This is a genomic window from Corynebacterium sp. p3-SID1761, assembly GCF_055862885.1.
The window spans coordinates 230,687-288,357 of sequence record NZ_JBSQBJ010000001.1 but is presented as its reverse complement, the minus strand read 5'-3'; the positions used below and the strand labels follow the sequence as shown (position 1 = coordinate 288,357).

Annotated in this window: 49 protein-coding genes (2 of these 49 running past the window's edge); 13 read left to right on the top strand and 36 right to left on the bottom strand. The window is 59.8% G+C overall.

Annotated elements, in window-relative coordinates:
• On the bottom strand, window positions 1–260 hold the 5' portion of the coding sequence (locus ACWXWJ_RS01285) for an Lrp/AsnC family transcriptional regulator (RefSeq protein WP_473963298.1). 232 nt of this gene lie to the left of the window's left edge; the window shows 260 of its 492 coding nt (coding positions 1–260); it begins with the start codon at window positions 258–260; the stop codon falls past the left edge of the window.
• A 238-nt stretch (window positions 261–498) separates the two neighbouring features.
• Between ACWXWJ_RS01285 and ACWXWJ_RS01280 the strand changes: the two genes are divergently transcribed.
• Window positions 499–3,882: a DUF6537 domain-containing protein gene (locus ACWXWJ_RS01280; RefSeq protein WP_473963297.1), complete on the top strand. Its 3,384-nt coding sequence runs from the start codon at window positions 499–501 to the stop codon at window positions 3,880–3,882.
• Between the two features lie 37 nt (window positions 3,883–3,919).
• Entirely contained in the window at window positions 3,920–4,663 is a 744-nt protein-coding gene (locus ACWXWJ_RS01275; RefSeq protein ID WP_473963296.1) for a glutamine amidotransferase, read from the top strand.
• Here the strand turns inward: ACWXWJ_RS01275 and ACWXWJ_RS01270 are convergent.
• Window positions 4,660–6,291 (bottom strand): ABC-F family ATP-binding cassette domain-containing protein, encoded by a 1,632-nt coding sequence (locus tag ACWXWJ_RS01270; RefSeq protein ID WP_448307670.1) that lies wholly within the window; start codon window positions 6,289–6,291, stop codon window positions 4,660–4,662. The two genes, ACWXWJ_RS01275 and ACWXWJ_RS01270, sit on opposite strands and share 4 nt — an antisense overlap.
• Before the next feature lie 694 nt (window positions 6,292–6,985).
• On the opposite strand from ACWXWJ_RS01270, the gene ACWXWJ_RS01265 reads away from it, so the two are divergent.
• Window positions 6,986–7,822, top strand: coding sequence for a lycopene cyclase family protein (locus ACWXWJ_RS01265; protein ID WP_473963295.1), 837 nt, complete (start codon window positions 6,986–6,988; stop codon window positions 7,820–7,822).
• On the opposite strand, the gene ACWXWJ_RS01260 is transcribed toward ACWXWJ_RS01265, so the two are convergent.
• The 7 genes from ACWXWJ_RS01260 to ACWXWJ_RS01230 all read right to left on the bottom strand — a co-directional run bounded on the left by ACWXWJ_RS01260 (window position 7,812) and on the right by ACWXWJ_RS01230 (window position 14,218).
• Window positions 7,812–8,228, bottom strand: a complete 417-nt coding sequence (locus tag ACWXWJ_RS01260) for a metal-sulfur cluster assembly factor (RefSeq protein ID WP_448307668.1) — start codon at window positions 8,226–8,228, stop codon at window positions 7,812–7,814. The two genes, ACWXWJ_RS01265 and ACWXWJ_RS01260, sit on opposite strands and share 11 nt — an antisense overlap.
• A 10-nt stretch (window positions 8,229–8,238) precedes the next feature.
• Window positions 8,239–8,703, bottom strand: coding sequence for a Fe-S cluster assembly sulfur transfer protein SufU (sufU, locus tag ACWXWJ_RS01255; RefSeq protein WP_448307667.1), 465 nt, complete (start codon window positions 8,701–8,703; stop codon window positions 8,239–8,241).
• A 16-nt stretch (window positions 8,704–8,719) separates the two neighbouring features.
• Window positions 8,720–9,973: a cysteine desulfurase gene (locus tag ACWXWJ_RS01250; RefSeq protein WP_473963294.1), complete on the bottom strand. Its 1,254-nt coding sequence runs from the start codon at window positions 9,971–9,973 to the stop codon at window positions 8,720–8,722.
• 92 nt (window positions 9,974–10,065) lie between these two features.
• On the bottom strand, window positions 10,066–10,821 hold the full coding sequence (gene sufC / locus ACWXWJ_RS01245) for a Fe-S cluster assembly ATPase SufC (protein WP_448307665.1): 756 nt from the start codon (window positions 10,819–10,821) through the stop codon (window positions 10,066–10,068).
• A 50-nt stretch (window positions 10,822–10,871) separates the two neighbouring features.
• Entirely contained in the window at window positions 10,872–12,083 is a 1,212-nt protein-coding gene (sufD, locus tag ACWXWJ_RS01240; protein WP_448307664.1) for a Fe-S cluster assembly protein SufD, read from the bottom strand.
• Between the two features lie 5 nt (window positions 12,084–12,088).
• Window positions 12,089–13,531, bottom strand: a complete 1,443-nt coding sequence (sufB, locus tag ACWXWJ_RS01235; RefSeq protein WP_293791258.1) for a Fe-S cluster assembly protein SufB — start codon at window positions 13,529–13,531, stop codon at window positions 12,089–12,091.
• A 3-nt stretch (window positions 13,532–13,534) separates the two neighbouring features.
• Window positions 13,535–14,218 carry a helix-turn-helix transcriptional regulator gene (locus ACWXWJ_RS01230; protein ID WP_473963293.1) on the bottom strand — a complete coding sequence of 228 codons (684 nt, stop codon included), beginning with the start codon at window positions 14,216–14,218 and terminating at the stop codon, window positions 13,535–13,537.
• Window positions 14,219–14,474: 256 nt separating this feature from the next.
• Here ACWXWJ_RS01230 and mptB point away from each other — a divergent pair, with 256 nt between their 5' ends.
• From mptB to ACWXWJ_RS01205, 5 genes are all read left to right on the top strand, one after another.
• A complete protein-coding gene (mptB, locus tag ACWXWJ_RS01225) occupies window positions 14,475–16,268 on the top strand; it encodes a polyprenol phosphomannose-dependent alpha 1,6 mannosyltransferase MptB (protein ID WP_448307662.1) in 1,794 nt (597 codons plus the stop codon).
• Window positions 16,252–17,232 carry an ABC transporter ATP-binding protein gene (locus ACWXWJ_RS01220; protein WP_448307661.1) on the top strand — a complete coding sequence of 327 codons (981 nt, stop codon included), beginning with the start codon at window positions 16,252–16,254 and terminating at the stop codon, window positions 17,230–17,232. Before mptB ends, ACWXWJ_RS01220 begins: the two co-directional genes overlap by 17 nt.
• On the top strand, window positions 17,229–18,020 hold the full coding sequence (locus ACWXWJ_RS01215; protein ID WP_473963292.1) for an ABC transporter permease: 792 nt from the start codon (window positions 17,229–17,231) through the stop codon (window positions 18,018–18,020). The genes ACWXWJ_RS01220 and ACWXWJ_RS01215 overlap by 4 nt, the downstream gene beginning before the upstream one ends.
• A gap of 69 nt (window positions 18,021–18,089) precedes the next feature.
• Entirely contained in the window at window positions 18,090–19,160 is a 1,071-nt protein-coding gene (locus tag ACWXWJ_RS01210) for a COX15/CtaA family protein (protein WP_473963291.1), read from the top strand.
• Window positions 19,161–19,211: 51 nt separating this feature from the next.
• Window positions 19,212–20,006: a hypothetical protein gene (locus tag ACWXWJ_RS01205; RefSeq protein ID WP_473963290.1), complete on the top strand. Its 795-nt coding sequence runs from the start codon at window positions 19,212–19,214 to the stop codon at window positions 20,004–20,006.
• 27 nt (window positions 20,007–20,033) lie between these two features.
• Here the strand turns inward: ACWXWJ_RS01205 and ACWXWJ_RS01200 are convergent, their stop codons facing one another.
• Window positions 20,034–21,026 (bottom strand): heme o synthase, encoded by a 993-nt coding sequence (locus ACWXWJ_RS01200; RefSeq protein ID WP_473963289.1) that lies wholly within the window; start codon window positions 21,024–21,026, stop codon window positions 20,034–20,036.
• Between the two features lie 277 nt (window positions 21,027–21,303).
• Between ACWXWJ_RS01200 and tkt the strand changes: the two genes are divergently transcribed.
• The 5 genes from tkt to pgl all read left to right on the top strand — a co-directional run bounded on the left by tkt (window position 21,304) and on the right by pgl (window position 28,126).
• Window positions 21,304–23,394 carry a transketolase gene (gene tkt / locus ACWXWJ_RS01195; protein WP_473963288.1) on the top strand — a complete coding sequence of 697 codons (2,091 nt, stop codon included), beginning with the start codon at window positions 21,304–21,306 and terminating at the stop codon, window positions 23,392–23,394.
• Between the two features lie 36 nt (window positions 23,395–23,430).
• On the top strand, window positions 23,431–24,543 hold the full coding sequence (gene tal / locus ACWXWJ_RS01190; protein ID WP_473963287.1) for a transaldolase: 1,113 nt from the start codon (window positions 23,431–23,433) through the stop codon (window positions 24,541–24,543).
• 40 nt (window positions 24,544–24,583) lie between these two features.
• Window positions 24,584–26,146 (top strand): glucose-6-phosphate dehydrogenase, encoded by a 1,563-nt coding sequence (gene zwf, locus ACWXWJ_RS01185; protein ID WP_473963286.1) that lies wholly within the window; start codon window positions 24,584–24,586, stop codon window positions 26,144–26,146.
• A gap of 73 nt (window positions 26,147–26,219) precedes the next feature.
• Complete coding sequence (locus ACWXWJ_RS01180; protein WP_473963285.1) at window positions 26,220–27,296, top strand: glucose-6-phosphate dehydrogenase assembly protein OpcA; 1,077 nt, start codon at window positions 26,220–26,222, stop codon at window positions 27,294–27,296.
• A complete protein-coding gene (pgl, locus tag ACWXWJ_RS01175) occupies window positions 27,293–28,126 on the top strand; it encodes a 6-phosphogluconolactonase (protein ID WP_473963284.1) in 834 nt (277 codons plus the stop codon). Before ACWXWJ_RS01180 ends, pgl begins: the two co-directional genes overlap by 4 nt.
• Window positions 28,127–28,160: 34 nt before the next feature.
• Here the strand turns inward: pgl and secG are convergent, their stop codons facing one another.
• The 26 genes from secG to carB form a co-directional block, all read right to left on the bottom strand.
• The gene (gene secG / locus ACWXWJ_RS01170) at window positions 28,161–28,400 is read right to left on the bottom strand and encodes a preprotein translocase subunit SecG (protein ID WP_293791480.1); all 240 of its coding nucleotides are present in this window, start codon (window positions 28,398–28,400) and stop codon (window positions 28,161–28,163) included.
• Between the two features lie 108 nt (window positions 28,401–28,508).
• Window positions 28,509–31,289 carry a phosphoenolpyruvate carboxylase gene (gene ppc, locus ACWXWJ_RS01165; protein WP_473963369.1) on the bottom strand — a complete coding sequence of 927 codons (2,781 nt, stop codon included), beginning with the start codon at window positions 31,287–31,289 and terminating at the stop codon, window positions 28,509–28,511.
• A gap of 70 nt (window positions 31,290–31,359) precedes the next feature.
• Entirely contained in the window at window positions 31,360–32,145 is a 786-nt protein-coding gene (tpiA, locus tag ACWXWJ_RS01160) for a triose-phosphate isomerase (RefSeq protein WP_293791481.1), read from the bottom strand.
• A gap of 60 nt (window positions 32,146–32,205) precedes the next feature.
• Window positions 32,206–33,417, bottom strand: a complete 1,212-nt coding sequence (locus tag ACWXWJ_RS01155) for a phosphoglycerate kinase (protein ID WP_473963283.1) — start codon at window positions 33,415–33,417, stop codon at window positions 32,206–32,208.
• Between the two features lie 155 nt (window positions 33,418–33,572).
• A complete protein-coding gene (gap, locus tag ACWXWJ_RS01150; protein ID WP_293791483.1) occupies window positions 33,573–34,580 on the bottom strand; it encodes a type I glyceraldehyde-3-phosphate dehydrogenase in 1,008 nt (335 codons plus the stop codon).
• A 186-nt stretch (window positions 34,581–34,766) separates the two neighbouring features.
• Complete coding sequence (gene whiA / locus ACWXWJ_RS01145; protein WP_293791484.1) at window positions 34,767–35,753, bottom strand: DNA-binding protein WhiA; 987 nt, start codon at window positions 35,751–35,753, stop codon at window positions 34,767–34,769.
• 55 nt (window positions 35,754–35,808) lie between these two features.
• Complete coding sequence (locus ACWXWJ_RS01140; RefSeq protein ID WP_293791485.1) at window positions 35,809–36,819, bottom strand: gluconeogenesis factor YvcK family protein; 1,011 nt, start codon at window positions 36,817–36,819, stop codon at window positions 35,809–35,811.
• A gap of 14 nt (window positions 36,820–36,833) precedes the next feature.
• Window positions 36,834–37,709: an RNase adapter RapZ gene (gene rapZ, locus ACWXWJ_RS01135; RefSeq protein ID WP_473963282.1), complete on the bottom strand. Its 876-nt coding sequence runs from the start codon at window positions 37,707–37,709 to the stop codon at window positions 36,834–36,836.
• 11 nt (window positions 37,710–37,720) lie between these two features.
• Window positions 37,721–39,772: an excinuclease ABC subunit UvrC gene (gene uvrC / locus ACWXWJ_RS01130; protein WP_473963281.1), complete on the bottom strand. Its 2,052-nt coding sequence runs from the start codon at window positions 39,770–39,772 to the stop codon at window positions 37,721–37,723.
• 2 nt (window positions 39,773–39,774) lie between these two features.
• Entirely contained in the window at window positions 39,775–40,230 is a 456-nt protein-coding gene (locus ACWXWJ_RS01125) for a PH domain-containing protein (protein WP_293791488.1), read from the bottom strand.
• A gap of 65 nt (window positions 40,231–40,295) precedes the next feature.
• A complete protein-coding gene (gene ribH / locus ACWXWJ_RS01120) occupies window positions 40,296–40,778 on the bottom strand; it encodes a 6,7-dimethyl-8-ribityllumazine synthase (RefSeq protein WP_293791489.1) in 483 nt (160 codons plus the stop codon).
• 37 nt (window positions 40,779–40,815) lie between these two features.
• Entirely contained in the window at window positions 40,816–42,060 is a 1,245-nt protein-coding gene (locus ACWXWJ_RS01115; protein ID WP_473963280.1) for a bifunctional 3,4-dihydroxy-2-butanone-4-phosphate synthase/GTP cyclohydrolase II, read from the bottom strand.
• A gap of 19 nt (window positions 42,061–42,079) precedes the next feature.
• Complete coding sequence (locus ACWXWJ_RS01110; protein ID WP_473963279.1) at window positions 42,080–42,736, bottom strand: riboflavin synthase; 657 nt, start codon at window positions 42,734–42,736, stop codon at window positions 42,080–42,082.
• A gap of 66 nt (window positions 42,737–42,802) precedes the next feature.
• Window positions 42,803–43,867, bottom strand: coding sequence for a bifunctional diaminohydroxyphosphoribosylaminopyrimidine deaminase/5-amino-6-(5-phosphoribosylamino)uracil reductase RibD (gene ribD, locus ACWXWJ_RS01105; protein ID WP_473963278.1), 1,065 nt, complete (start codon window positions 43,865–43,867; stop codon window positions 42,803–42,805).
• Between the two features lie 4 nt (window positions 43,868–43,871).
• Window positions 43,872–44,549, bottom strand: a complete 678-nt coding sequence (rpe, locus tag ACWXWJ_RS01100; RefSeq protein WP_448307645.1) for a ribulose-phosphate 3-epimerase — start codon at window positions 44,547–44,549, stop codon at window positions 43,872–43,874.
• A gap of 16 nt (window positions 44,550–44,565) precedes the next feature.
• Window positions 44,566–46,080, bottom strand: a complete 1,515-nt coding sequence (locus ACWXWJ_RS01095) for an RsmB/NOP family class I SAM-dependent RNA methyltransferase (RefSeq protein ID WP_473963277.1) — start codon at window positions 46,078–46,080, stop codon at window positions 44,566–44,568.
• 7 nt (window positions 46,081–46,087) lie between these two features.
• Window positions 46,088–47,092, bottom strand: coding sequence for a methionyl-tRNA formyltransferase (gene fmt / locus ACWXWJ_RS01090; RefSeq protein ID WP_448307643.1), 1,005 nt, complete (start codon window positions 47,090–47,092; stop codon window positions 46,088–46,090).
• Window positions 47,089–47,595, bottom strand: a complete 507-nt coding sequence (def, locus tag ACWXWJ_RS01085) for a peptide deformylase (protein WP_293791500.1) — start codon at window positions 47,593–47,595, stop codon at window positions 47,089–47,091. Before def ends, fmt begins: the two co-directional genes overlap by 4 nt.
• 11 nt (window positions 47,596–47,606) lie before the next feature.
• A complete protein-coding gene (locus ACWXWJ_RS01080; protein WP_473963276.1) occupies window positions 47,607–49,670 on the bottom strand; it encodes a primosomal protein N' in 2,064 nt (687 codons plus the stop codon).
• A 25-nt stretch (window positions 49,671–49,695) separates the two neighbouring features.
• A complete protein-coding gene (metK, locus tag ACWXWJ_RS01075; protein ID WP_473963275.1) occupies window positions 49,696–50,922 on the bottom strand; it encodes a methionine adenosyltransferase in 1,227 nt (408 codons plus the stop codon).
• A gap of 83 nt (window positions 50,923–51,005) precedes the next feature.
• Window positions 51,006–52,274 (bottom strand): bifunctional phosphopantothenoylcysteine decarboxylase/phosphopantothenate--cysteine ligase CoaBC, encoded by a 1,269-nt coding sequence (coaBC, locus tag ACWXWJ_RS01070; RefSeq protein ID WP_473963274.1) that lies wholly within the window; start codon window positions 52,272–52,274, stop codon window positions 51,006–51,008.
• A 20-nt stretch (window positions 52,275–52,294) separates the two neighbouring features.
• Entirely contained in the window at window positions 52,295–52,576 is a 282-nt protein-coding gene (gene rpoZ, locus ACWXWJ_RS01065; protein ID WP_034988049.1) for a DNA-directed RNA polymerase subunit omega, read from the bottom strand.
• Window positions 52,577–52,663: 87 nt separating this feature from the next.
• On the bottom strand, window positions 52,664–53,230 hold the full coding sequence (gene gmk / locus ACWXWJ_RS01060; RefSeq protein WP_293791507.1) for a guanylate kinase: 567 nt from the start codon (window positions 53,228–53,230) through the stop codon (window positions 52,664–52,666).
• A 2-nt stretch (window positions 53,231–53,232) separates the two neighbouring features.
• The gene (gene mihF / locus ACWXWJ_RS01055) at window positions 53,233–53,553 is read right to left on the bottom strand and encodes an integration host factor, actinobacterial type (RefSeq protein WP_005294871.1); all 321 of its coding nucleotides are present in this window, start codon (window positions 53,551–53,553) and stop codon (window positions 53,233–53,235) included.
• Window positions 53,554–53,847: 294 nt separating this feature from the next.
• Window positions 53,848–54,672, bottom strand: coding sequence for an orotidine-5'-phosphate decarboxylase (gene pyrF, locus ACWXWJ_RS01050; protein WP_473963368.1), 825 nt, complete (start codon window positions 54,670–54,672; stop codon window positions 53,848–53,850).
• 20 nt (window positions 54,673–54,692) lie between these two features.
• Window positions 54,693–57,671, bottom strand: partial view of a carbamoyl-phosphate synthase large subunit gene (gene carB, locus ACWXWJ_RS01045; RefSeq protein WP_473963273.1) — the 3' portion only. It continues 387 nt past the right edge of the window; only the last 2,979 of its 3,366 coding nucleotides appear in the window; the start codon falls outside the window, past its right edge; its stop codon occupies window positions 54,693–54,695.

Below are 57,671 nucleotides of genomic sequence, written 5' to 3'. Positions count from 1 at the left end.
GCAAACTCGGCCGTGACGCGGTCGAGGGTGCGCTGGTCCAACGTGACATGGACAAAGGCACCTAAAGGAAAACCCAAGGCTCCGGGGTGGAAGTGTGGCGCAAAGCTACTGATCACTCCCCTGTCCATCAACTTTTCCATGCGGCTACTGACGGTCGCACGCGCGACGCCGAGCACACGCGCATACTCTCGCACCCCAGCTTTTGGGCGTTCGCTCAGCAGTACACAGAGTTTGATGTCTGTTTCGTCAAGGTCTCGCATTAGCGCTCTCGTTCCTTGTGACGCCCATTAAGGCCTGTTGTTAAAAAGTATCTACTTTTGTCAGCAAATATGGTTTATGTTGAATGAGATTCTAGGCCATTGGCCTAGTTCTCAAGGCGGGTTAGCTAAAAATATTTGCTAAGTGAAATATCTTGGCGGGGGTACTTAAGTTTGGTCCGCTCATCAACCTAGTGTGATTCGAAACACATTTTCCGCACACATGAAAGGGTGAACAGCGATGACCTCGACCTTCATCCCCACGACTCAGCAACTCCCCGACTACACCCAGTCGCGATACCGCGAGAAAACGGGAAATATCCATCTGACCGGTATCCAGGCTTTGGTACGGACAGTGCTGGATCGTGCAGAGTCAGACCGCGATATGGGGTTAAAGACTTCCAGCTTCATTTCCGGCTACGAGGGATCCCCGCTGGGTGGATACGATCTAGAGCTGGGGCGCCGCGGCTCGTTGCTCAAGGATTTTGACGTGCAGCACTTCCCCGCCGTCAATGAAGAGCTGGGCGTCACCGCCGTCGCGGGATCGCAGATGACTGCACGGGCAACCGTAAAGCCTGGGGTCGATGGCGTGGTCGGTTATTGGTACGGAAAGGCGCCGGGACTCGATCGCGCTGCTGATGCCCTTCGACATGCAAACATGACCGGTACCAGCGGAACGGGTGGAGCGGTGGCCTTCGTAGGCGACGACCCGACCGCGAAGTCCTCCACCATCCCCTCGGCTTCCGGGCGTATCTTGGCCGATCTGGGCATGCCCACGTTGGTTCCCGTCGATGCGGGCGACATTCTGCGCCTTGGTGCGCACGCCGCGTGGATGTCTCGCTATAGCGGACTGTGGACGGCGTTGCGGATTACTACACCCGTTGCGGATGGATCAGCCAGTGTGGATCTGGAGGCAATCAAGGAGGCCACGTCTCCCCGTGGGGTAGAACGCGGCGGCGAACATGAGCCGGAGGCCCGCCTACTCGGCAAGCGGCTCTTGGCCTTGGAAGACACCCGCGTAGGTGAACGTCTGCAGCGCGCATTGGACTATGCGCGCGAGCATCGCCTAAACCGCTGGTGGAATGCCAACGACGGCGACCGGGTCGGCGTGATCTGCGCCGGAAACACGTCGCTTGAGGTTGCGGAAGTTGTGGATGAGGCGCAGGTTCGCGTACTACAGCTGGCCATGACTTTTCCATTGGATCCGCAGGAGCTAGAACGATTCTGTGACGGACTGGATAAGCTGATTGTCGCAGAGGAACTGGGCACTCACCTGCTGGAATCCGTGCGCGCCTGCCTCTACGATCTGCCGGTGCGCCCCCGGATCGAGCATGTGCAAGACCCGCTCAAGCAACTCCCCCGCGTGCTGCGCGCTGACGGTATCGAGGTAGCCGGGCCGACGACGGGGCCAACTCGGATCTCCCTGCCATTGGCCGTACCCAATCGCGTACCGCACTTCTGCTCCGGATGTCCGCACAATCTGTCCACCCGCGCGGACGAGGACACACTGGTGGGGGCTGGAATTGGCTGCCACGCAATGGTGATGCTGATGGACGACAAGCGCGTGGGCAATGTCATGGGCACGGCTCAGATGGGTGGCGAGGGTGCACACTGGATCGGTATGCACAGCTTCGTCACAGAAGAGCACTTTGTGCAAAACATGGGCGACGGAACCTTCCTGCACTCTGGATCACTGGCGCTGCGGGCGCTAGTGGCGTCAAAGGTGAACGTAACCCTTAAGCTGCTGCACAACGGCACCGTGGCAATGACTGGTGGCCAGGATCCTGTGGGGCAGCCGAGCCTGGCTGGGCTGGTGGATATGGTGCGTGCCGAGAATCCAGGCAGAATTATTGTGACCAGTGACGATGTGCAACGCACCCGGAAGATACTGCGCGGTTCCGGGGTACAGGTTCGCCCACGCGAGGAACTGACATCGGTGCAAAAGGAACTCGCGGCGCAAAAGGGTGTATCGGTGCTGATCCACGATCAGGAATGTGCCGCGGAAAAGCGCCGTGCCCGCAATCGCAATAAGCGCAGCCGACCAACTGAGAAGATTGTGATCAATGAACGCATCTGCGAGGGCTGTGGTGACTGTGGAGAGAAGTCCGGCTGCCTTTCCCTCCAGCCTGTGGACACACAGTTTGGCCGCAAGACCCGCGTTGACCAGACAAGCTGCAACGTCGACCGCTCGTGCCTGACCGGCGATTGCCCAGCATTTACCACTGTTGTGTCGGAAGAACGGCCCCGGGAAGTGCCACGTGTTGACGCCACCGATCTCGAACCGGCCCCGGCCTGTGACCTCAATGCGAAGCATCCGTGGAATGTACGCATCTCGGGTGTCGGTGGCACAGGAGTTATGACGGCATCTGCGGTGATCGCCACTGCGGCTCACCTCGATGGCCTCGCAGTACGTGGTACGGACATGACCGGACTGGCACAAAAGGGCGGGTCGGTAGTCTCCGATTTGCGTATCTCTAGGACCATCGGCCAGCACACCGGAACGGTGCCGCGCGGTAGTGCAGATCTGTTGATCGCCCTCGATGGAGTGACAGGTGCGGAGGATCCGAGCACCTCGGTGCTCAATGCGGCGCGGACAATCGCGGTGCTTTCGGATTCGACGACTCCGACTGGTCAGATGTGCACGGACGTCACCGCTTCTCGTCCCAACGGGGTGCAGATTGCGGGTGCGTTGGGTCACGCGGCAAGGCGGGCGATTATCACCGACGCAATCCGTGTTTCTACGAAGCTTTTCGGTGAGTCCACATTCCAAATCATGCTGCTAGTCGGTGCCGCAGTGCAGGCGGGTGCTCTGCCGGTGACGCCGGAGTCGATAGAGCAAGCACTGCGAATCAATGGCAAGAAAGCGGAGATGAATATCCAGGCGTTTCGCCGGGGCCGCCAGCTGGTGAGCCGTCCCGAAGCGCTGATCGAGCTGTTGAGCAAAGAACCAGACTACGCCCAGCACATGGAGGTTACTCCCCTGGCGCGTACTCGCGCGAAGATGGAGCGCCTACTGGAGGCCAGCTTGGTGGAACAAGTCGGCGTATACGTCGACGAAATGGGTCGCTGGGGTACGCCGGAGGACGCCGAAAGCTACCTGGCTGACGTACGTGCCGTGTATGCCCATGAGAGACGGGTGAATCCAGATGGCCCGGCCGAGCTCACCCGTAACTTCGCCGCGGGGCTGCATAAGCTCTCGGCTTATAAGGATGAGTACGAGGTCGCTCGTCTTGCACTGGATCCCGGCTTCGCCGCTGCACAGGGAGATGCGGAGGTCACTGTCCAATTCCAGCCGCCACTGCTGCGGGCACTGGGGTTGAATCGGAAGATTGGACTAGGTCCACGCATGCGTCCGGTTCTACGGGCCCTAGCTAAGGCCAAGCGTTTCCGTGGTACTCGCCTGGATATCTTCGGCTATGCGGAGGTGCGCAAGCTCGAACGCGAGCTGGTGCAGGTATACCGCGATGAAATCCTGCGACGTGCACGTGAACTGCAGGCTGCAGAGCAGGTAGCGCCACTGGCTGAACTGGCAGCAGCGGCCGATGGAGTCCGGGGATTCGAGCAGAAGAAGATCGACAGTGCCAACGAGTTGCTGGATAAGTTGGCACGAAATAGCGTCAAATAATAGTAAATAGACTAAGCGGTCTGTTATAGTCGCGTTTGTGACTTTTGTACTGCTTTGCCCCCGCAGCGGCGCCGAGGTGCTCGCGGCGGAATACGCCGACTTCCTGAGCTACAGTGGCCTCACCCCAGCTGAGCTGGAACAGAGGCCGCTGGACAATCCCGGAGCCGACCTGGGCAGCTTCGACGGCGTGGAGGGAGTATTCATCGGCGGCTCGCCGTTTACGATCACCCGCCCAGTCGACGTGGAATGGCAGGAGGCCATTTCCCAGAAGCTCGTCGACTTCATCAACATCGAGTCGGAACGGCAGCGCTTCGGAATCTTCTCCACGTGCTACGGCACCTCGATGTTGGCGCATTATCTCGATGGCGAAGTCAATAGTGTCTACTCCGAATCGGCCGGCACTAGCGAGGTTTCACTTACCGACGCCGGACGCATCGACCCGATCACTGGTGGCCTCCCCCAGCGTTTCACCGCGCTGACGGGGCACAAAGATTCCGTGGCCGAGGTGCCAAGTGAAGCTACTTTGCTAGCCACCGGCGAGACCTGCCCCGTGCAGATCTATCGCTATCGTGACAACGTGTGGACTAGCCAATTCCACCCCGAAATGGATGCTGCGGGCATCACACGTCGCCTGAGTTTTTATGAGGACGAGGGCTACTGCGACCCAGCCGAGATCGCAGAGACCTACGCCCACTTTGAAGGGCAGGACACAGCCGCGGCGAACTCGCTACTGCGGCGCTTTGTGGAGTATTCCCGCAGCTCACTGGGTATGGTGGGTTAAGCCAGTTCGACGATCTCCATGTAATCATCGTTCCATAGATCTTCCACACCATCTGGCAAAACGATGACTCGCTCCGGCTCCAGAGCCTTTACCGCGCCTGGGTCATGTGTCACCAGCACGACAGCGCCGGTGTAGGTGCGCAACGCATCGAGAACCTGCTCACGGGACTGCGGATCCAAGTTATTCGTCGGCTCGTCCAGCAGCAGCACATTGGCTCGAGAGCTCACGAGGGTGGCCAGTGCTAGGCGCGTCTTTTCGCCACCTGACAGAGTGCCAGCAGGCTGATCAAGCTGTTCGCCAGAGAACATAAAGGCGCCCAGCAGGCCGCGAAGATCTTGCTCGCCGGCATCGGGACAGGCTTCGATGGCATTGGCCCACACTGACTTATCCGGATCGATCGTGTCGTGTTCCTGGGCAAAGTAGCCGACCTTTAGGCCATGACCGGAGACAATGCCACCCTCGCCGTCGGTGCGTTCGACCCCGGCCAGAAGCTTGAGCAGTGTGGTCTTACCGGCGCCATTGAAGCCCAGCACGACCACGCGCGAGCCCTTGTCAATTGCCAAATCCACTCCGGCAAAGACCTCCAGCGAGCCATACATCTTGGTCAGCCCCTTGGCGAACATGGGGGTTTTGCCACAGGGGGCCGGCTCCGGGAAGCTGATATTGGCTACGCGGTCCTCCACGCGCACCTCATCGAGGCTGCCCAGCATTTTCTCCGCGCGGGCGGCCATCTGCTTGGCAGCCTTCGCCTTGGTAGCCTTTGCGCCAAGCTTGTCGGCCTGCTGCTTCAGTGCGCTGGCCTTCTTCTCGGCATTGACCTTCTCGCGGCGGCGACGCGCCTCATCGGTGGCGCGGGCATCTTTGTACTTCGACCAGCCCATGTTGTACACATCGGCTTCACCCCGTACCGCGTCAAGGAACCAGATCTTGTTGCAAACATCCTCCAACAGTTCCACATCGTGGCTGATCATGATCAGACCACCTTCGTGTTTGGAAAGGAAGCTGCGCAGCCAGGTAATGGAATCGGCATCCAGGTGGTTAGTCGGCTCGTCAAGCAGCAATGTTGTCTGAGAGCGTCCGGATCCGGCGGTGGCTGCAAAGAGGATCTGTGCGAGCTCCACGCGGCGGCGCTGGCCGCCCGAAAGGGTCTTGAGCTGCTGGTCAAGAATGCGACTTGGCAGGCCAAGAGAGTCGCAAATCTGTGCGGCCTCGCTGTCGGCCTCATAGCCACCGAGGGAGTGATATTTCTCCTCCAAACGGCTGTACTTTAGAATCGCCGCATCCCGCTGACTAGCCGATTCGCTCGTCTCCATGATCTCCTGCTGACGCTCCATGGATTGGCGAATACGGTCGAGGCCGCGGGCGGAAAGCACGCGATCGCGCGCGGTCTGCTCAATATCTCCCTCTTTTGAATCCTGTGGAAGATAGCCCATCTCGCCGCTGCGAGTGACAGAGCCGCCGTAGGGTTCGCCTTCGCCAGCTAGGATGCGCATCGTAGTAGTCTTGCCCGCGCCGTTGCGTCCGACCAGGCCGATGCGGTCGCCAGGCTGTACGCGTAGGTGCTGCCCGGGGGCATTCAGCAGAGTTCGGGCCCCCACCCGAACCTCGAGGTCATTAGTAACAATCACAAGGAAGAAGCCTATCAGTCATCCCCGCCGACGACCCTCCCCACCCCATTAACACTGGCGCTGCGTTACTCGGGATCCCCACAGCCCCCGAGTCGCTGGCCTGTCTGTCGTCGACGGGGCCTGTATTTCATTCCCCCATTCTTCATTGCCCCACTTTAACGGTATGTTCGTACCGAGTAGGACAATGTTTATGTTAGAAACTGTGTTCAGGTTGCGCAGGCTAAGCGTTACATATCCTGCGGTACCTGTCCCCCAAACACTCAACCTAAACCTGAACTACGGCCACTTTAGTTTCTATTAGGTAGTTCTTATAGTTGTAGCTCTCTCGATAACCTAGCGGTGTGTCTTAGAACAATATAAGTAAACCACGGTGATGTAAGTTCGGGGGTAAACCCAGTAATCTCCGCCACATTTCCACTTCCAGAAAGGAGTTTCTGTGGGTCGGCAGCTAGTGCTTAAAGGGTTCGGCCCCGCTGCGGCTTTGCTTGCTATACGAGCAGTTCAACGTGGGTTCTCAGTTGTTGCATACGATCCCTCTTTTACAGTGGGCAGCCCTACCCCATTTCCGGGTACCTACGGAGTGTTCACCCCACAAATCCCTTCTTGGGCAGACCCCCTATTTGGCCCGCCGTCGCCATTAGGAATCGCTGCGGGATCGCCGCCGAGACAACGTGTGCTTGGCTTCACAAACCGCATGCTCGATCAAGAAGCTGTCGTCGAGGCGCTAGACAGGTATGGTGTGCAGATCATTCCAGAGGCACTCCCCGACGGCATGTCAGCCATTGATTGCACCGGTGCTCCGCGCACAGACGCTGCTCTGTGGCAGCTTGCGGTGGGGTGGTTTTTCCCCTTCGATAACTTTGACTTCGCTCCCACACACCCGAAAGCAAACGGAGTTCTCATGGATTGGGGCGTTCCCGATCTGAAAGATCCCTCAGCCCCGCCCAGCTTCTTCTATGCCCAACGCACAAGCGAGGGCTGGCTGTTTGAGGAAACGATCCTGGCGACGCACTGTAATGCAGATCCGGCCAGCCAGCAGGAATTATTCACGCTTCTGAGGGAACGGCTGGCTCAGCGGTGCTCATGGAAACGCCTCACCGAGGAACAGGTGATACGCGAAGAACAGGTGTCGATTCCAATGGGGACGCGGCGGCGTCACAAAGGAAAGAAATTCGGTGCCGCTGCAGGGTTCATTAACCCGGCAACGGGCTATTCGCTAGGCCATGCGTTAGAGGCAGTAGATGAATTCCTGGACGATCGACCGCTCGGCGGTTGGGCCGCCTACACATTGCGACAAATCGGTGGGGAGCTGATTGCGCGAGCTGATGGGGAAACCTTGAAGGACTTCTTCGGGCACTTCTTTGCTCTCGATACACGTCAGCAACTGGCGTACCTCACCGGACGGGATGGCCTAGCGGTGGCACGCACAATGTGGGCGCTGCGGAAGGGAGCGGGGCTGCGGCACAAATTCCTGCGACCGCTGTTTTGCCAACCGTGGTCGGTGGCACAAGCGGTGTGGGCTAGACGGTGAAACCGAGGAAGCGCAGCTGTTCGCGACCCTCCTCGTTAATCATGTGCGGGCCCCAAGCCGGGCTCCATACCCAATTGATCTGCAGGTCGGTGACCTCTTCGACGTTGCTCAGTACAGCATCGCGTGCCTGATCTTCCAGCACATCCTGCAGCGGGCAGGCCGGGGAGGTCAAGGTCATGTTCATAACAGCCTTCTTGTCCTCGATCCAGAGGTCGTAGACCAACCCCAGGTCAATAACGTTGATACCCAGCTCGGGATCGATAACGTCCAGCAGATGCTCTTCCACCTTCCCAGCAATGGCCATGTCTTCCGGGCTGCGCTCGGAGGGACCCTGCGGAGCCTTGTCCAACGGCGAGGGATCCATCTCCGGTGCGGTGGGCTCTGCAGCGTTTGCATTGTCAGTCATGGTAGGTTCCTTACTCTGCGTCGTGGGTTTCGGGGGCTACGCCGGCCTCAGTAGCGGCGGCCTCAAAGGCTTTCCAGCCGAGAAGAGCGCACTTCACTCGTGCCGGGTATTTTGATACGCCCGCGAAGGCGACACCGTCGCCGATGATGTCATCGTCGCCTTCGATCTTGCCGCGAGAAGTCACCATGCGCTCAAACTCGGCGAGCTTGGCGAAGGCCTCTTCGACCGGGCGGCCAACCAATTCCTCCGCCATAACGGACGTGGATGCCTGGCTGATGGAACAACCCACCGCATCATAGGAGATATCCTCCACGGTCTGGTTGTCCTCACTAAGGTGCAGGCGCAGCGTCAACTCATCACCACACGACGTGTTGACATGGTGCACCTCAGATTCGAAAGGTTCGCGCAGGCCAGCGTGCTGCGGGTGCTTGTAGTGGTCCAGGATCACTTCCTGGTACATCTGTTCTAGTTTCATGTGACCGTGGATCCCCTTATGCGGTTCCGAAAAATTCCTGTGCCTTTGCGATGGCCGCAACTAGCGCGTCGACCTCCGAGAGGTCATTGTAAATGTAGAAGCTAGCGCGGGCAGTTGCCTGTACTCCCATGCACGTGTGCACCGGCCATGCGCAGTGGTGACCTACGCGAATACATACGCCTTGGTCATCGACAACCTGGCCTAGGTCGTGCGGGTGAATGCCCTCGACGACAAAGCTCAGCGCACTACCACGATTCTGAGTGTCAGTGGGGCCGATAATGCGGAGGCCATCGATGGTCTGCAGCTGCTTGAGCGCGTAGGCGGTGATCTCAGCTTCGTGCTCTGCAACCTTTTCCATGCCAAGTTCATTGAGGTAGGCCACCGCTGCACCGAGTCCGACGACCTGTGAGGTCATTTGCGTTCCAGCCTCGAAACGCTGTGGAGCTTCGGTGAACGTGGTGCCTTCCATCGTCACTTTCTCCACCATCGAACCGCCGGTCAAGAAAGGCGGTAGCTGATCCATGTGCTGAGACTTGCCGTAGAGCACGCCGACGCCATTAGGTCCCAGCATCTTGTGGCCTGAGAATGCAGCGAAATCTACATCTAGCTCATGGAAATCCACGGGCATGTGCGGCACGGACTGGCATGCGTCCAATACAAAGATGGCATCCACAGCGCGGGCGCGTCGCACGGCCTCGGCCACGTCCAAAACAGCACCTGTGACATTGGACTGGTGCGTTAGCGCCACGACCTTGGTGCGTTCGCTGAGTTGAAGGCTATCGAGGTCAATTCGACCGTCTGAGGTGGCCGAGTACCACTTCAACGTAGCCCCGGTACGCTGGGCGAGTTCCTGCCACGGCACCAGGTTGGCATGGTGCTCCAGCTCAGAGACGACGATCTCATCGCCAGCGCTGACCTGCAGCTCTCCCGACCTTGGGTCGCCCAACATATACGCGACCTCATTCAATGCCTCTGTAGCATTCTTGGTAAACGCGATCTCGCGATCCTCTGCTCCAACAAAGGCCGCTATAGCCTCTCGCGCGGACTCGTATGCCTCCGTGGCCTCCTCCGCGATTTCGTAGGCACCACGGTGCACAGGGGCGTTGTGGGTGGTCAGGAATTCCCGTTCCGCATCGAGCACCTGCACAGGTCGCTGCGCGGTGGCGCCGGAATCCAGATAGACCAACTTCTTGCCATCGCGCACAGTGCGCGACAGGATCGGGAAGTCGCTGCGGATCTTCGCGGTGTCCAGGGAACCGTTTGAACTCACAAGTTCACACTTTCTGCCAGGTCAAGCTTGGCCGAGCAAGGTTGTAGGGAAAGAAAAGGCGGGCGTGGCGAGGAGCGCGGAGGTGGAAGTCGTTATACGAACTTCTCGTAGCCCTCGGACTCCAGCTGCTGAGCCAGCTCCGGGCCACCGCTTTCCACGATGCGGCCCTTGGCAAACACGTGGACATACTCGGGCTTTACGTAGTTAAGGATGCGCTGGTAGTGGGTGATCATCAGCACGCCACCGTTCTCGCGCTCCTTGTAGCGGTTAATACCCTCGGAGACGACGCGCAGGGCGTCGACATCCAGGCCGGAGTCGGTCTCATCCAAGATGGCGAACTTCGGCTTCAGCAGACCCAGCTGGAGGATTTCGTGACGCTTCTTCTCACCACCGGAGAAGCCCTCGTTCACGGAACGCTCAGAGAACGAAGGATCGATGGACAGCTCCTCCATTGCTGCGCGGGCTTCCTTCACCCACTCGCGGATCTTCGGAGCCTCACCGCGGACGGCTGTGGCGGAGGAACGTAGGAAGTTCGCCATGGATACGCCCGGTACCTCGGTCGGGTACTGCATCGCCAGGAACAGGCCAGCACGAGCGCGCTCGTCAACCTCCATGTCCAGCAGGTTCTCGCCATCGAGCAGCACCTCACCCTCGGTGATCTCGTAACGCGGGTGGCCGGCAATGGCATAGGACAAGGTGGACTTGCCGGAACCGTTCGGGCCCATGATGGCGTGGGTTTCACCGGAGTTGATGGTCAGGTTGACGCCGTGCAGGATCGGCTTCGGATCCTCGTTCTCGTCGGCCGGGACAACCTGCGCGTGCAGGTTCTTAATTTCCAAAGTGCTCATGGTGTGTAAAAGCTTTCTATGGGTTTTGGGAAGTAACTTCTTCGGTGGGGTTAAAGAACGGTGTGCTGGAGCTCTGCCTCGACCTTGTCCTCGAGCAGCTCCCGGATCTGTTCCTCCGGGATGCGCTTGATGACGTCGGTGAAGAAACCACGGACAATCAGCATTTTGGCGCTGGCCGGGTCAATACCGCGGGACTGTAGGTAGAACATGTGCTCGTCGTCGAAGCGACCCACCGTAGCAGCGTGGCCGGCGCCAACGATTTCACCCGTCTGGATCTCCAGGTTTGGCACTGCGTCGGCGCGGGCGCCGGAGGTCAGCAGCAGGTTGTTGTTCTTTTCGTAGGTGTCGGTACCGGTTGCATCCGGGCGGATCAATACGTCGCCGATCCATGCCGTGCGAGCCTCGCGGGCGTCCTTGCCCTTTTCCGGTTCGCCCTGCAAAGCACCCTTGTACAACACATTGGAGCGGCAGTTGCGGATAGAGTGATCCACCAACAGACGCTGCTCGAAATACTGGTTGGCATCGGCGAAGTACAGTCCCAGCAGTTCTGCGTCACCGCCGGTGTCCGTGTAACGCACGTGTGGAACAGAACGCACTACGTGACCACCGAAGGCTGCGTAGTAGTGGCGCACAACCGCATCGCGACCGACCTGAATATGGGAGTTCGACAGGTGTACAGCGTCGTCGTTCCAATCCTCAAAGACCACGGTGGTCAACTTCGCACCATCGCCAACAACAAACTCCACGTTGTCGGAGTGAGCACCGGAACCCTCATAACGGACGAACACCACTGCCTCGGCGTGCGACTCAAGCTCGACGACGAGGGTGCCGTAGGAGACCTCGTCCTCGCCGGGACCGTCGATGGTGACGGTTACCGGAGACTGCAATGCAGCATCCTTGGTAATGCGCAGGTAGTCGGCCTCCTGGGTGTTTTCCCAAGCCTGTGCCGCTGCACGATCCACGGGTGCGCCCGCGCGACCGAGACGCTCATCGCCTTGCTGGAGCTGTTCGATAGCCACGCTGGGGGCGTCGTTATCAGCCACATCGACCGCGACAGCGGCGCGCTTGCCAGCCTTAGCCTTCCCATCGTGTAGGCCGCGCAGTTCACGCAGCGGGGTGAAGCGCCAGTCCTCGTCCTTACCGTGCGGAACGGCGAAGTCCGCAGCCGAGAAAGAGGTGAAACGGTCGCCTTTGGTCTGGTGGCTCGTACCAGCCTTGACGGGCGTGATTGTCGCTTCGGTTTCGTTTAGTGGGGTGGTCATTTGGTTTAACCCACCGATCCTTCCATCTGCAGTTCGATAAGACGGTTGAGCTCCAGGGCATACTCCATGGGCAGCTCCTTGGCAATGGGCTCGACGAAGCCACGGACAATCATCGCCATAGCCTCCTCTTCCTCGATGCCGCGGGACATCAGGTAGAACAGCTGATCCTCGGAGACCTGGGAGACCGTGGCTTCGTGGCCGAGCGTGACATGGTCGTTGCGAATGTCGTTGTACGGATATGTATCCGAACGCGAAATGGAATCGACCAGCAACGCATCACACTCAACGTTCGACGCCGAGTGGTGGGCATCCTTGTTCACCTGCACCAGACCGCGGTAAGCGGCGCGGCCGCCAGCGCGGGCGACGGACTTCGACACGATGTTCGAGCTCGTGTGCGGAGCCATGTGCACCATCTTTGCACCCGTGTCCTGGAACTGTCCCTCGCCAGCGAAGGCCACGGAAAGAACCTCGCCCTTTGCATGCGGGCCGGTCATCCAAACCGCTGGGTACTTCATTGTGACCTTGGAGCCGATGTTGCCGTCGACCCACTCCATGGTGCCGCCCTCTTCGCACTTCGTGCGCTTAGTGACGAGATTGTAGACGTTGTTAGACCAGTTCTGGATCGTGGTGTAGCGGCAGCGGCCACCTTTCTTCACAATGATCTCCACGACGGCAGAGTGCAGCGAGTCGGTCTTGTAAATCGGAGCGGTACAACCCTCGACGTAGTGGACATAAGCGTCCTCGTCGACGATGATCAGGGTGCGCTCGAACTGGCCCATGTTCTCGGTGTTAATACGGAAATAAGCCTGCAGCGGAATATCTACGTGTACGCCCTTCGGCACGTAGATAAAGGAACCACCGGACCACACTGCGGTGTTCAAAGCGGAGAATTTGTTGTCGCCGGCGGGGATGACGCTGCCGAAGTATTCCTCAAACAATTCCGGGTAGTCCCGCAGACCGGTATCCGTGTCAACGAAGATCACACCCTGGCTCTCGAGATCCTCGCGAATCTGGTGGTAAACAACCTCCGATTCGTACTGCGCGGCCACGCCAGCCACGAGACGCTGCTTCTCAGCCTCCGGGATGCCCAGCTTGTCGTAGGTGTTCTTAATGTCCTCCGGCAGGTCATCCCAGGTCTGAGCTTGCTTCTCGGTGGAGCGAACAAAGTACTTAATGTTGTCGAAGTCGATATCGCTAAGATCCGCACCCCACGTCGGCAGCGGCTTCTTGTCGAAGATCTCCAGAGCCTTCAGGCGACGCTTCAGCATCCACTCCGGCTCATTCTTCTTTGCGGAAATATCGCGGACGACATCCTCATTAAGACCACGGCGGGCAGAGGCGCCGGCAGCATCGGAATCGTGCCAGCCATAGCCATACGCGCCGATGGAATCAATGATCTCTTCGTCTGTCTGGGGTTTGGTTTCAGGTGTTTGTGCAGCTTGAGTCATGGTTTAACTTTCCTTCTTGGGGGAAGGGGCAATGGTTCTAAGCGGAATATGAGTGGTGCAGACACCGTTTCCGTCGGCAATTGTTGCCAACGGTTGAGTGTGCTGACCTAGAAGCTCTGCGACCACTCGGTGCTCCGCCGCGCATAGTTCTGGGAACTCGTGAGCGACATCTTGGATCGGGCAGTGGTGACGGCAAATCTGGACGCCACCGCCTGCACTATCGACAGTGGCTGCATAGCCTCTCGCGGTGAGCACATCGGCAATGGCCCTAGCCCTTGCAGCCACATCTGCGTCAGCGTCCGGCACGTCCTTCAGTAGGTCATGCACACGCTGGGCGGCGAAATCCTCTACCGCCTCTTCCCCACCCGCAGAGCGGAGGGCACGCAGTGCCAGCAAGGCAAGAGTGTCGTAATCATGTCCAAACTCCGCCCGGCCTTCGTCGGTAAGCCGGAAAAGCTTGGCAGGCCGTCCACGTTGCCCGGAGCGAGGCGCTTCGACGACCTCGGCGAGGCCGTCTGACACGATGTTGTCTAAGTGACGCCTAACGCCGGCGGCGCTTAAGCCAAACGCCTCGCTAATGTCCGATGCGCTCACCGGACCGTGACGCAGCACGTGCAACAAAATGCGGTGCCGCGTGTCACGCTCTGTGGTTGGCTGCGATGAGCGTTCCTCAGATGTCCGTGCCACGCTATACCTCCTTCTGTCGCGAATAGTGTGCGTCGGTGCGATTAGTCTGTGCGATCAGTCAGTGCGACTAAACGACTAAAAATGTGCCTACATGATTAGACAACAAAAGTGTGTCGTAAATATTCCGTCTTGTCTACTAAGGTAACCCTGCCTTAGTTGCCACACATCGCTGTGACGTAGCTCAATTAGCTCTGTGGTGCTGGTCACGGCCATGGCTAAGGAGAATTTCCAACGACCTTCGGTAGAATTCCCACCTATGACTACCCCCACTTCGGACGCACCGGACACCCTGGCTAACTCCAGCGGTACCCGCTTCTTGCGACCGTGGCGGAGGTTCAGGGAACAATTGCCTCAACTTGGCCTCGCGGGATCACGCTCGGCTCAGCTGCACTCTGAATCCGAGGGCGACAACGCTCCGGAAAGCTCTGTACAGCTCCAACCACTCAACCGTGCCCTGTCCATGAGGCTTTACGTCGCCGTCTTCTTGGGCGCCCTGGGCACGATGCTGATCACCGTCGGAGGGCTTGGCGCCGGCGCGTTTCCCGTGGTTCACAATCCCTATTGGGATTTCCCAGGTGTGAACACTTTGGCGAGAATGCTGCACTCCACCACCGTCATGGTTTTCGTAGGCATCGGGTTCCTGGTCTACGGCTGGCTCTTACTGCTGCGTTTCGCTGTCTCCACCCCCGGTAGGCCGAACCACCCGATTCCCGTCCGCACGTATTGGCGCACGTTCTTCGTGTGGGTCACCCCGTTGATGTTTACCCCGCCACTGTTTACTCAGGACATCTACTCCTACCTCGCACAAGGAGCCATCGCCGCCAAAGGCTGGGATCCTTACGGCGGAGGCCCGGTTGACTTGCTGGGAATTGACGATCCCCTGGCTCGCTCCGTGCCTTTGATGTGGGCACACTCCCCTGCGCCCTATGGGCCGGTCGCCCTGGGCTATGGAGAAGTGATCTCCATGCTCACAGGTAACTCGATCATTCTCGGCATCGTACTGCACCGCCTCGTGGCCATCTTGGGTCTTGCTCTGAGTGGTTGGGCACTCGTGCGTTTGGCGCGCCGCTGTGGCGTGTCCAGTGGTGCGGCGCTGTGGCTGGGCGTACTTAACCCACTGGCGATCCTCCACCTTATTGGCGGCATCCATAACGAGGCCGCGTTGATCGGCCTGCTCCTCGCTGGCATGGAATTGGTCTTGCGCGGGGTGGACAAGGAAGATCGCCCCCTTACTAGTCGTTGGATCCTCATCATCGGCGGATTCGTACTAATCACAATGGCTGGCATGGTGAAGGTCACCGCGCTGATCGGTTTGGGATTTGCCGGTGCAGCGCTGGCGCGTTGGTTTGGCGGTCGCCTTGTCGATCTGTGCACCGCCGCCGCGGTTGCTGTGGCGGTCTCCGCGACGGCCGCAGTGGTGATGTCTCTGCTCACTGGTGTGGGCTTTGGCTGGATCACCTCCCAAGGCGGAGCTGCAGAGATCATCTCCTGGATGTCCATCACCACCTCCCTCGGCCTAGCCTCAGGTGCGCTGGGCGGAGTCCTGGGACTCGGAGATCACATTGACTCCTCCCTAGTTGTCTTCCGTACTTTGGGATTGCTAGTGGGCGGCTTTTGGGTGGTGCGTATGCTCTGGGCCTCATTCCGCGGGCGTATTCACCCCGTGGGCGGTTTGGGAGTGGCCACCCTCATCTTGGTGCTCTTCTTCCCCGTCGTACACCCCTGGTACCTCCTATGGGCGATTCTCCCGCTTGCGGCCTGGGCAAATCGCCGGGCGTTCCACCTCACCGCCATTATCTACTCAGTGGTCTTTAGCTTCTTTATCCTGCCCCGGGGTTTATCGCTTCCGACCTCAACCGTCATTTACATCTACCTGATGAGCCTGGTGTTCTTCTTGGTAGTGGTGTCAATTATGAAGTGGCTGGCAGGTGGAAACGCAGACCTGGCGGAAGCCATGTCGATTCGCGACGGCACTTCTGACGAACAGTGGCGACGCTACGTAATACACCGCCAGCGGACTAGACTCTCTCTACATGACAACAGGACCTGATTCACAGGCACCCGGTAGCGAGCCCATACTGCAACTCCGCGATGTCGTCAAAACTTTTGGCGATCGCCACGCGGTCAACGGCCTCAGCTTCAATCTCGCTGCCGGCCAGGTGCTCGCACTACTCGGCCCCAACGGCGCCGGCAAGACCACGACCGTCGAGATGTGCGAGGGTTTTATTCAACCCACTGAAGGAAGTATTCGAGTCTTCGGTCTGGATCCGGCGCTTCACTCGGACGAGGTTCGCAGCCGCATCGGCGTGATGCTGCAAGGTGGCGGCGCTTATCCCGGTATCCGCGTGGGAGAGATGCTGCGTTTGGTGGCGTCATATTCAAAGAATCCCTTGGATCCGGAATGGTTGCTCCAGACCGTCGGCCTGAAGGGCCACGAGAAGACACCCTATAGGCGCCTTTCGGGTGGCCAACAACAACGACTCAGTCTCGCCTGTGCGCTGGTCGGTCGTCCGGAGCTGGTGTTCCTCGACGAACCCACGGCGGGGCTCGATGCACAGTCCCGACTGGCGGTGTGGGATCTCGTAGCTTCCCTGAAGCGTGACGGTGTAGCTGTCATCTTGACCACGCACCTGATGGATGAAGCCGAAGCACTGGCCGACCAGGTGGTCATTATCGACTCCGGACGGGTAGTTGCAGCAGGCACACCGGAGGAAATGACTTCACACAACGACCCGAATTCTACGGCTGCGTGGCTTTCCGTTCAGGTTGATTCCGACGCCCCACTCCCCGACGTCACCGCGGCCATTGCCAAGCACACACAAGCACAGTTGACAGTGGACGAAATCCGGCCCCGACATTTCAAGCTAGAGGCCCCGGAGTTTTCTCCGCAGACGATTGCCGACGTTGCCGCAGCATTCGCTGAGCTGGGAGTGATGATTAGCCAGCTGGTAGTTAACCGACAGTCGCTGGAGGACGTGTTCCTCTCTATCACCGGAAAGGACATTCGCTCATGAAAAGCACCAGCCGCTTCGAACCCGGTTTCTTCGCTCCGGCGCCGCAACAGGCCAAATCCTTTGACATTGTAAAGGCACAGGCCAAGATCGAATCCTTGCTATTCTTGCGCCACGGCGAGCAGCAACTGCTCTCTATGGTCATTCCGTTGGGACTGCTTATTGGTTTGACGCTGGTTCCCGGCGATGATGCATCCCACGCTGTGACCCGTATCTTCCCCATGGCGCTGGCGATTGCCCTCATGGGCGCCGGTTTCACCGGACAGGCCATCGCCGTAGCCTTCGACCGCCGCTATGGTGCCCTGAAGCGCATCGGCGCTGCAGGTGTGCCGACGTGGGCGCTGATCGCCGGGAAGGTAGTGGCCGTATGCATTGTGGTACTGCTGCAGGTTCTGGTTCTGTCTATCGCAGCTTTTGCCTTGGGCTGGCGCCCGGACATCGTTGGATTTCCAGCGGCGTTGCTGACCGCGGTGGTGGGCGTGGCAGCCTTCACAAGCCTGGGGCTGCTTCTTGGCGGCACTCTCAGCTCTGAACTGGTGCTGGCGCTGGGCAATACGATTTGGTTCGTATTATTGGGCGCAGCGGTGTACGCCACCATGACGACACCCGCCGGCGAGAGCGTCAACGGATTCCTTATGGCCGTCCCCTCGGTAGCTTTGATGGAGGGTTTTCACACGGCAGTCGAAAACGGGGGCTGCAACCTTGTTGCGCTGGCGAGCCTGCTGGCATGGGCGGTTGTAGGCACCGGCCTTGCTCTAAATTTCTTCCGCTTCACCATGGAAAGCGACTAGCACATTTCGGGTTTAGGCAATTAGCCCCGCGACATGGGGTTACGTTAGTCTTAAGGCGTGCTAGAGACTATGAAACGACGCGCCACGGAGGAGAGTAATCCCTTCGTCAAGGCGCTGCTGAAGCTGTACGCATTCGTTTATGCAGCAGACCGCAAATTCGGTTTCCCCCGCCCCGTCACCGCGCCGACTATCCGCCGTCAGCGCCTATTTGCCATCATCCTGCTGGCTTGCCAGACGGGAATCACTTTCACTGGATCACTGGTGCGCGTGACAGGTTCCGGCCTGGGATGTGACACCTGGCCTCAGTGCCACCCAGGATCGCTGCTTCCCGTGCCGGGTTCGGCTCCGTGGATTCACCAACTGATTGAGTTCGGCAACCGAACGCTGACGTTCGTCCTGATCATCGCCTGCCTCATATGCTTCATTGCGGTAGTGCGAGCCGCGCGCCGCTCCTCAATCCTCCACCTGGCTTTCGTCCAGGGAATCGGCATTATCGCCCAGGCAGTAATTGGTGGAATCACCGTCCACATGGATCTCATGTGGTGGATGGTTGCGCTGCACTTCCTGCCTAGCATGCTGCTGGTATTCCTGGCCGCCAAACTAGTTGTGCGAATCGGCGAACCCGATGACGGCGAAATGCAGCCGCAGATGCCCCGACCGTTGCGCATCCTCACTGATGGCTCTGCGATTAGCTTGGCAGTGGTGCTTATGACCGGCACTTTGGTTACCAGCGCGGGTCCCCATGCTGGCGATGAGGCTATTCTGCCGGAGCACCGACTGCAGGTGCCTCTGATCGACATGGCACACATCCACGCTGGCTTTATGTACCTATACTTAGGACTTACGATCGGCCTGTTGGCGGGCGTCTTTGCTCTGAATCTTGAGCGCCGCATCAAGACTGCTTCCTACTGGGTTATTGCCGCGATTATCGTGCAGGCTGCCATTGGCATCATGCAGTACTGGTTGGGTGTGCCCCGCTGGTCCGTTCCGTTGCACGTCATCGGCTCCGGCCTCTCTACCGCCGCCACCGGATTCCTGTGGGCACTGAAGTCCCGCTACAGCGGTGGCAACGCCAGCCACACGGGCACCACCACCGGGGATAGTCAGCGCCACGAGGCTGTCAACGCCAAAGACGGCTAATATACAGAGTCCAGGGTTATTGTCTAGCTGACAGCGACGAGGGGTCGAACCATGACTCAGCCGACGCGCATGCCGCGCACCACACTGAAGTTCAACTCGGGGGTCGATACTCCACTGGTGCCTGAACGGGGCGAACGCTACTACTCCACCCCCAACCCGATGCGGGATAACAGTGGGGCCTTTGAAGCAATAAAGGCAACGGGGCCGCAGCCTTACGCTCGGGACCTGCCAGGTCGCATGATTATCTTCCTGGTCGTTGGGCTCTTCGGTGCCGTCTTCGCTGCCATTGGTCTCATGCTGATTCTCAGCAAACTTCGCCGAGGGGTTGCAACGGCCGACGGTCTCCGTCTCACGGATACGGTCTTTTTCATCGTTGGAATAATCTTCGTCGTTGTCGCGGTCTACTCGATCTCCAGCGCCCTAGCACGACGCAGACGAATCGTCACCGCCTGGAAGAATGGCTGGATCGACTACTACCCAGCGCTGGTCGGGCAGGTCTATCATTGCCGCACCGAAAGGCGAGAAAGCGAATCTTCAGGCTCAACGTTCTATTACTACTATCGGGCGCCTCTCCACGTGCTTTACCCTGATGGCTCGTTCCGGCAGATGCACTCCTTTGAGTTTGAGATGAAGCGCAAGCCCGACTGGTATCGCACCCGTTTTAATATGGCCTCATCGGCGGAAACCGCTGTCGTGGATGGTTTGAACAATAACGGCTGGGCGATCGTCGGTATCAGTCGTCGACCCGGGCAAACCCACGCGGAGCTCGATTCCGGGCTCACGAAGAAACAGTGCGAAGCCGTATTCAACCTCGCCGAACGCGATTGGCTCAGAACGGCTTGGTGATCTTAGCCGTGATCCTAGGTCGTGATGCTAACCGAGCACAGCCTCGGCGAGAGTCTGCCAGCCCAGCACGGCATCAACAGACAGAGCCACGAACAGTAGCGACAGGTAGTTGTTCGACAGGAAGAACAGCTGCATCGGCTTGACCGGGGTGCCGTTTTTCACGCCACTGTGCAGCAGATGCGCCTTGATAATGAACCAGGCGCCGGACAGCACGGCCGCTGCCAGGTAGATCCAGCTAGCGGCGGGAACCAGTAGCAGCGAAGTGACCACGGTCGCCCACGTGTAGGCAAGAATCTGGCGCGTAACCTCCAGCGGAGGTTTAACGACAGGCATCATGGGCACGCCCGCGGCTTCATAGTCCTCGCGGTAACGCATGCCAAGAGCCCAGGTATGCGGTGGCGTCCAAAAGAAAATAACCATAAACAAAATGAGCGCCTGGGCCCATGACAACCAGCCTGCGTGGAACGCCCCGCCGTTGTTATCGGTGATTACGGCCCAGCCAACTACGACGGGCATACAGCCGGCCGCGCCACCCCAGATGACGTTTTGCCAGGTACGGCGCTTCAACCACTTGGTGTAGACATAGACGTAAAACCAGTTCGTCAGCACGATGAACCCGGCGGCCAGCCACGAATGGCAGAGGAAGCCGAGCCACAGCACCGAGATAATGAGCAACACCCAGGCGAAGATGCGCGCTTCGCTGACGGAAACGGTCTGACGAGCCGTCGGACGGCGCCGGGTGCGACGCATCAGCTGATCTATGTCGTGATCGACGACGTTATTGAAGGTGTTAGCAGCCCCGGCTCCCATCCAGCCGCCGATAAGGGTCAGCAGGATAAGACCGAAGTTCACTTCGCCGCGTTGTGCCTGCAACATTGCAGGAATCGTGGCTACCAGCAATAGCTCAATGACCCTAGGTTTGGTCAGTGCTATGTATGCCTTGGCCGTCTCAGCGAATGTCTTCACCGGCTGCCTCGCCTCCAAGTTCAGGTCATGCAGTTCCACCTGCAGTCTATCCATTCCGCGTCTAACGCTACCCGAGCGTTTCATGCTGGCCGAACCGCGCCCTCGGAACAAGTGTCCGTGGCACTGAAAGCCTTGCTAATGCACGGGATTCAGGCGTGCATCTCTATATGGTCGGCTGGAGCGCCGATAAAGTTCCAACTTTCAGTAAAAAGGTTATGGCACACCCTGATACAAAATTGGCGCCCACCATCTGTGCCCACTAGCCACGGCGGTCGGCCGCGACCATTAGTATGTATGGGGTATTCAGCTTGATGAAGAAAGGCAACTGACAGTGACTCTCTCCCCAGAACAGCAGGCACTCACCGTGCGGAATTACCCAGCCGACTGGACGGAGACCGACACGCGCGCGGTCGACCTCGCCCGTGTGCTGGCTGCTGATGCCGTTGAAAAGTGCGGATCCGGTCACCCCGGTACGGCAATGAGCCTGGCACCGCTGGCTTACACCCTGTACCAGCGTGTGTTGCGACACGATCCGAAGGATGTTCACTGGGTAGGTAGGGATCGCTTTGTGCTGTCGGCGGGTCACTCGTCCCTGACGCAGTACATTCAGCTGTTTTTGGGTGGTTTCGGCCTGGAGCTAGAGGATCTGCAGGCGCTACGCACCTGGGGGTCCAAGACCCCAGGCCACCCGGAGGTTCATCACACCGACGGTGTGGAGATCACTACCGGCCCTCTTGGCCAGGGTCTGGCTTCCGCGGTGGGTATGGCTATGGCTTCCCGCCGTGAGCGCGCGCTATTCGACCCGGAGGCACCGGCGGGCGAGTCGCCTTTTGACCACTTCATCTACGTCATTGCTTCCGACGGCGACGTGCAGGAGGGCGTAACCTCTGAGGCTTCGTCGCTGGCCGGTACCCAGCAGCTGGGTAACCTCATTGTCTTCTGGGACGACAACGGCATTTCCATCGAAGACCAGACCCAGATCGCCTTCACCGAGGACGTCGTGGCCCGCTACGCCTCGTACGGCTGGCAGACCCTTGAGGTCACCGGTGAGGACGTCGAGGGCATTCTGGACGCCGTTGAGCGTGCGAAAGCGGACACAACTCGCCCGACCTTCGTCCGACTGAGCAGCGTTATTGCCTACCCGGCACCTACGAAGATGGATACGGGTGCTTCTCACGGTGCCGCACTGGGTGCGGAGGAAATCACCGGTATCAAGGAGGCGCTGGACTTCCCCGACGAGCCGTTCCCGGTAGAGGACAACGTAATCGCCCACACCCGCGGTCTGGTCGAGCGCGGCGCGGAGGCGCACAAGCAGTGGCAGGGTCTTTTCGACGCCTGGGCGGAGAAGAACCCGGAGAACAAGGCTCTGTTTGACCGTCTCTACTCCCGTGAACTTCCGACGGATTTCGATGCCGAGATTCCCAGCTGGGAGGCCGGCGAGTCCCTGGCCACGCGTAAAGCCTCGGAGGCTACGCTGCAGGCACTGGGCAAGACTCTGCCTGAGCTGTGGGGTGGCTCGGCCGACCTCGCTGGCTCCACAAACACCATCATCAAGGGCTCCCCGAGCTTCGGTCCGGAGGCCATCAGCACCCGCAGCTTTACTACGGAACCCGGCGGACGGAACCTGCACTTCGGCATCCGCGAGCACGGCATGGTGGCCATCTTGAACGGCATTGCACTGCACGGACCGACCCGTCCCTATGGCGCTACCTTCCTGCAGTTTTCTGACTACGCCCGTGGTGCCATTCGCCTCGGCGCGCTGATGAAGTCGGACGTCTATCACGTATGGACCCACGATTCCATTGGCTTGGGCGAGGATGGTCCGACCCACCAGCCGGTCGAGCACCTGGCTTCTCTGCGAGCTATCCCCCACCTGGCAGTAATTCGCCCAGCGGATGCTAACGAGGCTGCCGCTGGCTGGGTTGCCGCCTTGCGCGCCGAGGAATCGCCGAAGGCATTGATTCTGACGCGCCAGAACGTGCCTGTGCTGGAAGGCACGCAGGAAAAAGCTGCCGACGGTGTGGCCCGCGGAGCCTATGTGCTGGTCGAGGAGTCCACTGACACCCCAGAAGTTATCTTGCTGGCTACGGGCTCTGAGGTACAGCTCGCCGTCGAAGCCGCAAAGGAGCTCGAGGCTCAGGGCGTGGGCACTCGTGTTGTATCCATGCCAGTTATGGAGTGGTTCTTGGAGCAGGATGCCGAGTACCAGGAGCAGGTGCTGCCGAGCTCCGTCACCGCCCGTGTTTCCGTCGAGGCTGGCATTGCGATGCCGTGGCACCGTTTCGTAGGCCTCAACGGTCGTACGGTTTCCCTGGAACACTACGGTGCTTCCGCGGACTACCAGACTCTATACCGCGAGTTCGGCATTACCGCCGAGGCTGTCGTCGCAGCGGCTCACGATTCCATTGCCGCCAACAAGTAATTTCTGACCCCGTTTACAAGGACTGATCCTTCACCTATGAGCACTCCCGCCAACATCGAAGCCCTTGCCGCCGCCGGTACCTCCGTGTGGTTGGATGACCTGTCCCGCGACCGCCTGCGCTCCGGTAACCTCGCCGAGGTAATCGAGAACAAGGGCGTAGTTGGTGTAACCACCAACCCGGCGATTTTTGCCAACGCTATGTCCCAGGGAACCGCCTACGACGAACAGCTACGCGAGCTCGCTGCCGCGGGTACCCCAGCAGATAGCGCCGTGTTCGAAATGGCTGCGGACGATGTTGCGGATGCTTGCGATGTGTTCCTCTCCCTCTACGAACGCACGGAGGGATTCGATGGCCGCGTTTCTTTGGAGGTCGACCCGCGCCTAGCCAATGAGCGCGAGGCCACGGTTACCCAAGCCAAGGAACTGGCTGCCAAGGTCGGACGCGACAATCTTATGATTAAGATTCCCGCCACGGAGGAATGCCTTCCTGCGATCACTGAAGTCTTGGCTGAGGGAATCAGCGTCAACGTCACTTTGATTTTCTCTGTCTCCCGCTACATTCAGGTGATGGAAGCTTTCATTGAGGGCATTAACCGTGCTGCCGAAGAGGGCAAAGATCTCTCCAAGATTCACTCCGTGGCTAGCTTCTTTGTCTCCCGCGTGGATACCGAGATCGACAAGCGCTTAGATAGCATCGGCTCAGAAGCAGCCAAGCAGCTGAAGGGCAAGGCGGGCGTGGCCAATGCCCAACTGGCCTATGCTGCCTTCGAGGAGCAGCTGCTAAACAACCCCGAATGGCAGAAGCTGGCCGACAAGGGAGCTCGAGTACAGCGCCCACTGTGGGCGTCAACCTCAGTAAAGAACCCGGAGTACCCAGATACCTTGTACGTCACCGAGCTGGCCGGCCCGCACACCGTCAACACGATGCCAGAGAACACGCTGGACGCGACGATCGGCCATGGAGAAATCCGTGGCGATTCGCTGTCCGGAACTGCATCCCAGGCACATGTGGTTTTCGCCAGCCTGGACGAGGTCGGAGTGAATCTGGCCGAGGTGTGGGCCGTGCTAGAAGATGAAGGTGTGGAAAAGTTCGTAGCCTCGTGGAACGAACTTTTGGGCACCCTCGCAGAGCAGCTGAACGCAAAATAGCAACCCCCGACTACCCCACGTAACAGAGGACTTTAAACAAGTGCAACTACCTTTTTCCGCCGAGGAATGGCGCAATCCGCTGCGCGATGAATTGGACAAGCGCCTTCCCCGCATCGCCGGGCCCTGTGGCTTGGTGATTTTCGGCGTGACCGGTGACCTAGCACGCAAGAAGCTGCTGCCTGCTGTGTACGACCTTGCCAACCGTGGCCTGCTGCCGCCGGGTTTTAGTCTGATCGGTTACGGTCGTCGTGACTGGTCCAAGGAAGAGTTCGAAGAGCAGGTTCTGCAATCAGTCAAGGAGCGGGCGCGCACCCCGTGGCGCCAGAATGTCTGGGAGCGGCTGGCCGAAGGCATCTTCTTTGTCACTGGTGACTTCACCACGGACGCTGCTTTTGACGCCCTCGCGGAGAAAACCCGTGAGATCGATAACGAACGCGGCACTGCTGGCAACTGGGCTTATTATCTTTCGGTACCCCCGGACCACTTCCCCAGCGTATGCCACCAGCTAGAACGGTCGGGCTTGGCGAAGCCAGATCCGGAACTGGGCGAGCTGCACAATGGCTGGCGACGCGTGGTTATTGAGAAGCCATTCGGCCATGATGAGCAGTCCGCCCACGAGCTCAATGAGATCGTAAACAGCGTGTTCCCGGAATCCAGCGTGTTCCGTATCGACCACTACCTGGGCAAGGAGACAGTGCAGAACATCCTGGCGCTGCGCTTCGCCAACCAGCTTTTCGACCCGATGTTCAATGCGCATTACGTGGATCATGTGCAGATCACCATGGCTGAGGACATCGGTCTGGGAGGCCGTGCGGGTTACTACGACGGCATTGGTGCGGCCCGCGACGTGATCCAAAACCACCTGCTGCAGTTGTTGGCGCTGATTGCTATGGAAGAGCCGGTGACGTTCAACCCGTCCGAGTTGCAGGCAGAGAAGGTTAAGGTTCTCCGCGCCACGAGCCCAGTGGGTCCATTTGCGCAGACCACGGCCCGTGGACAATACACCTCCGGATGGCAGGGATCCATCCCAGTGAAGGGGCTGCGCCAGGAGGATGGCTTCGACCCGGAATCCACTACCGAAACGTATGCCGCCGCTACTTTCGAAATCGCTTCGCGCCGTTGGGCGGGTGTTCCCTTCTACCTGCGCACCGGCAAACGCCTGGGGCGCCGCGTGACGGAGATCGCCATTGTTTTCAAGGAAGCCCCTCACCTGCCATTTGGCCCCGGACAAACCACTGCCCAGGGTAACAACATGCTGGTCATCCGCGTGCAACCCGAAGAGGGCGTGCTGGTGCGTTTCGGCTCCAAGGTCCCGGGATCGGCTATGGAGGTGCGCGATGTCAACATGGACTTCAGCTACTCCGAGGCCTTTACCGAAGAGTCGCCCGAAGCCTATGAACGTTTGATTTTGGATGCCCTATTGGACGAAGCCAGCCTCTTTCCCACCAACGAGGAAGTTGAGCTGTCCTGGAGGATCCTCGATCCGATCCTGGATCATTGGGCGCTGCATGGGCGCCCAGAGGACTACCCCGCCGGCACATGGGGGCCAAAGGGCGCCGAAGAGATTCTGTCCCGGTCGGGACGGCAGTGGCGTCGTCCGTAGAAGCACCCTAGAAACCGCCAGACCCCTACCCGCACCGTCCCCACCCGCGTGAGGAGCGCGCACTTCAACGCCCATGATTATCGACTTACCGAACACCAAGACCAAAGACATTGAACACCGCATCCGTGCGCTGCGTGAGGAGCGCGGCGACGTCACAAGCGGCCGCGTCCTTACCCTGATCGTGGTAGCTAACGAGGAGGATGATCTCGATCGAATCATTAGCTCCACACATGACGCGTCCCGCGAGCACCCTGCACGTGTCATCGTGTTGGTGATGCACCGCAGCGAAGAGCCATTGCTGGATGCCCAGCTGCGCATCGGCGGAGATGCGGGTGCTTCAGAGATCATCATTATGCACCTGCACGGAGAGCTGTCGGCCAACCGCGCCTCGGTCGTGACTCCGTTGTTGCTGCCCGATACTCCGATTGTGGCCTGGTGGCCTGCGACCGGTCCGCGTAACCCGGCGGCCGATCCCATCGGCGCGCTGGCTACCCGCCGTATCACGGACTCTCTCACGGACGAGGACGAGGATGCCCTCTACCGCCGTCGCATGACATATACCCGCGGCGATTCCGACATGGTGTGGAGCCGCATCACCCTATGGCGCGGACTATTGGCCTCTGCACTGGATCAGCCTCCGCACCATGCCATTGTTTCCGCAGAGGTCTGGGGGCCGAAGCACGATCCTTCCGTAGACATTGCCGCCGGATGGCTCGCCGAGCGCTTGGACGTTCCGGTGACCAGGCACGTCACGGGCGAAGGTCGGTTCAGTGAGGATGCGGACGGCGATCGACTGATTTCGATCGAAAAGGCGGTGCTGCACCGCCAGGTGGGTGCCATTGAGGTGGAGGCTGTTGACGCCAACACGGTCTCGCTGACCGTCGGTGACCAGAATTCCATGGTCACCCTCGGCAGGCGTGCCCTTGCCGATTGCCTGGCCGAAGAGCTGCGGCACCTTGACCCGGATTATGCCTTTGGTCATGCGTTGCGTGGCCTGGTGCGGGTAAACAGGCCCGACCGAGGTCCACGGAATTCCCAGTTCCGCGGTGTTAAGACGACGGATGCACAGGATGACAAGCTAGATCGCTGGACCTCCCGCGACGCCCGCGATACCTACAACAACTTCGACGGTCAGGAGTCTCTACGATGAAGCCCACACACGATCACAGCCACGACGCAGTTGTCAGTGAGAAAACCGGCATCGAGTTGCGACCCCGCGACAACAAGCAGGATCTCGCTACTGCCGCGGCCCGTGAGTTCATCAACACCGTAGCTGAACTGCAGCGTACCGGGGATACAGTCACCGGTGATGGCATTGTCCGGGTGGTATTGACCGGCGGTGGCGCGGGCATTGCTACTCTTTCAGAGATTGCTGCATTGGATCACGCGGCAAAGCAAACGGCGGAGGACTTTCCTGTCACCCGGATCGACTGGTCACAGGTGTATGTCTTCTTCGGCGATGAGCGTTTCTTGCCCGCCGGCGACCCGGAGCGCAATGATAAACAAGCTTTTGACGCGTTACTTCGACACGTGGACATTCCTTCTCTAAATGTGTTCCGCTTCCCCGCCCTGGCGGCAGGCGAGCAGGCGGATGGGCCAGCGCTGGATGCGGCGGCTGAGTTCTATGGGAAGACTGTAGATCAGGTCGCGCCGGAGGGCTTTGACATTCACCTGTTGGGCATGGGGCCAGAAGGCCATATCAACTCGCTATTCCCTCACACTGACGCGCTACTACATGCCGAAGGTTCTGTAGTGTCTGTCCGCGAATGTCCGAAGCCTCCGGCGGAGCGTATTAGCCTGACTATGCGGGCGGTGAACCGTTCCCGAGCAGTGTGGTTGCTGGTCTGTGGTGCGGAAAAGAAAGAGGCTGCGAGCCAGGTGTTTGACGGCGGTAATGGCGCCGAGTGGCCCGCAGCCTTGGCCTCGGGTATCGAGGCAACGCTGCTGTGGGTAGACAAGGAAGCTAACCCACTGCTTTAGATTGTTGCTTCTAGGGGGTTTAGGGGGCTGTGGGTTATCCCAGGCCGTAGTGCAGAACTAGGTTCAGTGCAATCAAAGAGATCAGCCAGATAACGGCGGTACCCACAGTCAGACGATCCAGGTTCTTCTCCGCCACGGTGGAACCGGACAGGTTGGACTGCATGCCGCCACCGAACAGGCTGGACAGGCCTCCACCCTTACCTTTGTGCAGCAAAACGGACAGGCCCATCAGCAAGCTGGTGACAACCAGGATGATCTGCAGCGTTAGGATCAATGCCCTACCCTCAACTCTTCTTCGTAATCAACTTACTAAATCTTTTGTTTAACACCACGAATTTACCCGCTGTGGCCCTGAAGTGACAACCCGCCACGCGGCAGAAGCCTAGCCGGAGTTGCGTAGCGCAGTGGCGAGGCCATTCATGGTCAGCTGAATCCCAGAACGTACGCTATTGGAATCATCACCGGCTCGGTAGCGACGCAGCAGCTCCACCTGCAACAGGTTCAAAGGCACCAGGTACGGGAAGCGGTTGCGCACCGAGCTCACCAGCTCCGGGTTATCTGCCAGCAGGGTGTCCCGTTCAGTAATCTGCAGGAACATCTCCACTGTCAGCTTGTACTCCTCCACGATCACACGGAAGATTCGCTCCGCTGCGTCCTTGTTCGCCACAAGCTCGGAGTAAAGCTGTGCAATCGACAGGTCGGCCTTTGACATCACCTGCGCCATATTGGATAACACCGAGGCGAAGAAAGGCCAACGCTTGTGTAGATCCCGCAGGTAGTTGAGGCGCGAGGTGGCGTCACCAGAGACAGAGGTACCGCCGTCGATCCAGCGCTTTAAGGCACTGCCGACGCCGAACCAACCAGGCAACATTACGCGGGACTGCGACCAGCTGAGTACCCAGGGGATGGCGCGCAGATCCGATACGGCGGTGGTTTGTTTGCGCGACGATGGGCGGGAACCGATGTTCAAACTGCCGATCTCTGTCAATGGCGTGGAGGTGGTGAAGTATTCGATAAAGCCCGGGTCTTCGTGCATAAGCGCGGAGTATGCCTTGCGCGATTCTTCGGCGACCTGGCGCATGGTGGCGAAGGCCTCCTCCGGATTGCCGAGATCGTCGACGGGCAGCAGGCTGGCCTCCAGTGTGGCGGCGACGAGAGCCTCCAGGTTTCGGGCGGCGTTCGCGGGATCGCCGTATTTAGCGGAGATAATCTCGCCCTGTTCAGTGATGCGTACGGCACCTTGCACAGCACCCTGCGGCTGCGCCAGGATCGCGTCGTAGGATGGACCGCCACCGCGACCGACGGTTCCACCGCGTCCGTGGAAGAGACGCAGGAATAGTCCTGCTTCGCGGGAGGCGGCCACAAGCTCCAGTTCGGCGTCGTACAGCGCCCAATTGGCAGCGAAGTAACCACCGTCCTTGTTGGAATCAGAGTAACCCAGCATGATCTCCTGGGTATCTCCGCGTTCCGCGACGTAGTTGCGGTAGAGCGGGAGCTTCCACAGCTCGCGCATGATGTCCGCACCCCCAGCGAGGTCGTCGATGGTCTCAAACAGCGGGATGATATCCACCGAACCCCGGGGGTGATCACCGTTTGCCTGGATAAGTCCCACTTCTTTCAGCAGAATCATCGGCTCGATAACGTCGGAAACAGACGATGCCATAGAGATGATGCAGTGCGGAACCACATCAGTTCCGAACTTCTTTGCTGCTTGTGCCGCTGCGCGGAAAATACCTAGCTCACGTTCAGTTTCCTCGGACCATTCGGCGCCCGGATCCGCTAGTGGACGTGGGCTGGCCAGCTCGCGCAGAAGCAATTTGATCTTGTTGTCTTCATCCAGCTCCGCGTAGTTCTCAGCGACACCGGCGCGGGCAAAGACCTCGGTCAGGACGTTCTCGAAACTTTCGGAATTCTGCCGCAGATCCAGTGCGTAGAGGTTAAAGCCGAAAGTTTCAACGGCCTCGCGCAGGTCAGCCAAGGTGTGGTCGGCCAGAAGATCGTCCATCGAGTGGCGTAGCGCAGCATCCACCGTATCGATGTCGGCCAGAAGCTCCTCCGGATCCGCGTAGGGCTCGTGTCCCTTGTGAATGCCGCCGGACACCACCGGCTCCCCGAGGGTTTGTTTGGCCGTCGCTGCCACGCGTCCGCGCATGCCGTGCAGGGCGCGGCGGAAAGGCTCATCCACGCGGGAAGGAACGTCATTGTGGCCACGATCGGCTAGTTGCTCAAGCGCCTCGGTGGTGTCGATAAACCGCGACGACAGACTGAGCTCGTGCTCGAGCGCGTAAATGGTTTTCTGGTAGTGGTCGAAGACAGTGCGGGCGGCCGCGGTCGTGGCGATACTGACCGTTTCTGCAGTGACATAGGGGTTACCGTCGTGGTCGCCACCGATCCACGAACCGGGGCGCACGATGGCAGTATGGGGCACGGTATCTCCGTACTGCTCTTTCATATGCTCATTGACGCGACGGTTGATCGCCGGAATCTCGCTCAGCAGGCTGATGCCGTAGTAGCGCAATCCCACCTTGATCTCGTCCTCGATACGCGGACGCACGCTACGGATCAGGGAGGTCTGCCACAGTAGCGTCATGCGGCGGCGAATTACCAGCTCAATCTGCGTCAGTTGGCGAGCCGCGCGGACGGAGTCGGGGTTAAGTTTGAGTTCTTTGAGCACGCGTGCGCGCCGACGCATCATCTTCATGATGTCGGTTTGCACATCGAACACGGTCCGGCGGCGGGTCTCTGTTGGGTGCGCCGTGAGGACAGGCGCTACAAGGGCATTCGCCATAGTTTCGGCGACCTTCTCCCCCGGCACTTCCCGGTTGTGAAGTTCTTGCCACGTATATGCCAGGGTGGAGCGCGGGGCGGTATTGCCCCGATCCTCCTCAAGGTCACGAACCCGTTCGACGTAGAGATCTTCCGCCAGATTCGCCATCAAAGCGAAGTGCGAGAATGCACGAATCACTGGCAGCGCCTTCTCCGTCGGCAGTGAGTTGAACTGCTCGGCCAGCTGCTCAATCTGCATCTCTCCGTAGCGCAGGTCAAAAGCTGCACGCCGGGAGTTTTCGATGAGGTTGAAAGTGTACTCGCCCTCCTGCTCACGGATTACCTCTCCCAGGATCCGCCCCAGGTAGCGGGTATCGTCTCGCACCGTGGGGCTGATCTCTGGGTGGGCGATTTCATCAGGAGCGACGGGAATGGCGGTGCCGCGGATCGTGTCGTTGCTCATTGTGTTAGGCCGTCGCCTTTGCTGCGGCCGCTGCCAGGCGTGCGAAGTCTTCGCCGTTTAGCGACGCTCCGCCGACGAGACCGCCATCCACGTCTGGCTGGCTGACCAGCTCTCCGACGGAATCGGTTTTCACCGAACCACCGTAGAGAATGCGAATACCACCAGCGACCTCCTCGCCAGCTAGCTCGGCGACGAGCTCACGGATCGCGTGGCAGACTTCCTGTGCATCCTCGGCAGAGGCAACCTTGCCGGTGCCAATTGCCCAGACGGGTTCATATGCGATGACGGTCTTGGAAAGGTCCTCAGCGGACAGTCCCGCCAGGGAGGCCTTGGTTTGGTTCTTAACGAACTCGACATGCTCGCCCTTTTCGCGGACATCCAGCTGTTCGCCCACGCAGACAATCGGCTGCAGTTCATTATCCAGTGCTGCGCGAGCCTTGGCTGCTACGGTTTCGTCGGTCTCTCCGTGGTACTGGCGACGCTCGGAGTGGCCAATGATGGCCCACGTGCAGCCCAGCTTCTTCAACATTGCGCCGGATACCTCACCGGTGTAAGCACCCGAAGTGTGCTGGGATACGTCTTGGCCACCGTAAGTAATCTCCAGCTTGTCGCCATCCACCAGAGTCTGGACGGAGCGGATATCCGTGAACGGCGGGATAAAGGCCACATCCACGGACTCGTAGTACTCCTTCGGCAGTGCGAAGACGAACTTCTGCACGACCTGAATAGCCTCATAGTGGTTCAGGTTCATCTTCCAGTTGCCGGCGATAAGTGGCTTGCGTGCGGTCATTGTGTCAATGCCTCTCTACTGTGCTTACTGCTTAGTACTTCTGGAACGTACGGGGTGTGTTTAGCTTTCCAGGACGGAAACGCCGGGAAGTTCCTTGCCCTCCAGGAACTCCAGGGAGGCACCGCCGCCAGTGGAGATGTGGGAGAAACCTTCCTCTCCCAGGCCCAGGGTGCGAACAGCCGCGGCCGAGTCGCCACCGCCGACGACCGAGAATGCACCGCCGCCGGTGGCGTCGATAATTGCCTCGGCAACACCCCGCGTACCCGCCGCAAAGGCTGGGAACTCGAATACGCCCATCGGGCCGTTCCAGAACACGGTCTTGGACTTGGCCAAGATTTCGGAGAACAGCTGAACGGAGTCCGGGCCGATGTCCAGACCCATCCAACCTTCCGGGATGGAGTTCAGGTCGACGGTGCGGTGGTCGGCGTCTTTGTCGAAACGCTCGGCGACCTCTACATCGGTGGGCAGAACAATGACGTCACCGAAGCGTTTCAGCAGATCCTTGCAGGTGTCGATCATGTCGTCCTGCAGCAAAGAGCCGCCAACCGAGTAGCCCTGTGCCGCGAGGAAGGTGAAGCACATGCCACCGCCGATCAGGAGGTTGTCCACGCGCGGTGCAAGTGCCTCGATGACGCCCAACTTGTCAGACACCTTGGAACCACCCAGCACAACGGCGTAGGGCTTTTCCGGGGTCGCCGACACGCGGCGGAGCACGTTCAGCTCGGCCTCGACAAGACCACCTGCGTAGTGCGGCAGCTTCTTGGCCACATCGTAGACGGAGGCCTGCTTGCGGTGAACCACGCCGAAGCCATCGGAGACAAAGGCACCATTGTCACCGGTGAGGGCAGCCAACTCGGCCGCGAATTCAGCGCGTTCTGCCTCGTCCTTAGAGGTCTCGCGGGCATCGAAGCGAACGTTCTCCAGCAGCAGGATGTCACCGTCGTCAAGGCCGTTGGCGCGCTCGTGAGCATCTTCGCCGGTGACGTCAGTGGCTAGCGGTACCCACTGGTCTAGGCGCTCAGCGAGAGCTTCCGCGACGGGAGCCAGGGAGAACTCCTCTTTGAACTCACCCTTGGGGCGACCCAAGTGGGCGGAGACAACGACGCGAGCTCCGGCTTCCAACAGAGCCTTCAACGTAGGTACGGAAGCATCGATACGACCCGGGTCGGTGATATTGCCGTCAGACAGCGGGACATTCAGGTCCGCACGAACCAGAACATGGCGTCCCTGGACGCCCTCGTTGATCAGGTCTTTAACGGTCTTGATGGCCATGGGAAGCTCCTTAAAAAGTTTCTATTTGGGTGGTTAATGAAGGTAGAGAGTGGGGGCTACATGAGAAAACGGGCCGGCTCGACCCCGCGACGCGCGACACGTGCGGCGATCGGAGCCGAACCCGTAATCCTTATAGCTTTGCGGACAAGGCCTAATTAGAGGCGCTCGCCGACGTAGGTTGCCAGGTCGACCAGACGGCAGGAGTAGCCCCACTCGTTGTCGTACCAGGAGACAACCTTGACCTGGTTGTCGATGACCTTGGTCAGGCCAGAGTCGAAAATAGAGGAGTGAGAATCACCCACGATGTCGGTGGAGACTAGCGGAGCGTCATCGGAGTACTTCGCAATCCCCTTCAGCTCATTCTCGGCTGCCTTCTTGAGTGCAGCGTTGACAGCCTCGACGGTGACCGGCTTCTCAGCTTCGAAAGTCAGGTCGGTCAGGGAGCCGGTGATAACCGGAACGCGCACTGCGTAGCCATCCAGCTTGCCCTTCAGCTGCGGCAGAACCAGGGAAACGGCCTTTGCAGCACCAGTGGAGGTCGGAACCAGGTTAACGGCTGCGGCGCGGGCGCGGCGCAGGTCCTTGTGCGGAGCGTCGTGCAGGCGCTGGTCGCCGGTGTAAGCGTGAACGGTGGTCATCAGGCCCTTGACGATGCCGAACTCCTCGTCGAGAGTCTTGGCCAGCGGAGCCAGGCAGTTGGTGGTGCAGGAGGCGTTGGAGATGATGTGGTGGTTCTCCGGGTCGTAGTCGGTGTGGTTTACACCAACGACGAAGGTAGCGTCCTCGTTCTTCGCCGGAGCGGAGATAATGACCTTCTTAGCGCCCGCGTCGATGTGTGCCTTGGCAGCCTCAGCATCGGTGAAGAAACCGGTGGACTCGATAACGATGTCCGCACCCAGCTCGCCCCAGTTCAGGTTCTTCGGGTCGCGCTCAGCAGAAACGGCGATGCGCTTGCCGTCGACGGTGATGGACTCGTCGTCGTACTCGATCTCAGCATCCAGGCGACCCATAACGGAGTCGTTCTTCAGCAGGACAGACAGCGTCTTGTTATCAGTCAGGTCGTTGATGCCCACAACCTCCAGGTCAGCGCCCTGGGAACGGATTGCGCGGAAGAAGTTACGGCCGATTCGGCCGAAACCGTTGATGCCAACACGGATAGTCATAAGTTGAACTCCTAAAAACTGCGTCTATTTTTCTTCGAGCTAGACGCCAAGGCCTACGGCTCAAAACTCCAAGCCCTCGACCCTCACGCCGACACCTCCGAGAGTACCTGCGCCTCCTAGGGTTCGCAGCGATTCTTATCCCATATGCGATGGGGGTATCCGTGCTGACTTCTACGGGGTTAGAAATCAATCAACGTCGTTGAACAACTCCGAGGTGACAGCGGAATGTGTGTCCGGTAATCCCAGTTCCTCGGCGCGTTTATCAGCCATTGAAAGCAGGCGTCGAATGCGACCTGCCACGGCATCCTTGGTCATCGGTGGCTCTGCAAGGCGACCGAGCTCCTCCAGTGAGGCTTCCTTATGTTCCACCCGCAACTGTCCGGCTTCGGCCAGGTGCTGGGGCACATCGTTTTCCAGGATCTCCAAGGCACGCTCCACGCGGGCGGCAGCGGCCACTGCGGCGCGGGCACTGCGGCGCAGATTCGCATCATCGAAGTTCGCCAGGCGGTTCGCTTTTGCCCGATTTTCGCGGTTCCGGCGCTGCTTCTCCCAGATTTCGCGGGTCTCTTGAGCACCCATCAGCATGAGGAGCCGTCCGATGGAATCGCCGTCGCGAATCACGACGCGGTTGACTCCCCTGGCTTCCTTCGTCTTTGCAGTCACGTCAATACGGCGTGCGGCGCCGACCAGTGCCAGAGCGGCCTCATTCGACGGCGTCTGCACCTCCAGCGCGGACGAACGTCCCGGGTCCGTAATGTAGCCATGCGCCAGGAAAGCACCTCGCCAGGCGGCTACACATTGATCCTTGGTGCCGCCAATAATGAATCGCGGCAAGCCTCGTACTGGACGCCCTACGCGGTCGATCAACTCGGTGCGACGTGCCAGCTCCATGCCACCTTCAGTCCACCGCAGCACATGCCGAGGGCTGCGACGAAGATTGCCCGCACCGATAATCTGGTGCTCCGGTTCGATCTTGTAGAGCTGCTCCACCATGTCTGTGAGGCGACGAGCCGTATCTGCGGAGTCCACCTCGGACTCCACGACGATCTTCTTGCCCACCAGGTGCAAGGCAGCCGTGTACCGCAGCAGGCTGGCAACCTCCGCGGTCATCACATCATGGCGAGTCACCAGAACTCGATTTAGTTCTGCCTTCACATCGGCCGTCAGTGCCACGGACTGTCCTTCCTTCCCAACTTGCACACAGGGCACCCAATTATAGCCGAGCTAGCTATTCTCGCTCCGGCAGGTCTTGCACGCCGCCTGAAACCTCATGCAGAACCGCAGCGAGTTTGGTCGGATTGTGACGGTCGGTCCATCGCCCGCGGTTGTCGTCCTCCCGCACGTCGCGGTAGATCACTTTCGCGCCCAGTGCTGCCGCTGCCCTTTCGATATGACGCCGAGCGCTGGCCACGGGCATCGTCGACAGATCGACGATGACAACGTCAATCTTCAAGCTGGGGCAATGCTGTCGCACCATATGGATATGGTGTTCCAAAGACATCCCGGCGGTCTCCCCAGGTTCCGGAACCAAGTTCAAGACCAGCGCTTTTACCGCCTTAGTTTGGTTGAGAGCATCCACGATTCCGGGGACGAGGAGGTGCGGGATCACACTGGAAAACCAGGATCCCGGTCCCATGGAGACCAAATCGGCATTAAGAATCGCCTCGACGGCCTCCGGAGACGCTGGCGGATCCACGGGGTAGAGCTTCACTCGGCGCACCTCCCCCAACGTGGATGCAACGGCAACCTGCCCGCGCACGGCGACAACCTCCCGTGGGTCTTCTTCCAGCCCGAGCACTTCGGCCTCCAGATCCAGCGGCTCGTTGCTCATCGGGATGACTCGCCCTTCGATGCCGAGGAGTCGACCAATCTCGTCCAGCGCCTTTAGCTCACTTCCCATAACCTGCGCCAGACCAGTGATAAGGAAATTGCCGAGTGCGTGGCCTTTGAGCGCGCCAGAACCGCCGAAGCGGTGTTGAATCACGTCTTCCCACATGCGTCCGCGCTCGTTATCGCGAGTGAGCGCCGCTAGCGCCATGCGCAGATCACCTGGCGGTAGAGAACCCAACTCACGACGAATGCGTCCTGACGATCCTCCGTCGTCGGCCACCGTCACAATGGCGGCAACATAATCCGCGATGGTGCGCGCCGAACGCAGAGTATTGAAAAGGCCATGTCCGCCGCCCAGGCAAGCCATCCGCGCGATTGGTTTCGGGGAAGAGTTTTCGTTATGCGTCATGTTGCTTTTCACCCCTAACGTTCCAAGTCTCGGTGGGAAAGGTTTACGAGTACACCGTCTTTTGCCAGCCGGCGGGTTAGTTCCTCAGCGATCGCCACGCTGCGGTGGTGGCCACCAGTGCAGCCGATGGCTACGGATACGAAGAACTTGCCCTCTTTGCGGTATCCCGGCAGTACGGAGTGGATGAGTCCCACGGTGTGGTCGAGGAAATCTTCGGCCCCGGATTGAGACAGGACAAAGTCGGAGACGGGGGCGTCAATACCTTTAAATGGGCGCAGCTGCGGATCCCAGTACGGGTTCGGCAGGAAACGAGCGTCCAGCAGTATGTCAATATCCTTGGGCGGTCCGTGCTTAAAGCCGAAACTCTGCAGATTAATGCGGACACTCGAGTGATCCGCAGCTGCGAAGAACTTCTCCAATTCACGGCGCAGATCGTGGATGCTCCGGTCGGTGGTATCCAAAACGATGTCAGCGCGTTCGCGGATGCTGGCGAGCATTTCGCGTTCACGGTCAATACCGTCCTGCAGCGTGCCCTTTTGTTGCAGCGGGTGGGTGCGGCGCACAGCGTCAAAGCGCGCAATCAGTGCCTCATCCGTGGCATCCAAATAAAGCACTGTAGGGCGACGGCCTCCGGTATGGAGATCGTGCAGGACACTGGTGAGGCTGCCGGCGAAATCGCGGGAGCGGACGTCGGTGACGATGGCCAACTTCTCGATGGGCGAATCCGGGGAGAAACTAAGCTCAACCATTCGCACGATGAGCTCGGGCGGAAGGTTGTCCGCGACGTACCACCCGAGCTCCTCCAGGGCTGCGGCGGTAGCTCGACGCCCTGCCCCAGACATGCCCGTGATCAATATCAAACTGGGCTCTTGCTGCGTTGATGCGCTCATACTTCCCGATCCTACCCAGCATTGAGGGCGTCGTGAATAAGTTGTGCCAACTTCGGCCCAAAGCCCGGAAGCGCGGCGATGTCCTCCACACTGGCCTGCTTCACCTTCGCCACGGAGCCGAACTCCTTAACCAGTTGCTTACGGCGCTTCGGCCCGAGTCCCGGGATGTCGTCCAATTTGCTGCGCCGCATGCGGGCACTGCGTTGTTGGCGGTGGAAATTGATGGCGAAACGGTGGGCTTCGTCGCGGAGATTCTGTACTAGGTATAGAGCTTGTGAGTTGCGGGGAACGATAATGGGATACTCCTCGCCAGGAACCCAGATTTCCTCCAGACGTTTAGCGATGCCTACGAGAGTTACGTCGTTGACTCCAAGCTCATCCAAGACCTTTTGGGCCGCATTCACCTGTGGAAGGCCACCATCCACAATGAATAGCTGGGGCGGGTAAGCGAACTTCTGCTTTGCCGTGTCCGTGTGTTCGAGGTCCGCCTCGCCGTCGAGCAGGTCTCCCCCGTCGTCGCCAGCGGGAACAGCGGATTTGTCCTGGTGATAGCGCTTGAAACGACGACGCACCACCTCCGCAATGGAAGCTACATCGTCGGAATGTCCATCACCGGCGGCCTCGCGGATTTTATAGCGGCGGTAATCGGCCTTCTTAGGCAGACCGTCTTCGAAAACCACCAAGCTGGCCACGACATCAGTGCCCTGGATATGCGAAATATCGGTGCACTCGATACGCAGCGGAGATTCGTCCATCCACAGTGCCTCCTGCAGCTCCTTCAAAGCTGCCGAACGTGCCGTAATGTCGCCCGCCCTCTTCAGCTTGTGCTGCGCCAACGCCTGTGTGGCGTTAGTTTCTGCAGTGGTCATCAGCGCCTTTTTGTCACCGCGCTGTGGCACCCTGATTTCCACATTGGAACCGCGCAGGCTTGTTAGCCATTCAGCCAAATCCGGGGCTTCTTCCGGCAAGACATGTACAAGAATTTCTCGTGGCACAGGCGTGACCTGCACATCACCCACCAGGTCGCCAAGATCCTGTGTGGACGCAGGGTTGATCGCGCGGGCAAGTTCCCTATCCACCTCCGGTCCGGATGCGCCACCGACCTGAGTCTCTGTGGCCTTAGCCAGTTCCGCGGTCTCCCCGTAGAACTGGGTAATGAAGTCCGCAACGAGCCGCTCCTCGCTCAGATCCTCGCGCTCGACGACCCACCCCCGCTGGCCATGGATACGTCCCCCTCGGACGTGGAAAATCTGCACCGCCGCCTCCAACTCATCGGCGACGAAAGCGATGAGGTCGGCGTCGGTCTTATCGGAAAATACCACCGCTTGCCGCTCCATTGATTTTTGCATGGCCTGCAGTTGATCGCGCAGCGCGGCTGCTCGCTCAAAGTCTAGGTTTTCGGCAGCCTCGTCCATCTCCTTGCGCACCCTACGCAGCACTGGTTCGGTGTTGCCAGCCAAGAAGCTGGAGAACTGGTCGACGAGCGCCCGGTGACCTTCGGGAGTGATCTTGTCCACGCACGGGGCGCTGCATCGATCGATATAGCCGAGTAGACACGGCCTTCCCAAAGCTTCGTGACGCCTATACACCCCAGCTGAACACGTTCTAATAGGAAAGACGCGCGTCAAAGACTCAAGTGTTTCACGGATCGCCCAGGCCTTGGGATAGGGACCAAAATAACGCACGCCCTTGCGCCGGGGACCGCGGTACATAAATGCCCGCGGTATCTTTTCCTTAACGCTGATCGCCAGCATGGGATAGGTCTTATCGTCCCGGTACATGACGTTAAACCGGGGGTTAAAGCGCTTGATCCAGGTGTATTCGAGGTTCAGTGCCTCCAATTCGCTGGAAACAACAGTCCATTGAACATGGCTCGCCGATTGCACCATGGCGCGGGTACGCGGGTGTAGCTGGCTGAGATCCTGGAAATAATTAGACAGACGGGCGCGTAGGTTCTTGGCCTTACCGACGTAGATGACGCGTTCGTCGGCGTCGCGAAAAGTGTAGACGCCAGGATCGGTGGGGATGCTCCCGGGCTCGGGGCGGTAAGAAACGCTGCTCAAAGTTACTCGTCAAATGGCATGTATCGGTCTTCCAGCTGGCGGAAGTTCTCTACACGCTGCGCGATGAGCTGCTTATCGTAGATGTTAAGGGCCATCATGGGGACGAACTCAAAGTCCGGAAGTTCCAGGCGAGCCCACTTGGCCTCTTGGGGGAAGGACAATCCGTGGATGATTTCCCACGGATAGAACTGTCCGTTGACGATATTGCGAACTTCCACGCCTTGGCTATTTACCTTGACGTGCGGACGCAAGAGGGAGAGGGCAACGAAAGAGAAGACCAGTCCAATGCCGATGAATCCCCACTGATCGGCACGCGTTACCGTCACGCCAGTGTCTCCCACCGCCACGACGATGGCCATGAAAATATGCACAGCCATGACCACAACGACCAGGATCCACGCCAGCTTCTTCAAGAACGGCGAGGAAACCTCCAGCTCCCATTCATCCTTATCGCTCACGGCATTCCACCCTACTCTGTTGACACGGGGCAGCCCTAAACGCCCCGCTTTGACACGGGGCAGCCCTAAACGCCCCGCTCGATCTGTCGCAGTACGAGAGCGGTATGAATCGCCGCAACCGCTGCGTCGCGCCCCTTGTTTTCCTTTGCATCCATGCCACCGGCACGGTCGATCGCCTGCTCATGGGTATCTACAGTAAGCACACCATTGCCAACGGGAGTGCCCGAGTCCAAGCCGGCGCGCGTAAGCCCGTAGGTCACTGCATCACAGACCACGCGGAAATGTTCGGTCTCACCCCGAATTACGCAACCGTTCGCCACCACGGCGTCAAAACGCTTACATGCCGCGGCGACCGCGACAGGCAGCTCGAGTGCCCCGGCGACCCGCCATTCGGTAACCTGCGCACCTGCTTCCTTAGCAGTCGCAATCGAGTGTTGGTGCAGCTGATCGGTAATGTCCGCATTCCACGATGCGCTGATCACTGCGACAGTCATGCCATAAGCAGAACCGGCCTTGATGTGGATATCGGCGACTCCGTTATGCGCCATGGTAGGGGCTCCTCCTTGGTACTTCGATATGAGCTTTTCAGTCCAGCGTATCGAGTTGGTGACCCATCCGGTCCCGTTTCGTGCGAAGGTAGACCACATTGTCTTCATTGGGGTGCAACTCCACCGGAATGCGGGTGGCGACGTTAACACCGTGGCTGGCGAGGTCGTGGATCTTGTCCGGGTTGTTGGAAATCAGAGCAACCGTGTCTACCTTCAGATCCTTGAGAATCTGAGCTGCCGCGCTGTACTCGCGGGCGTCTATTGGAAGCCCCTGCTCGAGATTAGCGTCCACGGTGTCCAGCCCCTCATCCTGCAGCACATACGCGCGGAGCTTCGGCAGTAGACCGATACCCCTACCCTCGTGACCGCGCAGGTAAATCAATACGCCACGCCCCTTCGACTCGATGTAGTCGAGCGCGGCGGAAAGCTGGTCACCGCAGTCGCAGCGGCGCGAGCCGAAGATATCGCCGGTAAGACACTCAGAATGCACCCGAACCGGGACGGGTTGCTCCCCTGCGGTAGAGAGATCGCCCTTGACTAGCGCGATATGCTCTGTGCCATCGATGATGTTGACATAGCCGATCGCCCGGAAGTCTCCGTGCTTGGTCGGCAGCCGCGTTTCCACTGCTCGCTCCAAGGTTTGGGTGTGGTGGCGGCGCCAGTGCTGCAGCTGCTCGATGCTGATGAGAGCCAGTCCGTGTGCGTCGGCGAAGCGTCGCAGCTCGGGCAGGCGGGCCATGGTGGTGGGATCTTCCTCTGAGACGATCTCACACAGCGCCCCTGCGGGAGCCAGGTTCGCCGCCCGTGCCAGATCTACCGCGGCCTCGGTGTGGCCCTGGCGTACCAGCACGCCTCCGCGCTTGGCGCGCAGCGGAACCACGTGGCCTGGGCGGTTGAAGGTCGCTGCGGTGGATGTAGGATCCGCCAACAGCCGCACTGTACGGGCTCGGTCGGTGGCGCTGATGCCGGTGTCCACGCCTTCGGCGGCGTCAACCGTTACCGTATAGGCGGTGCCACGGACGTCCTCGTTCCGGGCAACCATCGGCGGCAGACCTAGGCGGTCGCATTCGGCGCTATCCATGCCTACGCACACATAGCCGGAGCTATGGCGCACCATGAAGGCCATCAGTTCGGGAGTCGCTAGCTCGGCGGCGAAGATGAGGTCGCCTTCGTTTTCCCGGTTCTCGTCGTCGACGACCACTACGGCTTTACCCGAAGCGATGTCGGCGATGGCACGCTCCACGGAGTCCAGCTGAATGTCCTGGTTTTCGCTTGTGCTCATCGTGATCTTGCCTCTCGCGTTAGTTTTGCTGGCCGTTGGTGTTCGCGCAATGCTGAGATAGTCGTTCGACGTACTTCGCAAGCACATCGCACTCCACGTTGACGCGGGATCCCGGCTGCAGATCACCCAACATAGTGTCGGCCAGTGTGGTGGGAATCAGGGAGACTTCGAACCAGTCTTCTTCATTTTTCCCTACTGTCGGCACCTCTGAGACCTCAGCAATGGTCAACGACGTGCCATTGATCGCTACCGAGCCCTTCTTGGCGAGGTAACGGGACAGCTCCGGCTGATCCAAACGGAAGCGGAAAACTTCCCAGTGCTCTGAGGGACGCCGCTCGATCAGCTGGGCAGTGCCGTCCACGTGTCCTTGCACGATATGCCCGCCAAAGCGCTGGCCGCTGGCCATCGCACGCTCGACATTCACCCGGTCGCCCACTGAGATGCTTCCCAGGGCACTGTAGTCCAGCGTCACCTGCATCACATCAGCTGTGAACTCTGCGGCCTTTTCGCCCGCGCCGAGCTCCGCGATAGTCAGGCACACGCCATTAATCGCGATGGAATCGCCTCGCTTGGCATCCTCCAGCACGCCGGGGACAGTGAAACGCATCCGCAGCGAGTCTCCCGCTGCGTCAATAGCGGCGACCTGTCCGACCTCCTCGATGATCCCGGTGAACATGCGCGCTCCTAACGTTTTATGTATGTGATTACATACACATTAGCCCACTGTGGGTTACTCCCAGTGTCAGGGGGTACGTCCGGGCGCCGTCATCGTCCAGCGAATATCCCCACCCAATACCTCCAGCTCACGTGGCACAAAGCGCAGGATATCTGCGATTGTCTGGCCGAGGTCGCCTCGCTGCGTGCTTAGCGACGCCACCCCTGCTCCCAACACTGCCGGTGCTGCGTAGTACTGCACTTCGTCCACTACCCCAGCGCCTATAAAAGCCGCAGCTACCTCTGCACCACCCTCCACCAGCAGCGTGCGCACATCGCGCTCCCAGAGGTCTGCAAGGGCAGCGTGTACATCACGAGTGCGCAAGTGGACAGCCTGTCCCGGAGCGTCAAAAATCCGTGCGTCGGTGGGAACGTCACGGGTTCCTAGTACCACTCGCAGGGGCTGGAGGTCCTCTGCAAAGGGCTTTCCTTGTGCATCACGTGCAGATAGGCGAGGGTTATCGGCGGCGACGGTACCAGTTCCGACAAGGATTGCATCACGACGGGTTCTGTCTTCGTGAGCAGCGACACGCGCAGCATCCCCGGTGATCCACTGGCTCGTTTTATCTCTCGCAGCTACCCGTCCGTCCACCGTTGAGGCGATCTTGAGACAAACATGCGGACGCCTCTCGGCCATCGCGATAAGCCAGGGTTCCACGCTGTACATCTGGGTCCACGGAACCAGCGTCGCACCACCTGGGGCAGTTGGCTGTGGCAGATAAGGACCAAAAACCTCCACACCGGCCGCACGCAGAGTCTCGGCGCCCCCAGTCGCAGTGGGGTTCGGGTCGGCGAAGAGAAAGTCAACGCGGCGAATACCCGCCTCAATCAGTGCCTGCGCACACGGACCCGTGCGGCCAGTGTGGTTACAGGGCTCCAAAGTCACAATCGCCCGGCCACCGCGGGCGCGGTCGCCGGCCTCCTGCAGTGCCATCACTTCAGCGTGTGCTGCGCCAGGGCGTTGTGTATGGCCACGGCCTACCACTACCCCGGCAGAGTCTTCGATCACCGCACCGACCGGCGGGTTCGGGCTAGCTTTCTGGGCCGCCTGCCAACCGAGGTGGTGGGCGTCGGAAAACAGAGAAAGATCCATGTAGCTACTGGGCGCGAGCGCGGATCTCATCAACCGCCGCGGCGGGGTCTTCCTTGCCGAAGACACTGGAGCCGGCAACGTATACGTCCACGCCCGCGGCGGCGGACTCGGCAGCGGTCTCCGGCCCAATGCCTCCATCGATCTCGATGAGAGTATCTAGGCCCAATTCGTCGATACGGCTGCGCAGTGCGCGAACCTTGTCCAGTACCTCGGGCATAAACTTCTGGCCGCCGAAGCCCGGCTCCACACTCATCACCAGAACGAGGTCAAACTTGTCCAGATGATCCAAAAGTGGTTCCACCGGAGTATTCGGCTTGATCGAAATGCCCGCCGCCGTGCCGTGTCCGCGCAACTTGTCGGCCAAGGCAATAGCTGCGTCGACATCCGCCACGGCTTCCAGGTGGAAGGTGACGGACTGGAAGTCATCGGCATAGTCCTCCGCCCACTTCTCTGGGTTCTCAATCATCAGGTGCACATCCAAGTGCTTGTCCGTGTGGGGAAGCAGCGACTTGGCCACTGGAAGGCCGAAAGAAAGGTTAGGAACAAAGTGGTTATCCATCACGTCGATGTGCAACCAGTCTGCATTCGGTACTCGGCCAATTTCGCTGGCCAAGGCAGAGAAATCGGCGGCGAGGATCGACGGGGCGATGAGCGGGGTGCGGGAAGTGCGGGGGTTCGGCATAGGAGCAAAAGCCTTTCTACTTGTCGGCGGGGCGGCTTGCCGGACGCAGCGCGGCGAAGAACATTGCGTCGGTGCCGTGGATATGGGGCCAGAGCTGAACAAAGGGCTTAGTCTGGGCGACGTTCGTGGCGGCCAGCTCAGGCAGGTACTCAGTAACGTCCAGAATCTCCGCACCGGTACGTGCCGCGACCGAGCGAACCACGTCCGTAGTCTCCTTAGGGTGCGGGGAGCACGTGGAGTAGATCAGCACCCCGCCCGGAGCAGCCGCAGCCAGGCCACTGGTCAGCAACTCGCGCTGGAGCGCGACAAGCGGCGGAACATCCTCTGGGGACTTCGTCCACCGAGCCTCAGGGCGGCGACGCAACGCACCGAGACCGGAACACGGGGCGTCGATCAGTACACGAGTAAAACCACCCTCCGGAATATTCAGGCTCTTGATCTCTTCCAACTTCCGCCCATCGCCCACGTGCACACGCACTGGCAACTCGCGGACAGTCTGCTCGATCAACGTGGCGCGGTGCTGAGCAATCTCCACCGCATCCACACTCGCCTGCTCGGACAGCGCGGCTGAGGCAATAAACGCAGTCTTACCGCCCGGCCCCGCGCAGAGATCCAGCCACCGGCCAGGCAATTCGGCAGCGACAGGTACGCGGGTAGTAGCCAGGGCAATTAACTGCGAACCTTCATCCTGTACGCTAGCCAGCCCCTCGCGCACCGGGGCAATTTCGCCGGGGGCGCCTTCATCCAAATAGACCGCGTAGGGAGAGAACCTGCCCTCGGTACCACTGGTGATCAGTGCCAACTCCTCGCCGCTAATCTGGCCGGGGCGGGCGGCCAGGTGCACAATCGGGCGCGCGTCATCGGCAGCCAGCGCATATTCGAGTTCGCTGTGCCCTTCTTCGGTAGCGGTATCCACTCCCAGGGACTCAGCGAATACCTGGGCAATCCACTCCGGGTGTGCATTGCGCAAGCTTATATCGGCCAGTTCATTACCTGGTGCCACTCGCTCGATCCATGTTTCGGGCTTCTTCCGGGTCAGCCCTCGCAGCACCCCGTTGACGAACCCGGATGCTTGGCCTGCGCCATGGGCTTTCACCAACTCCACCGATGTGTTGACGGCAGCGTGGTTCTCCACCCGTGTGCGCAGGATCTGGTAAGCGCCCATGCGGAGGGCATCAAGGGCTACTGAGTCGATCTTTTCAATCGGGCGCCCAGCCGCGTCAGCGATGATTGCGTCCAATAGTCCGCGTGCGCGCAGGGTGCCATAGGTCAGCTCTGTGGCAAATGCGGCGTCGCGTCCCTTTAAACCTGCTTCCCGCAGCGCCTTGGGCAGCACCAAGTTGCCGAAAGCGTCGTCGACTGTGACGGCCCGTAATACGCCAAAGACGACGTCGCGTACCTTGTCCCCGGAGCCCTTTGCACGGCTTTTCCGCTGCCTATGTTCGGGACGGCGTTGCTGGTAGCCCGTAGCCTTTGCGGGTTTATGTTCGCCGCTGCGCGCCGATTCAGAGCGCGCCCTGAAGCCTCCCATGTTCCTATTACTCCCCTGTTTCCGCTTCTGTGTTCCGGGCGCTGAAGGTCGGATGCTTCGCCAGCAACTCCTGCTGACCGCGCGCCCAGGCGGCCGCGTCCATCATCTTCTTCCCCGGCGGTTGGATCAGCGTGATCTCTAGCGCGCTGGTGCCCGTGCCTACGAAAACTTTTTTGTTCGACGCCGCAACATCACCTGCACCGAGTTCAGCAAGTTCTGACGCGTCCGTGGGTGAGGTAGGTAGCAGCATGCCGATCTTGAACCGTTGGTCGTCCAACAAAGTCCATGCACCAGGCGCCGGAGTGTGAGCACGGGCAGTGCGCTGAATGACTTCGGCGGGCTGCTTCCAATCGATTTGCGCATCAGCCGGGTGAATCTTCGGCGCGTGTGTAGCCGCCTCATCGTCCTGTGCGGACAGCTCAGCAGAGCCATCATCCATCTCGATGAGGGCATCGGCCAGTAGCTCGCGTCCGGCATAGGTCAGACTTGCCAGCAGGTCGTCTGCCGTATCTTCAATGGCGATCTTCTGGGTCAGTTGGGCGGCGACTGGGCCGGTGTCCAGCCCCTGTTCGATGCGGAAGATGGATGCTCCCGTGTACTCGTCGCCAGCGGCCAGCGCTGCTTGAACGGGCGCTGCACCGCGCCAGCGTGGCAGGAGTGAGTAGTGCAGGTTTACCCATCCATGCTCAAACACGTCGAGGAGGTCGGTAGGAATCAGGTTGCCATAGGCCACTACTGCTGTGGCAGACACACCGCGTTCGGCGAGGTTGGAAAGCACCGCGCGGGCCTCGTCACCGGATTCCGTACCGGCTTTGAGGCTAGGCCATTTGTAAGTGGGGATGGCGGCCTTTTCCGCAACTTCCGCGACCTTCGATGGGCGCAGGCTGCGGCCACGTCCCCGCTTGGCGTCGGGCTGGGTAACCACCGCAACGACCTCGATACGCTCATCGGCGATGAGGTGTTCTAGCGCCACGGCAGCGGGTTCCGGAGTGCCGGCAAAGACGATTTTCACTGTTTAAACCACTCCGATTCGCGAATTTGGCGCATTGCCTCACGGCGCTGGTCTGCCTCTAGGTGCTCGATGAAAAGCACGCCATCAAGATGGTCGGTTTCGTGTTGCACACAACGCGCCAGCAAGTCCGTAACCTCGCGGTCAATCTCCTCGCCATCGACGGTCGTACCACGCAAGCGCACTCGCTGGGCACGGGTGACGTCACCGCCGACGTCCGGGATGGAAAGGCAACCCTCGCCCCCGGTTTGCGTCTCCTCACCCACGGCCTCCCAAGTCGGGTTGATCACATGTCCGCGATCCCCATCGCAGTCGAAGACGAAAATGCGGCGAGTGATACCCACCTGGTTGGCGGCCAGTCCCACGCCACCGAAGTGATCCATGGTCTCCAGCATGTCCTCGACCAGGCGACGCGTTCCCGCATCCTGAATAAGTTCTGATTTCACTGGGTCCGCCACGGTCTTAAGGACCGGGTCCCCAAAGTAGCGCATGTTCAGCACGGTCATGGTTATCAACACTAACCGATCCGCACAGGATCCATGACAACCCTCAGGGCGTCGGGTTGGGTTGAACGACTGCCCCGCTGGATTGTGCGTACCGATTGGGCGCTGCGCAACGCTTGCCCCAGCGCAATGTGCTGGTCGGCGGGAACCCGCACCAGCATGCGCCTGGCGGCCTGCCGAGCTTGCGGGTCGTGGCTATCAATTCCGGCGGGCAAACGCACTCCGGGTGGAAGCTCCACGGGGCCTAAGGTCTCCGCACCCGGGGGTAACTCCCAGTTGGATTCAAGTCCTTCAATCGCCGTACTGGTGCCGTCGACAGCAGCCACGGCAAAAGCTGGAGGGAAGGCAGCCTCGGCGCGGTGGGCAAGTTCAGCACGAGCTGCCCCAACCGGATCCCAGCGAATAAGCTGTTGAGCCGTGGGGAGGCTGGCCGCGCCGGCGAAGACAACCTTGCCGCCATTCGTTCGGGGCGCCACAAGTGATGCTGCTTCCATCCAATGCCGAAGCGCTGTCTCAGCCGCTCTTAGGTCTTGTCTGCCCAACAGAATCCAAGGATCCACCAAAACCGCTGCGCCATAGAGGCCGTCTTCCACAGTGGGCTCGGCCCCCGGGGTGGCTACTACTATGCTCCCGCGACGCTTCACGCTGTCCACTACGTGCTTGCCACCGCTAGCGATGATTGGCACACCAGGAAAGGCCCGCCCCAACTCTTCCACGGTCCGGTCATGCCCTATGACAGACAAGCGCACGCTGTGGTTACCGCAACTTGGACAGGTGAATAGCCCCGCGGTTTGCCCACACCACCGGCAGCGCGGTGGAGCTGCATCCGCACTTGTCGGCAGTTCCAATGGCCCATTACAGTGTCTGCAGCGCGCGGGGGTGCGACACTGTGCACAGGCCAACGCGGGTGCGTACCCGCGGCGCGGTACCTGCACCAGAGCGGGCAGGTCACTATCCAGGCATTCTCGTATAGCGGCAAACGCCATGGAGGGGATTCTTGCCCCGGGCGCATGCAGCTCCCGTTCCGTGGCTCCGTCCGTCTCCCCTAATCCCCGGATCCATGGCATGGCCTCATGTAAGGAATCTCGGGTGGGCAACAGGGGATACACCAGTTTCCGATCCACCCACTGCTGTACTTCCGCCGACCTATGAACCCCAGCGATCAGCAGTCCCGCCCCGGTGTGCTGTGCATGCAGCGCCAGTGCTTCGCGCGCATGGATATACGGTGCACGCGGATCCACCAGATTATCGTCGGACTCACCTATCAGCACCATTAACCGGGGCTTGGGCATTGGCAGCAACGCCGCTGAGCGGGTACCGACCACCACCCGCGCTTGACCTGCCAGAACGGATAAGTAGCGGCGGTATCGTGCATTGGGGCCGACCTGGGCCGTCAGCTCCATCACCTGCGCGGTGTTCATATGCTCTTTTAATCCGGCTACCAGGCGATCGACCAAGCGTTGGTTGGGTGCCACCACCAAGACCCCACCGTCGGTGTTCCAGGCCACGGCAGCTGCAACGGCCGCGATGAGGGTGGGGATGTCGCGGCCTGGGGGCGTCAATATACAAGCCCTGGCAGGTTTGCCCTCGACGAGCGCAGAAAGGAACGCCCCACCGTGAGGGTAAGGCGTAAGGGCCTCCTCCGCGGCCTGATAGGAGTCGGCGGAAGCCTGCTCGACGGACTGCAACTTCGCACCAAGGTTTTCCCATGCCGCGCCATCGGCGAACAACCCCGCCTCTTCCGCTGAGGCATGCCGGGAGGGAACAACCGAACGCAGAATATCCGAACGCACCCCGGCATAGCGATCCGCCAGAACGTTCACCAGCTCCCATAGGTGCTTCGGCAACACACGCAGGGGACTAATCACTCGTTCCAGTGGTCGCAGCTCGCCGGGATGGTCACTCCGTCGGCGCCGTTCAATAACGAAGGCATCGACGAGTCGCCCGGAAAAGCGAACGCGAACGCGCACACCCGGTTGGGCGTGCGCATCCATGCTTTCCGGCACCGCGTAGTCGAAAAGCCGATCTAGGTGTGGCACGCCGAGTAACGGCAGGACTCGCGCGACGGGCTGTTCCACAGTGCTAATTGCTACCTGCTACGTGCTACTGAGCGGCCTCGACAGCCTTCTTCAGCGCAGCCACTCGGTCGGTGCGCTCCCACGGCAGGTCCAGGTCGGTCCGGCCAAAGTGGCCGTAAGCGCTGGTCTGGGCGTAAATCGGGCGCTTGAGGTCAAGCTCCTGAAGAATCGCAGCGGGGCGCAGATCGAATACCTGGCGGACGGCATCCTGAATGACCTCCACTGGAACGGTCTCGGTGCCGAAGGTCTCCACGTACAGGCCAACAGGCGTTGCGCGGCCGATAGCATAGGCCACCTGAACCTCCGCACGGTCAGCCAGCCCGGCAGCCACAATGTTCTTAGCCACCCAACGCATGGCATAAGCACCGGAGCGGTCGACCTTGCTTGGATCCTTTCCGGAAAACGCACCACCGCCGTGGCGAGCCATGCCGCCGTAGGTGTCGACGATGATCTTGCGGCCGGTCAGGCCTGCATCACCCATGGGGCCGCCCAGAACGAAGGACCCAGAGGGATTCACCAGCAGCGTGTAGTCTGTGTCGGCCAGGTTGCCGCTCAATCCTGCCTCGTCCAGCACATACTGAACAACGTGGGTGCGGATCTGCTCATGCAGCCACTCCTGTTCGATGCCGTCGTCGTGCTGAGTGGAAACCACGACCGTATCCAGGCGAACCGGGGTGCCTTCTGCGTCATAAGCGAAGGTCACCTGGGTCTTGCCATCGGGACGCAGATGCGGGACGATGCCCTTCTTGCGCACCTCGGTCAGGCGCCGCGATAGGCGGTGCGCCAGCGCGATCGGCAGTGGCATAAACTCCGGGGTTTCGTTGGTGGCATAGCCGAACATGAGGCCCTGGTCACCGGCGCCCAGGCGGTCGATTTCGTCCAGCTCTGCGCCGTCATCGTCGTTCTGGGAGCGGTGCTCCAAGGCGGTGTCCACTCCTTGCGCAATCTCCTGGGACTGTTCGCCGATTGCGATGCTTACGCCGCAGGTAGAGCCGTCAAAGCCCATATCGGAGCTGTTGAAGCCAATCTCCAGCAGAGTTTTGCGTACGAGTGCGGGAATCTCTACATAGGTGGTAGTGCGGATTTCGCCGACAACGTGAACCAGTCCAGTGGTCACGACGGTTTCGACGGCCACGCGTGCCTCTGGGTCCTTGGCAAGCAATGCGTCGAGAATCTTGTCGGAGACCGCGTCGCAGATCTTGTCAGGGTGCCCTTCGGTGACGGACTCGCTGCTAAATAGGCGCAAAGACACGTGGAATTTTTCCTTTTTTAGGTATCAGTTATTAAGGACTCTTAAGTCGATGGACACATACTAGACCAAGCTGTCTGTATTTGTCACGTAGTGGTTGCTTTAGTCTCGCATACAGCCTTCCAGATCGCGGCAGCGACCCTGGTCTTCGGGCCAGGCGGCACCTCGATGACCTCTCCATTGGGGCGGAGGATCCAGCCCGCGCTATCCGGCTGGCCAAAAACCTTGCCCTCGCCCACGGCATTGCACATCAAAAGATCGCAGCCCTTCTTCTGTAGCTTTTTGCGAGCGAAGTCCAGCGGGCTACTGTTCTGGTCGCCGGTTTCTGCCGCGAAACCCACTATCTTTGTTGTGGACGCCACGTCTCCGCGCGCCCGTGCCTCAACCACACCAGCGAGGATGTCCGGGTTCTCGGTGAGCTGAATCGTCGACAGATCAGCGTCAGAGCCCTTCTTCATCTTCGATCCGGCCACCTCTGCTGGGCGGTAGTCAGCTACAGCTGCAGCCATGATGACCACGTCTGCGGTGGTGGCATGTTCCATTACCGCTTCTTGCATCTCACGAGCGGTCTTCACCCTAACAACCTCGGCTCCACTGGGCGTGGGCAAGTTCTCCGTCACCCCAGCCACGAGGGTAACTTTGGCTCCCCGCTGAGCCGCAACCTCTGCCAGCGCGTAGCCCTGTCGCCCAGACGAGGCATTACCCAGATAGCGCACGGGATCCAACGGCTCATGCGTACCACCGGCGCTAATGAGTACCCGCTTGCCTTCGAGATCACGGGTAAATGCATCTCGATCCGCCTGCACAGTAAGAGCCAACTGGCCAATCTGTTCCGGTTCCGGCAGCCGACCGGCGCCAGTGTCTGTGCCAGTAAGTCGCCCGTGGGCGGGATCCAGAACGGTAATCCCGTGCCGACGCAGCGTCGCCACATTATCTACAGTCGCCGGGTTCTCCCACATCTCCGTGTGCATTGCAGGAGCCAGCACCACGGGGCACGTCGCTACCAAACAACTTGCAGTCAGCAGATCATCGGCACGTCCATGAGCAATCCGAGCCATCAAATCCGCCGTCGCCGGAGCCACGACAATAAGATCAGCTTCTTGCCCGAGACGAACGTGCTGCACCTCATCCACCGCATCGAATACTTCGGTCGCCACCGGATGGCCCGACAGCGCTTCAAATGTCGCAGCGCCTACGAAGTTCAATGCCGATCGGGTCGGAATCACCCGCACATCATGGCCACGTTCAGTGAAATAGCGCACCAAGTGAGCGGCCTTATACGCAGCAATGCCGCCCCCTACGCCGATAACGACGCGGAGCGGCTTGGTGTTGGTTAAAGCTGATGCAACGTTCACAACGAATCAGCCTAGCTGGTTTAACCCTCGGTGTGTTCCAACAGATCCCGGTTAATCTCGCGCAGAGCGATGGAAAGGGGCTTCTCGTGGACATCCGGGGTAACCAGAGGTCCGACGAACTCAAAGACGCCCTCGTCGACCGTCTGGAAGTAGTCGTTGATCTGACGTGCGCGCTTAGCTGCGAAGATGACCAAGGCGTACTTGGAAGACACCTTCGTGAGAAGCTCGTCGATGGGTGGGTTGGTGATGCCTACAGGAGGATCGAACACGCTGTCGTTCGCATTCACGTCCTGGTTTTCCACGGTATGCACCTTCTTTGGTGGGTTGTAAACTGTATATTCTTTTAGTTCTTTATTGAGCACAGTGCTCGCAGCGTGCCACTGCGGCTTCTATCGGAGAAAGCCGCTGATCGTCGCGACTGCTTGTTCCACGTCATCGTTGACCACCACATGGTCGAACTCCGACTGCGAGGCCATTTCGACTTTCGCAGTCTCCAAGCGACGTTCAATGACGTCCTGGGTTTCCGTACCGCGACCGGTCAGACGCTCTACGAGCACTTCCCAGGACGGCGGCGCAAGGAAAACCGTTTGTACCTCGGGTAGCATCTTCTTGACGTTACGAGCGCCTTCGAGGTCAACCTCGACGAGAACGGGGCGGGCTTGAGCCAACGCGTTCTCAATCGGCTCACGCGGCGTGCCGGATAGCTGCAGACCACCGTGGATCTCCGCCCACTCGAGCATCTTACCCGCCGCGATATTGTCCTCGAACTGCTCGCGGGTGACGTAGATGTAGTCCTCGCCATCGACTTCGCCCGGACGTGGGGCGCGGGTGGTCATGGACACACTGAAGAACAGATCCGGAACGTCCGAGCGCAGACGACGAACGACTGTGGACTTCCCCACTGCCGAAGGTCCTGCGAGGACGACGATCCGGCCGCTATTCAGGTCCTGGCTCAAGATTATTCCTCGAAACCGAAGTGCTCCAGCAGGGCGCGACGCTGACGGTCGCCCAGGCCACGGATACGGCGGGTTTCGGCGATCTCCAGCTGCTCCATGATTTCCTTGGCCTTCACCTTGCCAACCTTCGGCAGGGAGACCAGCAGAGCGGAAACCTTCATCTTGCCCAGGGTCTCATCGGTTTCGGCGTCCTTCAGGACCTGCTTCAGGTCGGTGCCGCCACGCTTCAGCTTCTCGCGCAGTTCTGCGCGTGCCTTGCGTGCCTCGGCTGCCTTCTTCAGCGCCGCTGCGCGCTGCTCATCGGTCAACTGGGGAAGTGCCACGGGTGCCTCCGTTTAATATTCTCGTCTTTTGAATGGAAAGTTTTTCTGGTTGATAACCAGCATGCTGTAGAGACCGAACGGTATTCCAAGCAACGCTGGATATTAAGTTGTCTCGGATAATTTTGCCAAGCTGACACACCGAGAATATGTTCTCGACTACTGTACACGGTTCAGGAAAGACACCTAAAAGTGCAACTGCGGTACCGCGACACTAGGTTTCAAACAATGCATGTCAGTGTAGCACCCGGAATCCTAGAAAGCAGCAAAAGCCCCTGCTAAAAGCCGGTTAAAGTCTCAAAGTGTGAGCTGTGTCGCCTGCTCTTTCACCGCTGCGCGGAGGTCGGCCACGTCGGGTCCGGCACGGAGCACACCGCGGGAGACATTTGGTGAGACTAATGACGCCGTCTCGTCTCCCCCGGCAATACGCTTCACATCGTCCATAGTTCCGCCCTGTGCACCTACCCCAGGCATCAGAACCATGCCGCCGACACGGTCCAAGCGGGGTGGATCAGCCAGGGTTGCGCCTACCACCACGCCCACGTTGCCAGCACCGGAATGCTGGGCATTTTCCTCGGCCACTCGATCCACAATGTGTTGCGCCAGGTTCACCTGCGTTCCATCAAACAGGGAACGCTGAACGCCACGGGCCTCCGGGTTAGAGGTTGCAGCCAGCACGATCACTCCCCTGCCGTGTTGCTCGCTCAGGTCGAGAACAGGCCGCAGGGATTCAAACCCCAACCAGGGGGAAACGGTCACGGCGTCACTACACAAGGGCGACTCCGGGTCCAGCCATGCTCGGGCATAACCTGCCATAGTGGATCCAATGTCGCCACGCTTGGCGTCGGCAATCACCAAAACACCTGCGCGTCGTAATTGTGCAATGGATTCTTCCAGGACAGCTAGACCCGCAGAACCGAACTGTTCATAGAAGGCAACTTGAGGCTTTACGACACACGCAACATCCGCAAAAGCCTCGACGCACGTCTTACTGAAGGCCTCAAGCCCTTCGACAGTCGCTTTGAGTCCCCAAGCTTCCAAGATGCCGACGTGGGGATCCATGCCCACGCAAAGCTGCCCATAGGTCTTAGAGCGCTCAAGGAACCGCTGCCCAAAGGTCAGGCTTGGGCCTTCGCTCGCGCTCACGAGTGATCGACCTCCTGAATGGCGCGGACGGTCGGCTCAGCACCCTGTAGCGCTTCAATGCCCTGTACTGCGGCCACGGCGCCTTGGACGGTGGTGACGCACGGTACGCCCATGTTCACCGCGGCGGAACGGATATCGTAACCGTCGTGACGCGCCCCGGCGGAACCTGCAGGCGTGTTCAGGATGAGGTCGACATCGCCATCCTTGATCCAGTCGCCCACAGTGCGCATCGGCTTGCCGTCCGTGTCTACAAGCGGTGTGTTGTCCGCTGCCGCGCGGCGCTCATCCGAAATCTTGGCCACAACTTCGCACTCCACACCGTTGCGACGGAGCATAGCGGCAGTGCCCTGGGTGGCCAGGATCTTGAATCCAAGGGAGTACAGGCGTTGAATCGGCAGGATCAAGGTGCGTTTGTCGCGATTGGCTACCGACACGAAGACGGTACCCTCGGTCGGCAGATCACCTGTGGCCTCTTGAGTCTTTGCGAATGCAGAGCCAAAATCATCGTCCAGGCCCATGACCTCGCCGGTGGATTTCATCTCCGGGCTCAGCAGAGAGTCCAGTACGTAGCCCTCCGGGCTACGGAAGCGGTTGAACGGCATGACGGCTTCCTTCACGGCAATCGGGTGTCCCTGCGGCAGCGATCCGCCGTCGCGATCTCGTGGCAGAATGCCTTCTTCGATCAGATCCGAAATGCTGGTGCCGAGCATGATGCGTGCGGCAGCCTTAGACAGCTGCACACCCGTAGCCTTCGATACGAAAGGTACGGTGCGGGAAGCGCGGGGGTTTGCCTCGATGACGTAGAGCACGTCGTCCTTCAAAGCGAATTGGACATTCATCAGCCCCTTCACACCAATGCCATAGGCCAGCGCAGTGGTGGCCTTGCGGACCTTCTCAATGTCCTCTGCGCCCAGCGTCATCGGCGGAATTGCGCAGGCGGAGTCGCCGGAGTGAATTCCGGCCTCTTCGATGTGCTCCATCACGCCGGCCAGGTAGACATTCTCACCGTCACACAGTGCGTCCACGTCGATCTCGATAGCGGAATCCAGGAAGCGGTCGACCAGTACCGGGTGATCGCTAGTGATTTCCGTAGCACGCTGGATGTAGTCGGACAGGCTGTCATCGTCGTAGACGATTTCCATGCCGCGTCCACCCAACACGTAGGACGGGCGAACCAGTACTGGGAAACCAATGCGGGCAGCCACGGCGTGAGCCTCTTCGACACTGGTAGCGGTGCCGAACTCCGGTGCGGGTAGAGCTGCCTTCTCTAGCACCTTGCCGAACTCGCCACGGTCCTCTGCCAGGTTGATGGCCTCCGGCGAGGTGCCGACGACCGGCACGCCGGCGTCAGCCAGACGCTGCGCAAGACCCAGCGGGGTCTGGCCGCCGAGCTGCACGATCACGCCAGCGATCTCACCGGACTCAGCCTCTGCATGGTAAATCTCCATGACGTCTTCAAAGGTCAAAGGTTCGAAGTACAGGCGGTCAGCGGTGTCGTAGTCGGTAGACACGGTTTCCGGGTTGCAGTTGACCATAACGGTCTCATACCCCACGCGGGACAGTTCCAAAGCCGCGTGCACACAGGAATAATCGAACTCGATGCCCTGGCCAATGCGGTTTGGACCAGAGCCGAGAATCAGCACCTTCTTCTTATCCCGCTGCGGAGCCACCTCAGACTCGGCTGCGGGATCCAGCTCATAGGAGCTGTAGTGGTATGGCGTCTTAGCCTCGAATTCAGCAGCACAGGTGTCAACGGTCTTAAACACCGGACGAATGCCCTGTGCCCAACGCAGGGCGCGCACGCCATCCTCGCCAGCAAGCTCCGGACGCAGCGCGGCAATCTGTGCATCCGACAGACCCAAATACTTGGCTTCGCGGAGAAGTTCCACATCCAAGACTGGGGCGTCCACAAGACGGGCGCGGAACTCGACCAACCCGGCGAGCTCGTGCAGGAACCAGGGGTCAATGCCAGAGGCGGCATAGACCTCATCGACAGTAGCACCCAGACGTAGCGCCAATTCCGCGTCGTACATGCGACCCTCCGTGGGGCGCTTTAGATCTTCCAGCACGGCTTCCTTGTCGGTGGCACGTTCACCGGCAAACGCCTCGTCTGGGACGGTCCAGAATCCAGCTTGCTTGGTTTCCAAGGAGCGCATCACCTTATTCAGACCAGTGACGTAGTTGCGCCCCACTGCCATGGCCTCGCCGACGGACTTCATGGTGGTGGTCAGCGTATCGTCGGCGCCGGGGAACTTCTCGAAAGCAAAGCGCGGAGCCTTGACGATCACATAGTCCAGGGTCGGCTCGAAAGCTGCAGGGGTGACCTCGGTGATGTCGTTGCGTACCTCATCCAGGGTGTAGCCAATGGCCAGCTTCGCAGCCAGCTTGGCGATCGGGAAACCAGTGGCCTTAGAGGCCAGGGCGGAGGAACGGGAAACGCGCGGGTTCATCTCGATGGTGATGATGCGTCCGTCCTTCGGGTTCACCGCGAACTGAATGTTACAACCACCGGTGTCCACGCCGACCTCGCGGAGAATGGCGATACCCTGATCGCGCATGGTCTGGAACTCGCGGTCAGTCAAGGTCATGCTGGGGGCAACAGTCATGGAGTCACCGGTGTGCACACCCAGCGCGTCCACGTTCTCGATGGAGCAAACGACCACGACATTGTCCTTGCCGTCGCGCATAAGCTCCAGCTCGTATTCCTTCCAACCGAGGATGGACTCCTCGATCAGCACGTTCGCCTCTGGGGAGGCCGCCAGGCCACCGCCGGCGATGCGCTCCAGATCCTTTTCGTTAAAGGCCAGGCCGGAGCCCAAACCACCCATGGTGAACGACGGCCGCACAACGACGGGCAGACCCAGCTCTGCGACGGTCTCGTGTACTTCCTCCATGCTGTGGCAAACACGGGAGCGCGCGGAATCGCCGCCGATCTTCTCAACGATGTCCTTGAACTTCTGGCGGTCCTCACCGCG

Bases quoted from the DNA above. Each gene is read 5' to 3' on its own strand.
- ACWXWJ_RS01280 (WP_473963297.1), top strand. From the start codon at position 499: ATGACCTCGACCTTCATCCCCACGACTCAGCAACTCCCCGACTACACC.
- ACWXWJ_RS01265 (WP_473963295.1), top strand. From the start codon at position 6,986: ATGCTCGATCAAGAAGCTGTCGTCGAGGCGCTAGACAGGTATGGTGTG.
- ACWXWJ_RS01260 (WP_448307668.1), bottom strand. From the start codon at position 8,228: ATGACTGACAATGCAAACGCTGCAGAGCCCACCGCACCGGAGATGGAT.
- sufU (WP_448307667.1), bottom strand. From the start codon at position 8,703: ATGAAACTAGAACAGATGTACCAGGAAGTGATCCTGGACCACTACAAG.
- sufC (WP_448307665.1), bottom strand. From the start codon at position 10,821: ATGAGCACTTTGGAAATTAAGAACCTGCACGCGCAGGTTGTCCCGGCC.
- sufD (WP_448307664.1), bottom strand. From the start codon at position 12,083: ATGACCACCCCACTAAACGAAACCGAAGCGACAATCACGCCCGTCAAG.
- sufB (WP_293791258.1), bottom strand. From the start codon at position 13,531: ATGACTCAAGCTGCACAAACACCTGAAACCAAACCCCAGACAGACGAA.
- mptB (WP_448307662.1), top strand. From the start codon at position 14,475: ATGACTACCCCCACTTCGGACGCACCGGACACCCTGGCTAACTCCAGC.
- ACWXWJ_RS01220 (WP_448307661.1), top strand. From the start codon at position 16,252: ATGACAACAGGACCTGATTCACAGGCACCCGGTAGCGAGCCCATACTG.
- ACWXWJ_RS01215 (WP_473963292.1), top strand. From the start codon at position 17,229: ATGAAAAGCACCAGCCGCTTCGAACCCGGTTTCTTCGCTCCGGCGCCG.
- ACWXWJ_RS01210 (WP_473963291.1), top strand. From the start codon at position 18,090: ATGAAACGACGCGCCACGGAGGAGAGTAATCCCTTCGTCAAGGCGCTG.
- ACWXWJ_RS01205 (WP_473963290.1), top strand. From the start codon at position 19,212: ATGACTCAGCCGACGCGCATGCCGCGCACCACACTGAAGTTCAACTCG.
- ACWXWJ_RS01200 (WP_473963289.1), bottom strand. From the start codon at position 21,026: ATGGATAGACTGCAGGTGGAACTGCATGACCTGAACTTGGAGGCGAGG.
- tal (WP_473963287.1), top strand. From the start codon at position 23,431: ATGAGCACTCCCGCCAACATCGAAGCCCTTGCCGCCGCCGGTACCTCC.
- ACWXWJ_RS01180 (WP_473963285.1), top strand. From the start codon at position 26,220: ATGATTATCGACTTACCGAACACCAAGACCAAAGACATTGAACACCGC.
- pgl (WP_473963284.1), top strand. From the start codon at position 27,293: ATGAAGCCCACACACGATCACAGCCACGACGCAGTTGTCAGTGAGAAA.
- tpiA (WP_293791481.1), bottom strand. From the start codon at position 32,145: ATGACCGCACGCAAGCCACTTATCGCCGGCAACTGGAAGATGAACCTG.
- ACWXWJ_RS01155 (WP_473963283.1), bottom strand. From the start codon at position 33,417: ATGGCCATCAAGACCGTTAAAGACCTGATCAACGAGGGCGTCCAGGGA.
- gap (WP_293791483.1), bottom strand. From the start codon at position 34,580: ATGACTATCCGTGTTGGCATCAACGGTTTCGGCCGAATCGGCCGTAAC.
- ACWXWJ_RS01140 (WP_293791485.1), bottom strand. From the start codon at position 36,819: ATGACGCATAACGAAAACTCTTCCCCGAAACCAATCGCGCGGATGGCT.
- rapZ (WP_473963282.1), bottom strand. From the start codon at position 37,709: ATGAGCGCATCAACGCAGCAAGAGCCCAGTTTGATATTGATCACGGGC.
- ribH (WP_293791489.1), bottom strand. From the start codon at position 40,778: ATGGCGCATAACGGAGTCGCCGATATCCACATCAAGGCCGGTTCTGCT.
- ACWXWJ_RS01115 (WP_473963280.1), bottom strand. From the start codon at position 42,060: ATGAGCACAAGCGAAAACCAGGACATTCAGCTGGACTCCGTGGAGCGT.
- ACWXWJ_RS01110 (WP_473963279.1), bottom strand. From the start codon at position 42,736: ATGTTCACCGGGATCATCGAGGAGGTCGGACAGGTCGCCGCTATTGAC.
- ribD (WP_473963278.1), bottom strand. From the start codon at position 43,867: ATGGATCTTTCTCTGTTTTCCGACGCCCACCACCTCGGTTGGCAGGCG.
- rpe (WP_448307645.1), bottom strand. From the start codon at position 44,549: ATGCCGAACCCCCGCACTTCCCGCACCCCGCTCATCGCCCCGTCGATC.
- ACWXWJ_RS01095 (WP_473963277.1), bottom strand. From the start codon at position 46,080: ATGGGAGGCTTCAGGGCGCGCTCTGAATCGGCGCGCAGCGGCGAACAT.
- def (WP_293791500.1), bottom strand. From the start codon at position 47,595: ATGACCGTGCTGAACATGCGCTACTTTGGGGACCCGGTCCTTAAGACC.